The sequence below is a fragment of the Vicingus serpentipes genome (genome assembly GCF_007993035.1).
GTDB classification, from domain to species: domain Bacteria; phylum Bacteroidota; class Bacteroidia; order Flavobacteriales_E; family Vicingaceae; genus Vicingus; species Vicingus serpentipes.
This window is the reverse complement of record NZ_VOOS01000001.1, coordinates 115,343-173,013: the sequence shown is the minus strand read 5'-3', so window position 1 is coordinate 173,013 and position 57,671 is coordinate 115,343. Positions and strand designations below refer to the sequence as shown.

The following is a 57,671-nucleotide window of genomic DNA, read 5'->3' as shown; positions in this document are numbered from 1 at the left end:
ATTCATGCTTAAGTAGAAAAACTTTTTCGAGTAAGTAAGTCGCAAAAACAATTGTAAAGTTGGTAAAAAGTACTTCCGATAGTGTTATTTTATTGTCTGTTAAAGAATTAATTATTGCAATTGCAATAATCATAAATAAATAGGTCATTTCCTTAATTGGAAGCTGCTCGGTTCTATATCTGAGGATACCAAAAATAGCAAATAAACCAAAAGCAAAACCAAGTTTTAATTTAACACTACTAAGTAATATACATATGAAGAAAATTAAAATATTGAACAAAAAGAAGGTAAATAAATAATCTTTTCTTCTATGTGTAGGATAATAGATAACTCTTATCAAAATAAAAGCTACTATAAAGTCGAAAACAAATCGAATAATTAGTTCTCCAAAATCATTTACATCCCATAGTTTTGAACCTAAAATTGGAATTTTTAAAAGTAAGTCGTTAAGCATGTTTTAATTTATTAATTTTTAATATTCGTTCTTTAAAATTATTTGATTTTAATTGTTTGTTAAGTAATGCGGTACCAATACAATACTTACTCATTCCCATTGGTCTAACATGTTGTTTTTTTATGATTTTCACAAAGTCAGAACCTACATTTGCTTTTCCTTGTTTTAATTCGGCAATTACAATGTGAGGAATACTTGTTTCCTCTTGTGTTTTATTGTTTTTAAATCCAAGATTTAAATCTATAGTAAGTCTTTCGTTTATTGTTTTATGAGTTAGTGTTATACGAGTGAAACTATTCCATAATGAAGCACTCAATTCATTTGGATTTAGTTTTGAGTTTTCATTAATAAAATTACTTGATTCAGTCGATAGAACTGTTTCAATGTCGGCAGCTTTTATACGGTTTTTAATAGTTCGTTCTTTATTATTTTTAAATTTTATTTCTAAGAAATTTAAATCAGACTCAATATATTTTCTAAACCTTATTTTGGTTCTATTTAATTTTCCATTTTGATGTTGAATATAAGAATCAAAATTTGCCGTATCGAAGTATAAAGTTTGGTAGCTGTTAGTTCGTTTACCATCTATTTCTAAAATAAAATAATAGGTGCTAATTTCAGGTAATACTTTTATTAAAGTAGAAATATCGAATACATATTTTGTGTCAACTCTATTGAGTAATTTAACTCTATCCATTTCTTTTAAAGAAATAGGGTCAAACAGTTTTAATACATTATCCAATTCACTCATAATTAGCTGGTAGAATTAATTATCTTTTAATTCTATTGAAATTGAACCAATATTAGCATCTTCATTTTTTCCAATATCGATAGATTTAGTAACTGGAACAAGAGGGTTAGGAAGTGAAGGATCTTCACTGTAAGCAAAAATTCTGTAAGAGCCCTTTCTTAAGTTTTTAAACTTAAAAGTGCCATCAAAGTTTGATTTTACATCATCATCTTGAATGTCATCATCATCTCCATAAATAATAAAAACATCTTCATTTGCAATTACTCCACTTTGTAAAATTATTTGATCTCTTCCTTGAGTGATAACATCTACAATCATTTTAGAGGTTCCGTTGTCCGAATCACTAACATCTCCAGTAAATTTATTTGTAATTGTTAGCTTATCATTATTTCTGACAATACTAAATGGTAAACCAGTAATAGCATTTAAAGCAGCTTCAGTTTTTGTTGCAATTGTAATATTATTATCACCAGCAAGTGAGCTATAGTCAACTTTTACAGCAGTTCTTGAAGAGATCAAAGGAGCCGAAACAGGAGCATTAATATTGTTATACCAAATACAATAATCATCGTAAGAATCAGGAGAATTTAAAAACCAGTAATCTCCTGTTTTTATATCATCTTGAGTTACACAAATAACTTCATTTACTTCAGTTCTTGCATTGTCAACTATAATTCCTTCAAGTGTTCCAGAAATAGAAGATCTCCCCCCTTCACCTTCTTCTTTTGAACAGGAGAATAAAGCAAGTAATAAACAGCTCCCAAGTATTAAATTTAATTTCATAATCACTTTAATTTAAAAATTGTTTCAGTTACATTTAATGTAATTGTAGACATTAAAGCTAATATTAATTTAGCTTTAAAACGAATTGATAAATGTACTAAAGTCCTTTAAAATTGAATAGCTAATCAAAATAAAAAAGAACTTATAATTATCTTTCGTTTTTTTGTATAGTTTTAGACGACAATAATTCATAGAACCTTCTTTATTATGGTAAATAAAAAAATAGAAATAAATTTTAAAGAGTATAATAATTTAAGTGCTCTTGGAGATCAAGATGCTGAATTAATAAAAATTGCTGATACAAACTTAGCTAATTCTTATTCTCCATATTCTCAATTTAAAGTAAGCTCCTTAATATTATTAGAAGGGAATATTAATGTTTTAGGTACAAATCAAGAAAATTCGGCTTATCCATCTGGCTTATGTGCTGAAAGAGTTGCAGTTTTTTCAGCAAAGTCAACTTATCCAAATAAAAAAATAGAAAAAGTTGTTATTGTTACTGAACAAGGAAATGAATTTCCTTTTTCACCTTGTGGTTCTTGTAGGCAGGCATTAATGGAATATGAATTGAATCAAAAAGAACCAATTGAAGTGATTTTAAAGTCAGGAAATTCAAAAATATGGGTATTTAAAAGCATTAAAGATTTACTTCCTTTTGCTTTTGAAGCAGAAGATATTCTTAAAAAAGAATAAACTTCTTCAATAAATAGGTCATTTATCATAAATTTGTACGATTAATAAATTCAACATGGCAAAAAATAATAAGTTTTCAAAAGAGCAATACTTATCATGGTATGAGTCTATGCTTTTAATGAGAAAGTTTGAGGAAAAACTAAGTCAACTATACATACAACGTAAGTTTGGTGGTTTTTTACATTTATATATAGGTCAAGAAGCAGTAGTTGCTGGCGCAGTATCAGCTACAACTATTGATGATAAAATGATAACAGCTTATCGTTGTCATGCTCATCCATTAGGTAGAGGAACTGATCCTAAATACATGATGGCTGAATTATACGGTAAAACTACTGGTTTATCAAAAGGTAAAGGTGGATCAATGCACATGTTTGATGTAAGCAAGAATGTTTTTGGTGGACACGGAATTGTTGGTGGTCAAATTCCTTTAGGAACGGGGTTAGCTTTTGCTGATAAATACAAAGGAAACAACTTTGTGACTATGTGTTCTATGGGAGATGGAGCTGTTCGTCAGGGTGCTTTACACGAAGCTTTTAACATGGCTATGACATGGAAAATTCCTGTGATATACATTATAGAGAATAATCAGTATGCGATGGGTACTTCAGTAGAAAGAACATCTAATGTAACTGATTTATATAAATTAGGTTTAAGCTATGATATGCCAGGAGAACCTGTAGATGCCATGAATGTTGAAGATGTTCATAATGCTATTGCAAAAGCTGCAAAACATTGTAGAGAGGGTAAAGGACCATATTTGTTAGAAATGATTACTTACCGTTTTAAAGGTCACTCAATGTCTGACCCTCGAAAATATAGAACAAAAGAGGAAGAAGCTAAATATCAAAGTGAAGATCCGATTGAAAAAGTTTTAGCAACAATAAAGAAAAACAAATATGCTACTGACAAGCAAATAGATGCAATAGGAGCTAAAATTAAAAAGCAAATAGAGGATGCAATTAAATTTGCAGAAGATTCTCCATTGCCAGAACCAGAAGCTATGTATGAAGATATATATGCTGAACCAAATTACCCTTTTATAAAAGATTAATATTTACTGACCCTAGTCGAAAAAGAATTTTTAGAACATGGCTGAAATAGTTAGAATGCCCAAATTAAGTGATACAATGACCGATGGTGTTGTAGCTAAATGGCATAAAAAAATTGGTGATACTGTTAATGAAGGTGATTTATTAGCCGAAATTGAAACAGATAAAGCTACTATGGAGTTTGAATCTTTTGTTGATGGAACTTTATTGTATATTGGTGTAGAAGAAGGAGGGACAGCTCCTGTTGATTCAGTATTGGCTATTTTTGGTAAAAAAGGAGAAGATTTCTCAGCTTTATTAGAAGGTGGAAATTCTATACCAAAAGAAGAGGTTAAAGAAGAAGTTAAAACTGAAACTGTTACTTCAGAGACTATTGATATATCTGGAATTAAAGCTAACATTGTTAAAATGCCTAAATTAAGTGATACAATGACCGATGGTGTTGTAGCTAAATGGCATAAAAAAGTTGGTGATAAAGTTGCTGCAGGAGAATTGTTAGCTGAAATAGAAACTGATAAAGCAACAATGGAATTCGAATCGTTTGAAGATGGAATTTTATTGCATATTGGTATTGAAGAGGGAGGAAGCGCACCTGTAGAGTCTATTTTAGCGATAATTGGTGAAAAAGGAGCTGATATAGAAACGCTAATAAAAGCGCACAATCAAAATAATGATGCCGATACTAGTTCGGATAAACAACTTGAAAGCTCAAGAGCAAAAGCTCCTGTAGCTGAAGTTAAACCTTCACCAAGTCAGGTAGTTGTTTCAACATCTACTACTAATAACTCAAATGGAAGATTAAAAATATCTCCTTTAGCAAAAAAGTTAGCTGAAGAAAAAGGATTGAATTTAAACTCAATTCAAGGAACAGGAGATAATGGTAGAATTGTAAAAAGAGATGTTGAAAATCATCAAGGTGGTGGTGGTTCAGTTCAAGCTAACTTTGTTGGAGTTGAAAAATATACAGAAGTACCAGTTTCTCAAATGCGTAAAACAATTGCTCGCAGATTAGGAGAAAGTAAATTTACAGCTCCACATTTCTATTTAACTATATCTATCGATATGGATAATGCGATTGAAGCTCGTAAATCGATTAAAGATATAATGGATGTGAAAGTATCGTTTAACGATATGGTAATTAAAGCAGCTGCGGCTTCTTTAAAACAACATCCAAAAGTAAATTCATCTTGGCTAACTGATAAAATTAGATACAATGAACATGTAAATATTGGAGTTGCAGTTGCTGTGGATGAAGGTTTATTAGTTCCTGTAGTTCGTTTTGCTGATGGTAAAACATTATCTCAAATTTCGGGAGAAGTGAGGGAGTATGCTACTAGAGCAAAAAATAAACAATTGCAGCCACAAGATTGGGAAGGAAGTACGTTTACTATTTCTAATTTAGGAATGTTTGGTATTGAAGAATTTACAGCGATTATTAACCCACCAGATGCTTGTATTATGGCAGTGGGCGGTATTAGTCAAGTACCGGTTGTAAAAAATGGACAAGTTGTACCAGGTAATATAATGAAAGTTACTTTAAGCTGCGACCATAGAGTAGTTGATGGTGCTTTGGGTGCAGCATTCTTAAATACATTTAAACAATTGATGGAAAATCCAGTTTTATTGTTGGGTTCAGCAAATATTTAACATTACAGTATTAATAATGTGCTAAGCCCTTACCTTTTGGTGAGGGCTTTTTTGTTAAATTAGCTCCATGTCAAACCAATTTTTAGATACATCTATAGAATATTTAAAAGGAGTAGGACCAGCAAAGGCTGAGCTACTAAAAAAAGAGTTGGGCATATTTACCTTTGCTCAATTACTCGATTATTATCCTTTTCGATACATAGATAAATCTAAAATTTACAAAATAAGCGAGATTAACTCTGATGCCGCATTTATTCAATTAAAGGGAAAGATTACTCAAATACAAACTATTGGAGATAAAAGAGCTAAGCGAATGGTAGCTAAATTCCATGATGAAACTGGCGAGATAGATTTGGTATGGTTTAAAGGAATTAAGTGGTTGTCTTCATCAATAAAACCAAATGTAGAATATATTGTTTACGGTAAACCAACTTTATTTAAGAATACATATAACATTACTCACCCTGAGTTGGATTTGGTAAGTGATTCTTTGTTAGCTAATAAAATAACCCTAGAATCAGTTTATCATACCACGGAGAAATTATCAGCTAAAGGTTTAAATGCTAAAGGAATATTTAAAATTCAAAAGAATTTAACTTCTCAACTAAGAGGGAAGATAATTGAAACTCTACCATTTGAATTAATTGAGAAATTAAATTTAATATCTAAAGAGGCAGCAATAATAAATGCTCATACTCCTGAAAATGAAGTATTGTTGCAAAAGGCACTATTTCGATTAAAATTTGAAGAACTGTTTTATTTACAATTGAATTTATTGCAGCAAAAGGTAATAAAGGCAGAAAAAATAAAAGGTCATGTTTTTGGTAATGTTGGAGACAACTTTAATACATTTTACAAAAACAACTTAGCATTCGAATTAACTGATGCTCAAAAAAGAGTAATAAAAGAAATACGAAGAGATGTTGGTGCTGGAGAACATATGAATAGATTGTTACAAGGCGATGTAGGAAGTGGGAAAACAGTTGTTGCTTTATTAACAATGTTGATTGCTATTGATAATGGTTTTCAAACTTGTTTAATGGCTCCAACAGAGATATTGGCAAGTCAGCATTATGAAGGGCTAATGGAAATGTTGGAAGGAATGAATGTTACTATTGAATTGTTGACTGGCTCTGTAAAAACGGCTAAAAGAAGACAAATTCATGAAGATTTAGAAAACGGCACATTAAAAATTTTAGTAGGAACTCATGCTCTGCTAGAAGATAAAGTAAAGTTTGATAATTTAGGTTATGTTGTTATTGATGAACAGCATCGTTTTGGAGTGCAACAAAGGTCAAAATTATGGAGAAAGGGAAGGGCTATTCCACCACATGTATTAGTAATGACAGCAACACCTATCCCAAGGACTTTAGCTATGACTTTTTATGGTGATTTAGATATTTCTGTAATAGATGAACTACCACCAGGAAGAAAACCAATAACAACTACTCATCGGTTTGACTCAGCTCGAATGCGAGTTTTTGGGTTTATGGAAGAGGAAATAAAAAAAGGAAGGCAGATTTATGTGGTTTATCCTTTAATAAACGAATCCGAGAAAATGGATTATAAGGATTTGATGGATGGTTTTGAGAGTATTTCAAGACGGTTTCCTTCTCCAAACTATAACATAAGTATTGTACATGGTAAAATGAAACCTGCAGATAAAGAATATGAAATGCAACGATTTGTAAAAGGAGAAACTCAAATAATGGTTGCCACAACTGTAATAGAAGTTGGAGTAAATGTGCCTAATGCAAGTGTTATGATTATTGAAAGTGCTGAGCGTTTTGGTTTGTCTCAACTACACCAGTTAAGAGGTAGAGTGGGTAGAGGGGCAGAACAATCTTATTGTATTTTAATGACAGGTAATAAGCTTTCTAGCGATAGTAAATTGCGAATGGAAACTATGGTAAGAACCAATGATGGTTTTGAAATAGCCGAAGTAGATTTAAAGCTAAGAGGTCCGGGAGATATACAAGGTACACAACAAAGTGGCTTGTTAAATTTAAATATTGCGGATTTAGCTAAAGATGGACAGGTATTGCAAATGGCAAGAAATGAAGCAATAGAGGTGCTTAAAAAAGACCCTAAATTGCAATCAGAAAACAATCACCGATTGGTTACTGGATTGGATAACATGAAAAGAAATAAGGTGAATTGGAGTAGGATTTCTTAGTGTCTTAAAAAACATAGATATATCTAAAAATATTTAAAGAGGTACATTTTATTAAATAAAAATAGCGAATTAAGTATTACCCAATCCGCTATTTATTCATTATCGTTTATATTTTCTTATTGTTTTAAATCAAAACGATCTAGGTTCATAACCTTTGTCCATGCATTAATAAAATCATTAACAAACTTTTCTTGTGCATCATTACTGGCATAAACTTCTGCTATTGCTCTCAATTCAGAATTTGAACCAAATATTAAATCTGCTCTAGTAGCTGTCCATTTTACTTTATTAGTTGCCCTATCTTTTCCTTCAAACTCTGTTTTATCTTCTGATTTAGGTGTCCAATAAGTACTCATATCTAACAAATTAATAAAGAAGTTATTATTAAGTTTACCAGGAGTATTGGTTAAAATGCCATAGTTTGAATCATCAAAATTTGCATTTAAAGCTCTCATTCCACCAACAAGAACTGTCATTTCTGGAACTGTTAACGTTAATAATTGAGCTTTGTCAACTAACAATTCTTCAGTTGTAAGGGTGTATTTCTTTTTTTGAAAATTTCTAAAACCATCTGCTATAGGTTCTAACACATTAAAAGAAGCTACATCTGTTTGTTCTTGTGTTGCATCTGTTCTTCCAGGGTTAAATGGAACAGGAATATTAAAGCCAGCATTTGAAGCAGATTTTTCGATGGCAGCATTTCCACCTAACACTATTAAATCCGCCATTGAAACTTTTTTGCTTCCTGAATTGGCATTGAACTTCTCCTGAATTTGTTCATAGACTGCTAAAACTTTCTTAAGCTGATTTGGATTATTCGCTTCCCAATTGATTTGAGGTTCTAATCTAATTCTAGCTCCATTTGCACCACCTCTTCTATCAGAGCCTCTGAAAGATGAAGCTGATGCCCATGCAGTTTCAATCAAGTGATTGAGAGATATACCAGAGTTTATTATTTCTTGTTTTATCCTATCAATATCAGATTTAGAAATTAAGTCATAATTTCTAGTAGGAATTGGGTCTTGCCATAAAAAGTTTTCTTCTGGGACTTCAGAACCAAGATAAGTTGATTTTGGTCCCATATCTCTGTGTGTTAATTTAAACCAAGCATTAGCAAAAGCTTTATCAAAAGATGATGGCTCATCAATAAACTTTTGACATACTTTTTTGTATTCAGGATCAAATTTTAAAGCTAAATCAGAAGTTAGCATTGTAGCTCTATGTTTCTTTTCTTTATTAAAAGCATCTGGAAGTATTTCTGCAGTACTTTTAGTTACCCATTGATGAGCTCCTGCAGGACTTTTTGTTAATTCCCATTCATTATTAAATAAGATGTTAATATAAGCGTGGCTCCATATAGTTGGAGTAGGCGTCCAAATTACCTCTAAGCCAGAAGTGATTGCATCTTCTCCTTTTCCAGATTTATAAGCACTTCTCCAACCGAAACCTTGTTCTTCTATACTAGCTGCTTCTGGTGAAGCACCTACATTTTCTGCTGGTCCGGCTCCGTGTGTTTTACCAAATGAATGACCACCAGCAATTAATGCGACTGTTTCTTCATCATTCATTCCCATACGTGCAAAGGCAATCCGAATATTTTTAGCTGAAGCTATTGGGTCAGGATTTCCGTTTGGCCCTTCTGGGTTTACATAAATTAATCCCATTTGAACAGCAGCTAAAGGATTTTCAATATTTAAATCTAGTTCACCTTCTTCGTTTAATCTTCTTGATTCTAACCAATCACTTTCAGGACCCCAGTATATATCTTCTTGAGGTTCCCAAACGTCAGCTCTTCCTCCAGCAAATCCAATAGTTTTAAACCCCATTGACTCTAAAGCTACATTACCAGTCAAAATCATTAAATCTGCCCATGATATTTGTTGGCCATATTTTTGTTTTATTGGCCATAATAACCTTCTAGCTTTATCAAGGTTTCCATTATCAGGCCAACTGTTTTGAGGAGCAAAACGTTGTAGACCCATTCTTGTGCCTCCTCTTCCATCACCTGTTCTGTATGTTCCAGCACTGTGCCAAGCCATTCTAATCATTAATGGTCCATAGTGACCATAGTCAGCTGGCCACCAATCTTGAGATTTAGTTAATACTACTTCAATATCTTTTTTAAGTTGATTCAAGTCTAATTTTTCAAATTCCTTTTTATAATTAAAATCCCTTTCCATGGGGTTTGTAAGTTCAGAATTCTGAGCTAAAATGTCCAAATTCAATTTATTTGGCCACCAATCATCGTTATTTTTTATTACTGAAACTTGTTCTTTTTTATGTCCTTTATCAAATCCAAAAGGGCAACCTCCGTTTTCTTTTTCCATCATTTGTTCATTTTGATTTTTGCAAGCACCTATTACTAATAATGAAAGAATGCTTAATGGTATTAATTTTTTCATAGCAGTGAAATATTTTTATTACAATACAAATTTAATTAGATATTATTGTTTATAAAAACGATATTTGTGATACTAATATTGATATTATCAATAATATGTTTTAATTATGAATATTCAGCAATTTCAGTATGTGTTAGCAGTTGCCGATTCAAAGAATTTTGAGGAGGCAGCAGAAAGATGTTTTATAACACAATCAACTTTAAGTACTATGATAGCTAGATTTGAAGGTGAAATAGGAATGAAAATATTTAATAGAAAAACAAAGCCAGTTTCAATTACGACTGAAGGTTTAGAAATTATACAAAAATTAAGGGTTATTAATAATGAAATAAGTCAGTTAGAAAATGTAATTCAAGAATTGAAAGGAGAAATGATTGGAGAGTTAAAGATTGGAATTATACCTACTATCGCTCCATATCTTTTGCCTTTATTTTTATCCGATTTTGCGACAAAGTTTCAAAAGATTAAGATTATTGTTAAAGAAATTCCAACATCCCAAATTATAGAATCACTTAAAAATAGGTCTTTAGATATAGGAATACTTGCTTTACCTATTTTAGATAGTGAACTAATTGAAAAGGAGTTGTTTGTAGAGCCTTTTTTAGTTTATGATTGTCGAGATAAAAAATCGGTTTCAAAAATATCAATTAATGAGCTAGATTATTCTAGGCTTTTGTTATTGCAAGAAGGTCATTGTCTAAGAACTCAAGTTCATCAAATATGTGAGTTATCAGACCAATCTCCAAATGTTGAAATAAATTTTGAATTTGAGTCAGCCTCTATGGATAGTTTATTGCGATTCACTAAAGCCAATCAAGGAATGACTATTATACCTTACTTAGCTTCTTTAGAAATATTTGATAAGGATAAGAAAAATATAGTAGCATTCAAAATGCCAATTCCATCTCGTTCTGTAGGTATGTTAACTCATAAATTCTTTGTTAAAAAAAGATTGGCTAGCGAACTTCAAAAAATAATTCATGATGCAGTTTTGGAATTAATTCCAAAAGTTAAAAAAGCTGAAATAGTTAATCCTGTATAAATAAAATTGGGTTCTTATTAAAAGCAGTAAAATGTACGTTGTGTTTAATAATTAGGTGATAGTTTTAATGATTCTTGGAGAATTTATTCCTCAAACAATTCACCTCTAAGAGGTTTTAAAGCATCCCTAACTTTAATCATTTCCGATTCCATACAAATTAAATATGCTAACCATTTCATTTCGGTAACATATTCAACACCGGCTATATCTAGCGTTAAATTTTCTTTTTTAGCAAATTCTTCTAAATGTATTTGGTGGTGTTTAGCTGTTTGTTCAGCATCTGGGCCATAAAATTCCCATATTAATTTAATTTTTCGTTCCATTTATGGTGCTTGAAAATCGGGATTGTTTATAAAATCATCATCAGATAAAGACAACAAAAATGCTTTTAAATCTGCTTTATCACTTGGAGATAAATTAACACCTCCAGCACTTACAGTTTTCATTAAAGGGTCAATAGTAGGGGAGTTAACTAAACCTTCACTGTAATGGTTAATTACCTCTTCTAATGTCGCAAACCTTCCATCGTGCATATAAGGAGCTGTATAGGCTAAATTTCGTAACGATGGACTTTTAAATTTACCATTATCATTAGGGTTTCCTGTTACATCACCCAATCCATTATCAGTAAATGTTGCATCTAAACCATTATTATGAAAAGCATTATCTGTCCATAACGGATTGTTAGCATTTCCATGACAGTGAAAACAATCTCCTCTACTTTCATCCATAAAAATATTAAACCCGTTTGCTTCTGCAGGAGAAAGAGAAACTTCACCCCTTAAAAATTTATCAAATTTTGAATTGCTTGAAATTAAAGTTCTTTCGAACTGAGCGATAGCTTTTACTACAAGAGAAGAGTCGATTACAGAAGTTTCAAAAGCACTATTAAATAATTGAGGATAATCAGGATGGTTTTGAAGTGAGTTAATTGCATTTTGCCATGTATTGTGCATTTCTATTGGATTTACAACAGGGCCTAAGGCTTGTTCTTCAATCCCAGCTGCTCTTCCATCCCAAAAGAATTTATTATCCCAATTCCAAGCCATATTAAATAATGGCATAGCACTTAGTGTTCCTTGAATACCATCTATTCCTATGCTAAAAGCTGAGTTTTCAGCAAAAGCAAGTTGTGGATTATGACAACTTGCACAAGATTGTGTTCCATCTCCAGATAAAATTCGATCAAAAAATAACTTTCTACCTAAAGCAACACCTTGGTATGTCATCGGATTATCTGAAGGGATTACTGGTGGCAAAATATTTTGAGCAAATAAAACAGGAATTTCTAGTTCGTAAGGTGTAGGTGCGCCTGATGAATTAGAATAAATACAAGTACCATTATCAATTTGTGCGTTAGGATCATAATTTAATGATGTAGGGTCTGTACAGCCTTCTTTTGGATAAATGCAACTTCCATCATTAACTTCTGCTTCTGCATCATAATTAAGTGATGCAGGATCTGTACAACCTTCCTTTTTAGCACAAGAATAATTAAGGGTAATAAATCCTAGTATTAAAAAATATGAAATAAACTTTTTCATAGAAGTAAAGTTAAGCAGCGTTAATTAAATTAACGCTGCTTTAAAAATATTATTGAACTACAGTTCCTAAGCTAAATACAGAATGGCCATTTTGGTACATGCTTTTTTGAGCAGTATAATTAGGCATCAACATGCTGTGCATAGCATTTAAGTCCCATGTGTAAGGGTTTTTGTACCATTCAGCAATATTCATTTTAATTTCTATAGTTGCATCTCCAGTAATGTTTATTGCTCCTAAATCAGCTCTAAAATAATTCTGTTCAAATACTCCAGAACTTGGACTAGCTGTACCCATGTGGTAAGCATATCCAATTTCACTACCCATATCTTTGTATTTACCTTCCATTTGCATAAAGTGGTAACCACCACCAATCATTGCAGGCCAATTCCAGCTTGTAGAATTTAAATCGGCATAGTTCCCAGTGTTATCTAAGCTATCAAAACCAAAAGTAAACGATATGCCAGTATAAGACCCAGTTGGGATGTCGTCAGTTGGAGAGTACGTTAGCCCTGTGTTATTGGTTACATCAACTAGTTGGTAACCATCAATTAAAACACTATCTCCATTAGATTTGAAAAGTCTAATGTCAGAAATTAAATAACGAAGCTTTGTTAAATTTAAAGTATCATCATTAAGAGTGATAAAATCAAATTGATTAAAGTTAGCCGAAGAAACATTTGCTCCATCAAAATTATGTGTAAAATCAAATGTTAAGTTAGCAGATGTTGCCGCAGGTGAAGTTGGGACAGTAACAACTGGAGTAGGATTATCGTCATCTTTTGAACAAGATGGTAAAAATGCAAAAGCACTAATTAAAAGTGCAGTAAGTAATAAATTTTGAGTTTTCATTGTTTTATGTTTTTATAAAGTTAATTAAAAATTGTATGTTAATTGTCCAATAATTCGAGCCTTATTGGAAGGCTGGTTCCCGTATAAATAATCGTGAATAGGATGGTAATAATTAAAATCAAAGGCAATATTTTTGACCAATAATTTAAAGCCAGGAGTAGCAAATAAAGCTTCACCACCAGAATCAACTTCTTCAATTTCATTCTGAGTGTCTCTTTCGCTATATTCATAGCTAAGTCCTGCATTTGGCATTAAAATAAAATCGGGTTTTATTTTAGCCATATAAAATAATGAAGTGTTAAAGTTAGAACGGTTAGCAAACTGAAAACCATTTTTATTTTTAGTGGTTAGTTTGTAGCTTATATTACTATTCCATCCAAGTTGATTAAACTGAACCAAATATTCTAAAAAAAACAAATAATTTAAACTTCCTGTACCTGGCTGTAAATGTGGGTCGAGAACCATTAAAGGTTGACCTAAAATAGTATTGCCAGTTATAGTAGTTTCATAGCTTTTAGTAGAGTTTTTATTGTAACTACCTGTAGGTAATTCAATTCCAGCACCAATAGTTAATCGATGTAAAAATCTATTTTTAGCTAAGCTATCGTTACTTACTTTAGAATAAAAAAGCCTATAGTTTAATAATAACTGCATATCGCCAACACCTGAAATGTTGTCAATTAAACTGTCGTTTTTATAAACATAATTATCAGAAAAAGAATTGCTAATTAATAGATTAAATCTTTTTCCTAAGGCTATATTTAGTAAAAAATCGTAACTGTTGTATTGTTCTTTATAAAATATATCTTTTTTTTCTGTTCCCAAATAACTCTCATCAATATGATTTATTGAAGCTAAATTATTGTTTGCTAATCGTTGGCTTGACTTATTGCTTATGGTATTTGTTGAAGAGTTAAATGTGTATTTATCTTCAAACAATCGATATCTATATCTTATACCAAATGAACTTTTAAAATCGTTGGGTTGAATACCTATATAGAAACTACATAAATCACAAGCCCAGCTAATTTGACCAACAAAAAGCAATAGCAACAGAAAAGTTATTTTTCTGTTCATCACTCTTATTTAAGTGGATTAATAATATTTTTTTTATGAAAAAATATTAAGCCTTTGGAGGAGGTGACGGAACACTATAAAAATGTTCTAAAGTTTTTGTAGAATTGATATGAAATGAACTTTTGATTTCTTTTTCAGGTAAAGTTGTATTGTAAAATGGATTTAATAAAATAGAAATTACATCAAAATTATAAGCTAATTGGGTGTTAGAAAATGGAGATTGATTTTCATCTTTTTCAGTTTCAATAAATTGTTTAGCTAAATGACATTTTCCATTACATTGCAATTGAGGTTTTTCTTTGTTTACACAAAACAGTTCAGTAATTTCGGAAATGTTAATTAAGTAGTTAATTGTGATAATAGACTTAAAGTTTATTGTGTAAATAAACAATAGAGCAACAATTATTGATGATATTTGAGATGCAATTCTCACACTACAAAAGTAATATAAAACAGATATAAAAACCTGAGAAAACTCATTAATGCAAAAAAACTTAATTGTAATACTTGGTCCAACCGCAACAGGAAAAACGAATTTGGCAGCGAATTTGGCAGCTAAAATGGATGGGGAGGTTATAAGTGCTGATTCACGACAAGTTTACAAAGGAATGGATATAGGAACGGGGAAAGATTTAGCTGACTTTTTGGTAGAAGGAAAACAAATACCTTATCATTTAATAGACATTGTAGATGCAGGAGCGGAATATAATGTGTTTGAGTTTCAGAAAGATTTCTTGCCTGTTTATGAAAATGTTTTAAATAGAGGAAAACAAGCGATTTTATGTGGAGGAACAGGAATGTATTTGGAATCTGTTCTTAAAGGGTATCGGTTTTTAGAAATACCAGAAAATAAGGAGTTGAGAGCTGAGTTGGAGTTAAAATCAATTGATGAATTGATTGCTATTTTAAAACAAGAAAAAGAAGTTCACAATACTACAGATACCATTTATAAAAAGCGAATAATTAGAGCAATTGAAATTGCTAAGTTTCAATCAGAAAATGAAGCTTTGATTCGTGATTTTCCTAAAATTAATCACATCATTTTTGGGATAAAGTTTGAAAGAGAGGAACGAAGAGAAAGAATCACAAATCGATTGAAAAAAAGATTTAAAGAGGAAGGGATGTTGGAGGAAGTAAAACAATTAATAGAAAATGGCGTTTCGGCCGATAAATTAAAATTTTATGGACTAGAGTATAAAATTATTACAGAGCATTTATTGGGAGAAATAACCTATAATGAAATGTTTGAAAAATTAAATGTTGCTATACATCAATTTGCAAAACGTCAAATGACTTGGTTTCGAAAAATGGAACGAAATGGGTTTAACATTAATTGGATTGATGGGGCTTTATCGTTAGATGATAAACTTGCTTTTATATTGAAAAAAATAGATGAATAATTTTGCTGTATATAATGCTTCTGCAGGCTCGGGTAAAACGTTTACTCTTGTAAAAGAGTACCTTAAAATTGCGTTAGAAAACGACTCTGATAACCAATATAAAAATATTTTAGCGGTAACATTCACGAACAAAGCAGCATCAGAAATGAAAGAAAGAGTAATCTCTGCCCTTCAATCATTGTCTGGTCAAAAAGCATTGGAAGGTACACCAAAGCATTTAATGGAAGCTTTATTGCTCCCAGTTGATAAAGGTGGATTGGGTGCTACACAAGAGCAAATTGTTGATCGCAGCAAAAAAGTATTAAAATCTATTTTGCATAATTACGGCAATTTTGCAATCGGAACGATAGATAAATTTACCCATAAAATAATCAGAACGTTTGCTCATGATTTACATTTACCTTTAAATTTTGATATAGAGTTAAACGAAAATGAAGTTTTAGATAAGTCTATAGATTTATTAATTTCTGAGATAGGGTCTAATGAAAAGATAACAAAATTACTCATTGAATATGCTGGCAAGAAAGCTGAAGATGAAGCGAGTTGGCATATAGAAAAAGACCTTAAGAATTTTGCAAAGAATTTAATTAAAGAAGATGGAGAAATTCATTTACAACAATTAAGAAATTTAACGATTGATGATTTTGAAGAAATTAAAAAAGAGCTATCAGGATCTATAAAATCCTTCGAAAAAGAATTATCTTTATTAGCCACTAATGCTATTGCAGAAGTTCACAATAAAGGAATAAACGAAAAAAGTTTTTCTAGAAGTTTTTATACTGATTATTGGAAAAAGCTATTGAATCTTAAAGATTTCACCCCAACAGCTACATTTTTAAAAATAATTAATGGTGAACAAAATTGGTACGCAAAAACTGTCCCTCAAGATCAGCAAGAATTAATTGATTCAAATCAACAAGAATTTATTACATGGTATAATACATCTAAAGCTTTAATAGATAATAAGGGGGAAGAGTATTTTGTAAACAAATTATTGATTAGAAATATATACAACTTAGCTGTACTCAACGAAATTGAAAAAACAATTCAAGAATACAAGAAAGAAAATAGTGTTTTAAGTATCTCTGATTTTAATAAGAAAATTGCTAAAATAGTAGCAAGTGAGCCTATTCCATTTATCTATGAGCGATTGGGAGAGAAATACAAACATTATTTAATTGATGAGTTTCAGGATACTTCAATAATTCAATGGCACAATCTAATCCCTTTAATTGATAATTCTTTGGCAGATGGAAAGTTTAGTATGATTGTAGGGGATGCGAAACAAGCAATATATCGATTTAGAGGTGGTGAAGTAGACCAAATAATAAAATTGCCATACCTCCATAACAACAATAATAATGAGCTTATAAAAGAACGAGAAGCTGCTTTTGTTAGAAACTACAAGAAAGAAAATTTAGAATCAAACTTCAGGTCTAAAGCTGAGGTTGTAGATTTTAATAATCAGTTTTTCAGTTTTATTGCAAATAATCTCTCTGGTACTTATAAAGAAATCTATAATAATTTATCACAAAATTATATTCCTGCAAATATCGGAGGAGGAGTTGAAATTGATTTATTAGAAGCAGAGGGTAAAGATGAATTTGATGAAATTACTTATAATAGGATATTAGAAATTATAGCACATAATACTTCAGAAACGGAAGGTTATAAGTTGGATGATATTGCCATTCTAACAAGAGGAAATAAAGAAGGTTCTGCAATTGCTACAATTTTATTAGAGAAAGGAATTCCTGTAGTTTCTTCAGAAAGTTTGTTGCTAAATAACTCAGCGGAAGTAAAATTCTTAATCAATATTTTTAATTTCTTATCAAACCCAAAAGAAGTAAGTTTTCAGCTACCTGTTATTAATTATCTAATTAACAATCAGTTTACAACTGATAAACTAATTGATATTTATAACCATAAGAATACAAGTACTTTAGAGTTATATCTGTTAAGTAAAGAATTAATGTTAGATTATAAAAATATAGCAAACTATTCGTTATATGAATTAACCGAATATTTAATTCGTCATTTTAATTTAGATCAAGAAGTTAATATTTACATTCAATTTTTTCTTGATAAAATTCAAGAATATGCTTCAAGATTCGACAACTCGGTAGTAAACTTTTTAGAGTGGTGGAAAAATAAAAGCAGTAAATTTTCTATTGTAATTCCTGATGGTATAAATGCCGTTAAGATTATGAGTATTCATAAATCTAAAGGATTAGAATTCCCAGTTGTTATTTATCCGTATGCAGATTCAGTTAGTAAGAACACTGAAAATTTTAGCTGGATTAACGATACAAATATAGAGCGTTTTAAAACAGCTATTTTACCTTTAAATAATAGTCTTAAAGGAACTAAGTACGAGTCAATTCTTAATGATGAAGTTGAAAAATCGAAGTTAGATTTAGTTAATATTTTATATGTAGCCCTAACAAGGCCAAAAGATAGGTTGTATATTTTGAGTAAAATGTATGAAGCACCTAAAAAACCATCCCAAAGCAATTCAATAAATATTAGTAAGCTATTTTTCGATTACTGTGAGTTAAATCCATCCCAAAAAGTAAGCGATTCAACTTATCAGTTTGGTATTTTTTCTCCTAATGAAAAGGATGAAGTAAACGGTGAAAATAAGAATGAAGAGTTTACAAGTGTTGTTTATAATAATTGGAGAGATAAAATTGAAATTAGTTTTCAAGCGCCAGAAGTATGGGAAACTGAATATCTAGAATCAGCAACCGAATATGGTAGGTTAGTACACAAAATACTTGCTGATATTGAAACTATTGGAGATTTAGAAAGTGTGATAAAGAAATACCAATTAGCAGGAATTATCAATTCTAAAGAAGCTGAAGATATTAATAAAGAAATTAATGAGATTTTAAGTTTATCAGCCATAAAGCCTTTTTTTACTGATATAGACAAGGTGATTAATGAAACGTCTATTTTGTTGCCTTCAGGTAAAACATATCAACCAGATAGGGTAGTTCAAAAAAATAATGAAACGTTTATTATTGATTATAAGACAGGGAATCAAGAAACTTCTCATCTAAAGCAATTATCTAACTATCAAACGATATTACTTGAAATGGGATATACAAATGTAAAGAGTTACTTGCTTTATATTAAAGATAGAGAGTTGGTTAGTCTTTAATCTGTAAATCCTTCTAACTCCAAAACTTCTATGTATTGAGCACTCTTTTTTTGAATTACTTTAAAATGATGCTCTTCATCCGAATTAACAAAAGTAATCGCATCACCAGAAGAGTCAGCTCTTCCTGTTCTACCAATTCTATGGATATAATCTTTTGGTGAACGAGGTAAGTCATAATTAATTACACAAGGTAAAAATTCAATATCAATTCCTCTAGCTAATAAGTCAGTTGCAACTAAAACATTAATTTTTCCTTCTTTAAATTTTCGTAATGTTTCTGTTCTTGTCGTCTGACTTTTTTTACTGTGAATGGCGGCAGCATTTATGTCATTTTTTCGGAGCTTATTAGCTATATTATCTGCTTTGTATGTTGAAGCTGCAAAAATCAAGATTTGAGACAAATTATTTACTTTTATTAAATGACGAAGTAAAGGACCTTTTTTTTCTTCATTTACAAAATAGACAACTTGATTAATTTGCTCAATTTCTTCACTCTCATCCTTTATTTTAATAACAACAGGATTATCAAGTAAAACTTGTTTAACATCATTTAAATCTTCGCTAAGCGTAGCCGAAAATAAAAGATTCTGTCGCTTTTTAGGTAGTAAAGAAAAAATCTTATTCATTTCGTCTTTAAACCCGAGGTTTAGCATTTTATCAGCTTCATCCAAAACTAAAGTCTCTACATTAGATAAATGAACAGCTTTAGACTCAACCAATTCAATTAATCTCCCTGGTGTTGCAATAAGAATATTAACACCTTGTAAAGCTATCATTTGAGGATTAATAGAAACTCCGCCAAAAACGGGTAATGATTTAACTCTAGTTGTTAAAACTGAACTAAACAATCTAACCACATCATTTACTTGCCCAGCTAACTCTCTCGTTGGTACTAAAACTAAAACATTTACATGTCTGTTTTTAGTGGGGGTTGCATGCTGCAAGTTTGCAAGTATTGGCAAAATGTAACTTGCTGTTTTACCAGAACCTGTTTTAGCAATCCCTAAAACGTCTCTTTTCTCTATAATTGGAGGTATAGCCTTTGCTTGTATAGGGTATGGCTGACTATAATTTAGTTCAGTTAACCTTACAACTAATTTTTGAGGAAGACCTAACGAAGAAAAGGATGATGAATTGATCATTTAATGCGAATAAAAAAAGTGCACGAATGCACTTTTTGTAATATCTATGTTTAGAATAATTGATTAGAAAGGTAAATCATCTTCTTCGCCAGCAGCCATAGGAGCATCTGCAGCCATAGGAGCAGGAGCAGCTCCAGTTCCAGCAGCAAACTGAGCACTTCCGTTAATTTTCCAGCAATCTAAATTATGGTAGTATTTTCCATTATACTCTCTAGACGATACATTGAATGCAACTTCAACTTCTTGTCCTTCACCAAAGTTTCTAAGCATGTTAATTTTATCTTCACCAAATAAACTAAAACAAACCTCTGGGTTGTATTGATCCCCAGTATCAATTACAAAACTTTGTTTTTTCCATTCTTTACCAGCTTTACTTGTACCGGTTTCCATTTCTAAAACTTTGCTAATTCTTCCTTTAACTACTAAACTCATTTTTTCTATTTTTTTATTGAATAGAACAAACTTAATTATTAGCTATTATTTACGCTATTTAAGATTTCAAAACTTATAAACAATATGATTAAGAATTAAATGCTAATTCCAAAAACAAAGTTGGCTAATAAGTAAAAAGTTAAAGTAACCACAATAATTCCGAGGAGATTAAACAGAATTCCAGCTCTGACCATTTGTTTAATTTTTACATAACCTGAACCAAATATTATGGCTTGAGTAGGAGAAGCTACAGGCATCATAAAAGCACAACTGGCTGATAGGGTAGCAGGTATCATTAAAATACGAGGGTCTATCCCTAAAACAATACTAGCTTTTGCCAATATTGGTAATACTAAGTTTGTAGTTGCAGTATTTGAAGTTATTTCAGTTAAAAATGTTAAAAGAAAACAAACAATTACAACTAAAAAAATAGGAGAGTTAACATCTACGTTAGTAAATAAGTTTCCAATTAATTTTGATAATCCCGAAGCTTCAAATCCTCCAGCTAATGCAAATCCACCACCAAACAAGAACAAAATACCCCAAGGTAAATCTTTTAGGTGTTCCCATTTTAAAAGCATTTCATTTTTACGTTTTTTTGATGGTATTATAAATAATAAGACCGCAGTTCCAATTGCAACGCTGGCATCTGTAACCATTTCAAGACTATATAAAGATCGCCAACCTTTTATATTGAAATTATCTGAAAACCTTATGTCAGAACCAGTTACCCATAATAAAATAGCTGTACCGAAAACTATTCCTGCTAATAATTCATCTTGGGTTATCTTACCTAAATTCTTTAATTGATTTTTTACAATGTTTTTGCTCTCAAACAAATTTACTTTAGGAATTCTAAAAATCACCTTAGTTAGTAAAAGCCATCCAGTTCCAAGAAACATTAAAGAAAGAGGGATTCCTAGCATTAACCATTGTGAAAAGCTTACTACAGATAAGTTAGGAAACATTTCGTGATACATTTCCATAAAAACCATATTAGGAGGAGTTCCAATTAAGGTTGCCATTCCTCCAATATCAGCAGAATAAGCAATACCCAGCATCATACTAACAGCTAATTTGCTAACCATCTTATGTTGTTGCTCATTCGATTTTATTTGTTCAATGATAGAAATTGCAATAGGCATCATTACCATTACAGAGGAGGTGTTTGAAATCCACATACTTAGAAAAGCTGTTGTAATCATAAAACCTAAAACCAAACGAGATGGTTGAGAACCAATTATATTTAAAATATGTAATGCAATTCGTTGGTGTAAATTACTTACTTGTAAAGCCTTTGCTAAAATCAAACCACCTAAAAACAAGAAAATCATGTCTTTACCATAAAACGAAGCAGTAGCTTTAGCGTTCATTATTTCAAATACAGGAAACAGAACAAGAGGTAATAAAGAAGTAACTGGAATAGGTAAAATTTCGAATACCCAACACATTGCCATTACGACAACAATCGAGGCCATTATTTGAGCTTGTCCAAATTCCTCAGGAATTAGATGATAAACAATAACAGCAAGTATTATGGTAAGAATTCCAAGTAAGCCTTTCTTTTTATGAAGTGAAAGAATCACAGTTCAGCTAAAATATTTTTTTCTAAATCGTCAATAGAAATATTGTGTTTTATTTCTCCTTGCTTACTGAATGATATTTTTCCAGTTTCCTCGGAAATTATTATAGCAATTGCTTGTGAAACTTCAGTAATACCAGCAGCCGAACGATGTCTTAACCCAAAATGATTTGGAAAAGATTGATTTTCTGAAACAGGTAAAATACACCTAGCAGCTTTAATCTCATTATTTTGAATAATAACCCCACCATCATGTAAAGGGCTATTTTTAAAAAATATGTTTTCTAATAAAGAAGATGAAATTTTTGCATTTATTTTTTCTCCCGAAACGGTATAAAGTTTTAGTTCAGAGTGCAAATCAAGAATAATTAATGCTCCTGTTTTCGATCTTGCTAAATTTCTGGATGCGTTTATTAATTGAGTGGTGTTTAACTTCGGTTTTTCGTCTTTGTTTACTTGTAGAAGTTTAAATAGTTTTCCATTTTTAGATGAAAATATTCTATTATTTCCAATCAATAGTAAAAACCTTCTAATTTCTTGTTGAAAAACGACTATTAAGGCAATAACACCAACACCTATAAATTGACCTAAAATTTCGCTAAGTAGTTCCATTTTTAATGCTGCGGCAATTTTCCAAAATAGGTAAATAGCTAAGATTCCTAAGAATATTTTTATGGCAACAGTACCTTTTACCAGTTTATAAAGCTGATACATGATTATTGATACAAGCAATATATCAACTATATCGAGCCAACGTATGGTTATGAAAAGTAGATTGTTTAGCATTTATCAAATGTAACGTTTTAACCTAAAAGTTTAAAACAAAAAAAAAGGGAGCAAAAAGCTCCCTTTAAATATATTATGGTGTTGATTTATTTTTTGATTGAATCAACTACAGCTTTAAAAGCTTCTGGGTGGTTCATTGCTAAATCAGCTAAAACTTTTCTATTCAATTGAATATCTTTTTTTGCTAATTCACCCATAAATTTAGAATAAGACATACCGTGCAATCTTGCACCTGCATTAATTCTTTGAATCCATAAAGCTCTGAAGTTTCTTTTCTTTTGCTTTCTACCAATGTATGCATATACACCTGCTTTTTCAACAGCATTTTTTGCTACTGTCCAAACATTTTTTCTTCTGCCAAAGAAACCTTTGGCTTGCTTCATTACTTTTTTTCTTCTTGCTCTTGCCGCTACTGCGTTTACCGATCTAGGCATAATTTTTAACGTTTTTTGATAGTTAGTGCTCTTATTGAGTCTTTATACTAATTACCTGGTTTAATACTTTTTTTAATTTACGATAACCGATTTATTGAAAACAATAAAAAGGAATTAGATTCCTAATTGTAATTTGATGCTTTTTTCGTCTGTAGAATCTACAAGACCCATTTTAGTCAAATTACGCTTTTGTTTAGTCGTTTTCTTAGTTAAGATGTGACTTTTAAAAGCATGTTTTCTTTTAATTTTTCCGGTTCCAGTTAATCGGAATCTTTTCTTAGCGCTAGAACCAGTTTTCATTTTAGGCATACTATTATTATTTAATTGTTAATTACTTTTTGTTTACTTTTTTAGGAGCTAAAAACATAATCATTTTTTTGCCCTCTAATTTTGGTAAAGATTCAACTGTTGCTATATCTTCTAAGGCTTGAGCCATTTTTAATAAAAGAATTTCTCCTCTTTCTTTAAAAACAATTGTACGTCCTTTAAAAAATACGAAAGCTTTCACTTTAGAACCTTCTTTAATAAAGTTCTCAGCATGCTTCACCTTAAAATCAAAATCATGCTCATCAGTGTTTGGTCCGAAACGAATTTCTTTAACCACCATTTTTTGAGCTTTTGCTTTAATTTCTTTTTGTTTCTTTTTTTGATCGTATAAGAATTTCTTATAATCAATAATCTTACATACGGGAGGTACAGCATTAGGAGAAATTTCAACTAAATCGAGTTCTTTGCTTTCTGCAAGTGCTAAAGCATCTGCAAGTGAATAAACTGCAGGTTCAACATCGTCAGCAATTACTCTTACTTCTCTTGCTGTAATACGGTCGTTGATTTTGTGTAAATCTTCTTTCTTTACGAATTTTCCTCTATTTTGAAATCTCTTAGCTATGACTAAATCCTCCTATAATTAATTAGTTATTATTTAAATCTTTTTTTACTTCGTCGTTTATAATATTGGCAAACTCTTCAATACTAAATTCTCCTATATCTCCCTCGCCATGTTTTCTTACCGAAACAACATTGGTTTCGGCTTCTTTCTCTCCGATAATCAACATAAACGGTACTTTACCAACTTCTGCATCTCTAATCTTTCTGCCAACTTTTTCGTTTCTTTCGTCTACGAAGCCGCGAATATCGTAATTATTTAGCAATTTTAAAATATTTTGGGCATTTTCATTGTACTTTTCACTTACTGGCAAAATTGCTACTTGTTCTGGAGTTAACCAAAGAGGGAAATTTCCGCCACAATGTTCAATTAAAACAGCTACAAAACGCTCCATAGATCCAAATGGTGCACGATGAATCATAACAGGTCTATGCATCTCATTATCACTGCCTTTGTATTCTAGTTCAAAACGCTCAGGTAAGTTGTAATCTACTTGAATTGTACCTAATTGCCAACTTCTTCCTAAAGCATCTTTAACCATAAAGTCTAATTTAGGACCATAGAAAGCTGCTTCACCAGTTTCTACAACAGTTTTTAAACCTTTAGCTTTGGCTGTATTTATAATTGCTTGTTCTGCTTTTTCCCAATTTTCATCAGAGCCAATGTATTTTTCTTTATTGTCAGGGTCACGTAAAGAAATTTGAGCAGTAAAATCTTCAAAACCTAAAGCTCCAAAAACATAAAGCACCAAATCTATTACTTTCATGAATTCTTCTTCAACTTGATCTGGACGACAAAATAAGTGCGCATCATCTTGAGTAAAACTTCTAACACGAGTTAAACCGTGTAACTCTCCACTTTGTTCGTAGCGGTATACAGTACCAAATTCAGCAAAACGAATAGGTAAATCTTTATAAGAACGAGGAGATGTTTTGTAAATTTCACAATGGTGAGGACAGTTCATTGGTTTTAATAAAAACTCTTCACCTTCGTGTGGAGTTAAAATTGGTTGAAACGAATCTGCACCATATTTCTCGTAATGACCAGAAGTGATGTAAAGGTTTTTATGACCAATATGAGGTGTTACAACAGGTAAGTATCCTGCTTTTAGTTGTGCTTTTTTCAAAAAGCTTTCTAAACGCTCACGAAGCATAGCTCCTTTAGGTAACCATAAAGGTAACCCTTGTCCTACATTATCAGAAAAAGCAAACAATTCTAATTCTTTACCTAATTTTCTGTGATCGCGTTGTTTGGCTTGCTCTAATAATTCTAGATATTCAGTTAGCATTTTTTGTTTAGGGAATGATATTCCATAAACACGAACCAGCTGAGCATTGTTTTGGTCTGCTCTCCAGTAAGCTCCTGCAACATTCATTATTTTTACAGCTTTTACAATTCCTGTGTTTGGAATGTGTCCACCCCTACATAAATCAGTAAAATCTGAATGGTCACAAAAAGTAATTTCGCCATCGTTTAAGTTTTCAATTAACTCAACTTTATACTCATTACCTTCTGATTTATATTTTTCTAGAGCATCTGCTTTAGAAACTTCACGTAAACTAAAATCAGCTTTTTCACGAGCTAATTCTAAAAACTTGTCTTCAATTTTTTTAAAATCAGATTCATGAATAGTATGTTTACCACAATCAACATCATAGTAAAAACCATTTTCGATTGCAGGTCCAATAGTTAATTTAATTCCAGGATATAATTTTTCTAAAGCTTGTGCTAAAATGTGAGCTGAAGAGTGCCAAAAAGCTTTTTTACCTTCTTCGTTATCGAATGTATAAAGAGTAACATTAGCATCTGAGGTAATAGGTGTGGTAACTTCTACGGTTTTGTCATTTACTTTTGCCGAAATTACGTTTCTTGCAAAGCCTTCGCTTATGCTAATTGCCACATCCATTGCTGAGCTTCCTTTAGGAAGTTCTTTTACAGCGCCGTCAGGTAATGTTATTTTTATCATTTTACTTAAAATTTTAGAATTGCAAAGTTAATGGAAATAATTAGGATTGATGAATTAACAATGTAGAAATTATGATGTTTTAATTTGTGATATAAAAAGATAAAGGAGTTCTATTAGAACTCCTTTATCTTTTTAATTTCTTTAGCCTTTTATATTTCTTCAAAGTGAGCTGTAAAATGTCTTAAAAACTTAGGTTCTTTAGTTATTTTATATCCTTTTATCTGGTCTTTTGTTTTTAAAATTTCGTCAAAAGTTTCAATTACATATTCAATATGACTTTGCGTATAAACTCTACGAGGAATAGCCAAACGAACTAATTCCATTGGTGCTGGAATTAATTTTCCATTTTCGTCGTATTTGCCAAACATTACAGAGCCAATTTCTACAGTTCTAATACCAGCCATTTTGTATAATTCACAAGCTAATGCCTGTCCTGGGTATTGATTTACTGGTATGTGAGAATACAATTTTTTTGCATCAATATAAACAGCGTGACCCCCAATAGGCATCATAACCGGAACACCCATTTTATGTAGGTGCTCACCTAAATAAGCTGTGCTTTTTATCCTGTATTCTAAATAACTGGGATCAAAAACTTCTTTTAAACCAATTGCTAAAGCTTCCATATCTCTTCCAGATAAGCCTCCATAAGTAGCAAAACCTTCAGTGATAATTAAAAGCATAGTGCAAGCTTCTGCAAGTTCTTTATTTCTAAGTGCTAAAAACCCACCCATATTTACCAAGGCATCTTTTTTAGAGCTCATTGCAGCGCCATCTGTTAAGGCAAACATTTCTTGAGCAATTTCTTCATATGTTTTATCTTCAAAACCTTCTTCGCGGTGCTTAATAAAATATGCATTCTCTGCAACTCTACAGCAATCAAGTAAAAGTAAAATATTATTTTTTTTACAAATAGTACTGACTTCTCTAGTGTTTTTCATGCTAACTGGTTGGCCACCTCCACTATTATTTGTTACAGTAAGAATAACAGCGCCTATGTTTTCTGCTCCTTTTTCATTTATTAGATTTTCTAATCTACCAATATCAATATTTCCTTTAAAAGGATGGATTAATGATGGATCGTTTGATTCAGAAATCGCAATATCTAATGCTTCAGCACCAGAAAATTCTATATTTGCTCTTGTGGTATCAAAATGAGTGTTACTGATAAAAGTTTTTCCAGAACCACCTAAATGACCATAAATAATACGCTCAGCAGCTCTTCCTTGATGAGTAGGTAAAATAAATTCCATACCTGTTAAATGCTTTACAGCATTCTCCATTCGTTCCCAAGATTTAGAACCTGCATAAGATTCATCTCCCCGCATAATTCCTGCCCATTGTTCTGCACTCATAGCAGAAGTACCACTATCAGTTAAAAAATCGATAATTACCTGATCTGATTTTAATAAGAAAGGATTGTTTTTTGCTGCTTTTAAATATTCTTTTCGTTGTTGTTCTGTTGTAACATATATTGGTTCAACCGATTTAATTTTAAACGGTTCGATTATCGTTTTGTGTTTCATTTTTTTAATTGAAAAATTTGATATAATGTTAATTTGAAAAATGTATTTGTTGAATAATTGAAATTTCAACTGTTCAGTTACATCAAAAATTATCTCTACGCTTAATATTACGGAGGTAGTTTAGTGCTTTAATCCTAGATTGGGTGTAATATTTATGTTCTTGAATCACTCCTCAAAAATGAGAAAATTACCCTGCTTAATTTATGATTAAAATCAGTTCATTATATTTTTTTAATGAAAATATTAAGTTCAATTTTGAAGGTGTAATACGTTAAATCATGGATAAAAAAATAAGTGAATATATCTTAGAAAATAAAGTAATGACAATAGCAACATCAGTTAATAATGTGCCATATTGTGCAAATTGTTTTTATGTATTTGATGAAGAAAAAAATATATTAATATTCTTATCGGATGACAGTACTCGTCATATAAGTGAAGCTCTTAAGAATAACATTGTTGCAGGCACTATAAATACTGAAGTAACTTCTGTAGCAAAAATAAAAGGATTACAGTTTACAGGTAATTTTATTAATCCTGAAGGAGAACGACAAAAGCGCTTTTATGATGTTTATTACAATAAATTTCCATTTGCAAAAGCTAAGCCATCTCTAGTTTGGGGGGTTGAATTGAATTTTATTAAAATGACAGATAATACTCTAGGATTTGGAAAGAAAATAATTTTTGAAAAAATAACATAAATATGTAATTATCGTCAAAAAATAACATCAAGCATCCTTTTTGATTTGAAAACGTTTAATTTGCTAATACAGCCTATTAATTAATGTTTTTAATCGATGAATAGATTTTATACTCAATTTAAAATTATCACTTCCGCTTTAGGGTTTCTTTTAATTTCTATTTGTATGAATGAATTAAAAGCTCAGTGTAATAATGGTTCTTCCTATGGAAGTGTCTCTGCTCCTGGTGCTAGCGTCGTAACATCAATAGTAACAGATCAATGGCAGAGTGAGTACAGTACAATAACAGGAGTTGTCGCAGGTGCAACATATATATCTTCTTATAATAATACCGGTGGAGCAAGGGCTTATATTACAGTTCGTTCAGGAAGTTCTGGAGGGGCTGTTGTTGCAAATGGTCTTGCTCCATTAGAATGGACTGCAGCTGTTGCAGGTAATCATTACGTTCATTATAATACTAATGCCGCTTGTGGAACAGCTTCAAATAGTAGAAGATCTACAATTGGGAGATCTGTTATTACTATATCTTGTAGTACAACTTTTACAGATTTAAATGGCGGAAGTGACTATGGAAATAATCAAACTATGATTTGGAAATTTTTCCCATCAAATCCTGGCGAGAAAGTTAGAGTTGCTTTTACTGCGTTTTCAACTGAGAATAATTATGATGGGATGATGATTTATGATGGAAATAGCACTGCGGCTACATTAATTTCATCAGGATTAGGGGTTGGATCCAATCCAACAACTTGTCCTGTGGGTTCTTGGAGAGGAGGAGGAAGTCCCGGGACTATAACATCAACTGCTCCAGATGGTTCTCTTACTTTTGTATTCTTATCGGATAACAGTACTACTGCAGCAGGTTGGTCTGCAAATGTAACTTGTTTTTCTCCATGTGCTACAGTAGCAGGTACTTCGTCTTCATCTGTTACAACCTCTTGTGGAACAGTTAGCACTTCACTATCATTAGCTGGAGAGGGTGCTGGAACTATTCAATGGCAACAATCTACCGATGGTGGAACTACTTGGACAAATATTGCCGGAGCAACAACAGATCCATTTGTGTATTCAACAAATACAACAGCTCTTTTTAGAGCAGCGGTAACCAATGGATGTACCTCTTATTCAACTACATCTTCAATTACATTTTCTTGTCCTGACATTATACATCCATCATCTGGTACTAGTTCAACTACTATTCAATGTGGAGGTAGCTATACTTATAGAGATCCGGGTAATACAAATAATTATGGAAATGATCAAAATGGGTTAATAACCATTTGTCCTTCAACACCAGGTCAATATGTTAATGTAAATTTTACAAGTTTTAATACGGAGGGGAGTTTTGATTATTTTTATGTTTTTGATGGTTATGACGCTCACGCTCCTTTATTGGGAGTTTATGATGGAAACGGAGCATTATCAGGAAACGTAAAAGCAACATCCTCAAATTCTTCAGGATGCTTGTCATTTCGATTTTATTCTGATGGTGCAACAGTCAGATCGGGTTGGGAAGGAACAGTAACTTGTTCTGGAACACCTTCCGCTATAGTTCCAACTACTAATCCAGAAGATTGTCAAGGAGCAATAGTAGTTTGTGGAGACGAAAATTTATTTGGAGGGGTAAATAGTTCAGGGTATCATGAACTTCCAGATCCATGGAATTATTGTATTGCTGATGGAGAAAATCAATCTACCTGGTATGCTTTCTCTCCAGCAACATCAGGTACTATTGCTTTTGAAATTATTCCTGATTCTCCTACCGATTACGATTGGGCAGTATGGGGTCCTTATGCTTCATTAGAATGTCCAGCTTTTAATAATGACCCTACATTAAGATGTTCATCGTCTCAATTGTATGGCAATGGAAATACAGGATTGCTTGCTGCTGAAACCGATACAATAGAGCAAAATGGCGAGTACGCAGGGTGTTGTGGTGCAGATGGAGATGGTTTTTTAAAACCAATAAATGCTCAAGCAGGAGAAATTTATGTATTGATGTTAGATAACTGGGATGTAAATTCAGTTGGTTTTGAATTGCATTGGAATTTAACAAATGGAGCAACCTTGGATTGTTCGCCTGTTTTACCTGTTAATCTAGTTAGTTTTACTTCTTTATGTGATGGAAATAACACAATACTAAACTGGGTAACAGAAACAGAGACCAATAATGATTATTTTGCTTTAGAAAAAAGTGATGAAAATTTTGAGTTCTATGAAATAGGGCGAATAAGTGGAAAAGGTAATTCAAACATTACAAACACCTACACTTTTACTGATAAATTAATTAATGAAAATACTTCTTACTATAGGTTAAAACAAGTTGATTTTGATGGCAAAGAACATTATCATAGAATAATTGCATCTAATTGTTTTAAAAATTCTTTCGATGTAAGTAATCTACATTTAACAGATAATAAATTAGATATGATAATAAGTAGTTCCTCAAATGAAGAAGTTATTATTTATTTATATAGTAGTACTGGTAGGTTAATATCACAGCAAAAAACAATTATAAATTCGGGAAACAATAAGTTTTCTTTAAATGATTTAAATGTCAATTCGGGAATTTATTTTGTCGCAGTAGTTGGTAAACAAAATAAGTTTAGTGGAAAAATCATAAAAGAATAAAGTTACAATGAAAGCTATTTAGTTAATTAAAGAAACTATTTTAAGAACGATAAATTAAATTTTTACTTTAACTACAACTTTTTTTACAAATTCTATGTTTTCAACTTTTATGCAAGGCATGTGAATATCATCTGGAAAAAAGATAGTAAACATTCCTTCATTTACTCTTATAATTGTATAATCTGAGTTATAAAAATAATAATCATTATCTTCATTAAATTCAGTTGTTTCTTGATTATTTAAAGTGGTAATTCCCATTAATTCATCACCACTTATCATAAATTGTATATCAATATATTTTTTATGACTTTCCAATTTGCAGTTTTCTATTTCTTTAGTGTCATATTCTTGTAAAAGAACAAAAATATCTTCACCTTCTATAAGATGTTTGCCTAGTGATAATTGAGAGAAATCAGTTTCTAAAATATATGTAAAAGCTCTTGCTATTCTTTGATTAAGATTAACATAGAGTTTATAATTATCAATTTTATCAAGTATCATTATTGTTTTATTTTATCAACCCTATTTCTCTAAGTCTTTGCATTAAGTATTCACCTGCAGTAATATCATCAAATGCTTTTGGATTGTTTTCATCGATACAAGATGGAAGGCAATTTAATTTCATTTCTGAACGCGGATGTAAGAAAAATGGAACGGAATAGCGGCTAGTACCTAATTTTTCTTTTGGAGGGTTAACTACACGATGTGTTGTAGATCTTAATTTATTATTTGTTAAACGTTGAAGCATATCACCAACATTTACAACGATATGATCTTCTATTGAGGTTACTGCTTTCCATTCATTTTGTTTGTTTAATACTTCTAAACCATCTGCTGAAGCTCCAACTAATAAAGTAATTAAATTGATGTCTTCATGAGCTCCTGCTCTTACTGCTCCTTCTTCAATTTCCCCTGTAATAGGAGGGTAGTGAATAGGTCGAGAAATACTATTTCCATTATGAATGTGCTCATCAAAATAATTTTCAGCTAATCCTAAATACAGCGCAATTGCACTAAGCATATGTCGTCCTGTATTTTCAAATGTTTGATAAGCTTCTTTACCAATAGATAGAAAGTCAGGAATTTCAGTAACATTAACATTTTCAGGATATTCTTCTCCTATTGGGTCATTATCTTCAACAAATTGACCAAAATGCCAAAACTCTTTTAAGTCTCCTGCAGTCATACCTTTAGCATGTTCTTTTCCAAATGAAGTATAACCACGTTGACCACCACCACCTTCAATTTCGTATTTCTTCTTTACATCCTCAGGTAAAGCAAAGAACTGTTGAATTCTATCATAGAATTGATTTATTAAGCTATCTGAAACACCATGATTTTTAACTGCAACAAAACCAATTTCTTCGTAGGCTTTTCCCAGTTCTTGAATAAACTTGTTTTTTCTTGTTGCATCTCCTGATAAAAAATCAGATAAATCTACTGATGGAATTCCTTTTGGTGTGCTCATTAAAATTGATTTAGTTTAAAACAAAAATAGCATTTTAGGTAGTAAAAATTAATATGCTATTAAACTTAATTTTGATTTGATTAAAAATCAACATGAAGTTTCACGTTTAATTGACGTGAAGTCAGGTAATTTGGAACAGCATAGCTTCTTCCACTTACGTCTTCTAACCACAAATAAGATATAACATTACTGATTTGTAGTAAATTGAAAACTTCTGCACTTATCCATACATTTTTTAAATGTTTGATTGGGTTGTTACCTTTAAATTCTTTTTTATCACTTTTTAGATGGTAAGAAAATCCTAAATCTACTCTTCTGTAATCTGGCATTCTAAATGTTGCTTTATATCTTTCTTGAGTGTTTGGAGGGCCAAAAGGTAATCCCATTCCATAATATAATGCTATGTGCATTTTAAAACTTGGTAATTTGGGAATATAATCTTGAAAGTATAAAGAGAAGTTTACTCTTTGATCTGTTGGTCTTGGAATATATCCTGGTTCAATTCTAATACTATCAACTGCTGAATTGTTAACCGTATAACCAGGAATAATTTTTTCACCTTCATTATTGTAGTAGTCATAGTAAAAGTCGTCTTTCAAATCTTCGGCAGTTTTCATAACAGACATACTAAACCATGATTCTACCCCTTTAACAAATTCTCCATTAATTTTAAAATCGGCACCAGTAGAGTATGCTTTTGCGTTGTTTTTTGCATAGTAGCGAATTCGAACATTATCTATTTCATATGGAATAACATTTTCCATGTGTTTGTAATACAATTCGGCAACAAATTTAAATGGTCGTCCCCAAGCTTTAAAATTATGGTCAGCCCCTAAAACAGCTTGGTAAGAAACTTGAGATTTAATATCTCTATTAATTTTACCATCAAAGTCTCTCATTTCCCTGTAAAAAGGAGGTTGATAATATACACCTCCAGATAACCTAAATAAGTAGTCATGTTTCCAATTTGGTTGAATAGAAAAAGATCCTCTAGGGCTAAAAATAAATTCTTTATTTAAATCCCAATAATTACCTCTAATACCTATGTTAAAAGCATATTTAGTTGTATCGCTTTCCCAATTATAACTTCTTTGTAAATAACCACTGTATCTATTACTTTGAAGTGAAACTTTTGATTTTAACACCTCATTAAGTTCTAAAAGTTGAGGTGTTTGAGCAGCTGGATTTACATAACCAACAGAATCTAATGGTTTAGGTGTAAGATACCCAGTAGAATCAATTATTCCCCATTCATTTAGTTTGTCAATAATATCTTCGTGTTGATATTTTACACCCCAAAATGTGGTATGGTTTGATTTGTAAATTTTCCCTTTATGTTCAATGTTAAAAACAGTGGCGTCAAGTTGGTTTCTTGCATGGTCTAAGTAGGTGCCAACTCCTCTATTAAATTTTACATCTCCAAAATTATCTTTACTTAAGTCACGTTCTAATTCATCAATTCTATAGCCACCTTCTATGTCAAATCTTTCATCTTCTAAATCTCTAAAAACAGAGCTAATTAATTTTAGTTCAACATTTTCTTTTGGCTTAAAAGTATTGGATATAGCTCCAAAATAAGTTTGAAATTGGTCAACTTCTTGTCCGTCAAAATATACAGTTAATTGTAGAGCTTCGTTAATGGTTCCAAACTCAGTTTCTCTTGTGTCAGGAATAAATTTGTATTTATTTCGAGCAACATTTCCTAAAAAACCAATTTCCCATTTTTCAGAAATATCATAAGTTAAATAAGTTTGAATATCATAAAATGAAGGTTGATACTCTCCATCGGTGTCTAAGCTTTGTAAAACGTATTGGTTAGTTTTGTATCGAGCTCCTGTTAAATAAGTAAAACGATGATTTTTACTAGCTCCACCAAAGTTTATGTTAGCTCCTTGAAGACTTACCGTAACACTTCCTTCAAATTCTTCAGGTTCTTTATAGGTAATATCTAATACTGAAGCCATTTTATCGCCATACTTAGCAGCAAAACCTCCAGCAGAAAATTCTATATCGCTAACCATTTCTGAATTAATAAAACTTAATCCTTCTTGTTGGCCACTTCTAATCAAAAAAGGTCTAAATATTTCAATATCGTTTACATAAATTAAATTTTCATCATAATTACCGCCTCTTACAGAATATTGGGAACTTAGTTCATTGTTGGAAGAAACACCGGGTAATGTTTTTAAAATCGCCTCAAAACTCCCGGATGAACTCATAAAATCAGAAGCTAAATTGGGTTTAATTTTCACCATCGTTTCAGTTCTGTTTTGTTCTTCTTTTAATTCAAACTCAGTAATGTTTGTGGTGCTATTTTTAAGTTTTGGGTTAAAAATAAATACTTCATTAGAAGATAATTTAAACTTTTCTCGAATAGGAGTGAATCCAATGAAAGTAATGCCAACAACTACTTCTTTATTAGCCGGTATTTTAATAGAAAAATTTCCGTTTTTATCAGAAACATCACCCTTAATACTTCCAACTATAGCGACACTAGCTCCTTCTATTGGGTTGTCTTTATTATCAATTAACTTACCTTTTATAGTTGCAGTTTCTTGCGCATTAAGAATTGAACTCGCTAATAAGAGAAGTATGATAGATATAAATAGTTTACTGTTCATTAATTAAGCGCTGTTTTTTAACAGGGATTCAAAAATAGCTAAAATAGTTTAGGCTATTAACCATTTCTTAATGCTATTATTGTTTGTCTAGCAGTCAAATTTCCTTTTACATAAATATTTTACCATTGGTGTATATTGTTTTGTAGAGTGTTTTATTATTAACTATTTTCGTAGTGTTATAATTATTTAGAGAAATAAAAGATAAGAATATGAGAAAAATTTTAATGTCAGTTGCTTTGTGTGCAGGCATATTGAGTGTTCAAGCACAAAATAAGATTGAGTTTGAACAATACAAACTCAAAAATGGTATGAATGTAATTTTACATGAAGACCATTCAACTCCTATTGTTGCAGTAACTGTATTGTACCATGTAGGGTCTAAAAATGAAAACCCAGAAAGAACTGGATTTGCTCACTTTTTTGAACATTTATTATTTGAAGGTTCAGAAAATATAGAAAGAGGTGAGTACATGAAATTAGTTCAAAGTAATGGAGGTATTTTAAATGCTAATACATCATTTGATAGAACATTTTATTTCGAGATTTTACCTTCAAATCAATTAGAGTTAGGTTTATGGTTAGAGTCTGAAAGATTGTTACATGCTAAAATTGATGAAACAGGTGTAGAGACTCAACGAGAAGTTGTAAAAGAAGAATATCGTCAGCGTTATGACAATCAACCTTATGGCACTTTTTTACCTCAAATGTTTAAAAGAGCATTTGTTGAACATCCATACCAATGGGTTCCAATTGGTTCTTTAGAGCATTTAAATCAAGCTAAAATTGAGGAGTTTAGAGATTTTTATAAAACTTACTATGTACCAAATAATGCAACATTATCTATTGCTGGAGACTTTAACAAACCACAATTAAAAAAATGGATTGAAACATATTTTGGTTCTATACCAAAAGGGACAAAAGAAATGAATAGACCAACTGTTGTTGAGCCTATAAAGAAAGAAGAAGTAAGAGATGTTATTTATGATAATGTTCAATTACCTGCAGTAATGATGGGATATCACACACCTGCTCAAGGAACACCAGATTCTTATGCAGTTAGTATGTTAGCTCAAATTTTATCTCAAGGTAAAAGCTCTCGTTTACAAAAAAGTGTAATGGATGAACAACAAAAAGCTTTATTTGTGGGTGCTTTTCCATTTCCAACTGAAGATCCAGGAATGGCTTTAATGTTTGGGATTACTAATATGGGGGTTTCTATTGATGATTTAGAAGCTGCAATTGATGCTGAAGTTGAAAAAGTTCAAACAGAACTTATAAGTGATGATGAATTTCAGAAATTAAAAAATCAAATTGAAAATGATATGATTTCTCAAAATTCAAAAATTGAGGGAATTGCAGAAAGCTTAGCAAATTACTCTGTTTATTATGGTGATGCAAACTTAATTAATACTGAAATTGATAGATACTTGAAAGTAACTAAAGAGGATATAAAAAGAGTTGCAAACGAGTATTTTAGAAAAGACAATAGAGTAGTGTTACATTATTTGCCAAAATCAGAAGATAAATCAGCTACAGAAGAGAAATAATTGAATATAAGATAAAAAATTATACAGATGAAAAAGATATTATCAATATTAAGTGCAGCACTTATTTTTACAAGTGTTGTATCTGCTCAAAAATTAGATCGTAGTAAACGACCTGCACCTGGAGCAGCTCCTGAAATTAAATTAGGAGAAATGCAGTCATTTACATTAGAAAATGGAATGAAAGTTTTTGTGGTTGAAAATCACAAATTACCTAAAGTTGCTTTTTCTTTATCCTTAGATGTCGATCCAGTAATGGAAGGAGATATGGTTGGTTATACTTCAGTAACAGGAGAATTATTAAGTAGAGGAACTACAAATAGAACAAAGGATGAGTTTAATGAACAAATCGATTTTATTGGTGCTGACTTTTATACTTCATCAAGAAGTGTTTATGCTGGTTCTTTAAAAAAGCATCAAGAAAAATTATTAGATATTATGTCTGATGTAGTAATGAATGCTGATTTTAAAGATGAAGAATTAGATAAAATAAAAAAGCAAACATTGTCTGGCTTACAGTCTTCAAAAGATAATCCTGATGAAATAGCAAGTAATGTTCGTTCAGTTTTATTATATGGAAAGAACCATCCATATGGTGAAATCACTACAGAAGAAACTGTAGAAGCTATTACTCTTGATAAATGTAAAGATTATTATAAAACTTACTTTAAACCAAATGTAGCTTATATGGCTGTTGTTGGTGATATTACATTAGCTGAAGCGAAACCATTAATTGAAAAATATTTTTCTAAATGGGAAAAAGGAGAGGTTCCTACAAATAAGTATAAAACTCCTTTAGCTCCAAAAGAAACTAAAGTTGCTTTTGTACATAAAGAAGGATCAACTCAATCGGTTATTAATATTACTTATCCAGTAAATTTAAAACAAAATAACCCAGACGTTATTAAAGCAAAAGTAATGAACTCTATTTTAGGTGGAGGTTCTACTGCTCGTTTGTTTATGAATTTACGTGAAGGTCATGGATATACTTATGGCGCTTATTCTTCGTTATCTCCAGATGAATTAGTTGGTAGTTTTAACGCTTCAGCTAAGGTTAGAAATGAGGTTACAGATAGTGCAATTTTCGAATTTAATAATGAGTTAAAAAGAATGGTAACTGAAAATGTAACTGAAGAAGAGTTAGAGGGAGTTAAAAATTACATGACAGGTACTTTTGCTTATACTTTACAAGATCCACAAACTATAGCTCGTTTTGCAATTAATACTGTTAAGTATAATTTACCTAAAGATTATTATGCAAATTATTTAAAAAATGTTGCTGCAGTTACCGTTGAAGATGTAAAAGCAATGGCTGAAAAATACATTAAACCAGATAATGCTCATATTTTAATTGTTGGAGATAAAGCTGTAGCCGAAAACACTGCTAAATATAGTGCTGGAGAAAAAGTTGATTTTTATGATACTTATGGTAATGATTATGTTGAGGCTCTTAAGCCAGCAGGCGAAGGTGTAACAGCTCAAACAGTTTTAGATAAAGCAATTTTAGCAAAATATGGAATGCCTAAAGGAAAAGCATTAGATAAAAAGTTAAGTAAAATAAAAGATTTAACTGTTAAAATGAATGCTTCAATACAAGGGCAATCAATTAGCGTTACTCGTTACCAAAAAGCACCAAACAAATTTGCTATGGTTATGGCAATGGGAACTATGGTTGTTCAGAAACAAACTTTTAATGGGACTGAAGCTAAGGTTAGTGGCATGCAAGGAAACAAAACTTTAGAAGGTGATGAGTTGGAAGAAATGAAATTAAGTTCTGTTATGTTTGATGATGTAAAAGATTCTAAACATACTTATAATCTTTTAGGGATAGAACCTATAGAAGGTAAGGATGCTTATAAGATTGAAAAAGTGTCACCAACAGGGAATAAAGAAACAGAATGGTATGATGTTGAATCAGGAATGCCTGTTAAAGCTATGCAAGTTAAAGAAAGTGAAGAAATGGGAGGTACTATGGTTATAACTTCTTTATTTAGTGATTATAAAGAAGTAAATGGAATTAAGTTTGCTCATAAAATAGCACAAAGTTTCGGCCCACAAGCTTTAGATATGGAAGTTCTTTCAGTAGAATTTAATACTAAAGTTAGTGACGATACTTTTGAATAAGCATTAGAATCATATATGTTTAAAAAGCCCGAACTATTTAAGTTCGGGCTTTTTATTTGGGGGTTAAATTTTATTTACACTTTACAGAAACAATTAACTTAAACTTAGCAACAACTTCATTTTCGATATTTAATACATTTACATTTGTCGTTTCATTAATTCGTTCTTCTGTTTCTATTGATTTTTTAATTGCATCTTCAACTTTTTTTCCGTCTTCAGAAACAAAAATACAATCAGATTCAGCTCGTTTAAGAAACTCACATTCCATTCCTTTAAAAGCAAACGAAACCGTTTTACCATATTTGTTAGCAAAATAGAAGGCGTGTAAACCACCAGCAACATCAGCACCAATTGCTAAAGACCCAAAATACATCGAATTTAAATGGTTTTTAGTTCTTCTTTTTAGTCTTATTTTAACTTTAGTAGTAGTTTCAGTAATCTCTACAAGTTTTAATCCTGTATAACCAATCATTGGTATTTTAAACTTACCTAAAAGGTAGAGTTGCCACTTAATTTTTTTAATTAAAGCAGTATTATCCATTTACCAAAGATTTTACAATGTCATTTATTGGTTTTATTTCTTTTACATATTCTATCGTAGGACCAGCACACCAAACAGTTTTGTAAGTGGCTCCAAATGCAGCATTCTGTAGATTTTTCATCCCTTTGTAGAAGGTAAAAGCTTTAAACCATTTTTTTAATTGTTTATTCTTGTTTAATATTTTTTCTAAAAAGTTTTGGTCTGTACCAATTTTTTCAACGTAAGGAGTTTTAATAACCGTACATCTCGAACCCGATAATTTAGTTGTGAACACAATGTCTTTTGCTCCATAATTTACACATGCTTCTTTATAATCTTGAGAAACACCACTTTCTGATGAGGCAATAAACAAACTACCAATAGAAAGCCCAGCAGCACCAAGGTCTAAAATTTGTTTCATTTGTTCATGATTTCCAACACCACCAGCTGAAATTACAGGAATGTTACAATTTTCTATTAGCAAAGGAATTAGCTCTTTGTATGATAAGTTTCCAGCATGTCCTCCAGCTTCTTTATTTACAGCTATTAAAGCATCTGCGCCTAAGGCTTCAACTTTTTTTGCATAAGCTAAATCAGTTACATCACAAAAAACTTTAACACCAGCTTTATGAGCTTGATTTATCGTTTCTTCTGGAGATCCTAATGATGTAATAATATAATCAACTTTATGTTTACAACAGGCTGTTAATTGTTCTTTGTATAAAAAATTAGACTTATTTACAATCAAATTTATTCCAAAAGGGCCTTCACACTTTTCTTTTAATTCTTTAAGTGCTATTTCAAATTCTTCAATAGTTCTAAAGTTAAGTGCTGGAATAGCTCCAGTGATACCAGATTTTGAGGCTGCAACAAGCATTTCTATGTTAGATACTAGAAACATAGGAGCCATGATAATAGGATACTTAATGTTTAAAATATCGCAAATACTTGAGTTTTGTTTTTCCATGAAATAAATATACAACAATGAAGAGTAAAGTTAAGATGTTTAATTTAGATTAATAAAAGATTATGTAAAATACGCTATAATTAACGCCTTTTATTGTAATTTTATGTTTTCTTAAAAATAATCAAAAATGAAAACCATAGAAGCAAATAAACTTATTGTTAAGTTACAAAAAGATATAGCTAAATCAGGAATTGTTAAAGAACAATTAGTTAAGGATTTGAAAGAATTAAGACCTTATGCTTTAACAGAAGAAGATCCAACGTTAACAAAAGTAATTCGATTAACTTATGAGCATATAGAAAATACAGGGACATTTAACATTCCAATTCCAGCTGATGAAGCAATTTTAGAAGGAGATGAAGAAGTTGAAGCTGAAGTTATGGATATGGAAGATTTTGAAAATAAAAGAATGAGTTTAGATTATTTATTGTCTTTGATGTTGGATAGAACTAATCCTACAAATCAACAAGATTTATGTGAATATAGAGATATGCTAAAAGCATATTAAAAAGAATAGAATATTTTGTAAATAAAAAGGGAGGTATTAATACCTCCCTTTTTATTTTTAGTAATCTTTGATTACATCATTGCTTCTAATTTAGAAGCTAATACATCTTTTGAAACAGCACCAACTTGTTTGTCAACAATTTCTCCACCTTTCATAAATAATATAGTAGGAATATTTCTAATCCCATATTTTTGAGCTGTTTCAGGGTTGTTGTCAACATCAACTTTACCAACTACTGCTTTACCTTCAAATTCATTAGCGATTTCTTCTACTAATGGTCCAACCATTCTACATGGTCCGCACCAAGTTGCCCAAAAGTCAACCAATACTGGTTTGTCAGAGTTTAATACATTTTCTTCGAAATTTGCGTCTGTTAATTCTAAAGCCATTTTCTTTAATTTTAATTGTTATATAATCTTTATTATTCAAAAATTAATCCATTGTAATAAACGAGACAAACTGTCATACCTTACACAATTTTATAATTCACTTCTTTTATTTTTTCTAAATTACTAATAAACTCGTTTGATAGTTCAACTTTTTTTGTTCTAACCTGAAGGCCAATTGTTCCTTCGTTTTCATCAGTAACATTAAATCCTAATGTGTATTTTCCAGAATGACTTTCTATTATTTCAGTTATTTCAGTTATTAGTTTATTTGTCACATCATTACTGTCAATGGTCAATGTAATTCCTTTAGCTTTTTTTTCTCTTAGTTCTGATAAAAGTTCAATACTATTAATTCTAAATTCAACATCATTAGGGTCTTTACTCCATTTACGAGGTTGAATACTTCCTTGTATAAATAAAAATTGACCAGCAACAAAATATGGTCTGAACTTTATGTATTCTTCACCAAAAATGAAAAATTCATGAGAATTACTATAATCTTCTACTTGTAATATTCCAAAAGGAGTGTTTTTTTTTGTCATTCGCTCTTGAGCAGCGGTACAAATGCCAACTAAAGATAGCTGAGCTCCTTTATACTTCTGAACATCTTGTAAGTGAGATAAATTACCCTTTGCAAATGATTTTATTTCTAAAGCAAAATCATCCAAAGGGTGACCAGAGATAAATATTCCTACGACTTCTTTTTCTCTATTTAGTTTTTCTAAAGTTCCCCATTCTGGACAGTTAGGAATTGGGGGTTCTTCAATTTGGGCACTTTCCTCTCCTTCAAGCATATCAAACATAGATACTTGAGTAGAGTTTTTATTCTCTTGATATTTATTTCCGTATTTAATTATCTTTTCAAGAAAAATTCCACCACTATCTTGCTCAGCAAAGTATTGTGCTCGATGTGTTCCTTCAAAAGAATCAAAACCTCCACCTAAAGCTAAACTTTCTATTGTTTTTTTGTTAACTGACCGCAAATCGATTCGTTTTACTAAATCAAAAATTGAAGTAAAAGGCCCATTTTCTTGGCGTTCTTGAATAATACACTCTACAGCTTTTCCTCCAACACCTTTCATTGCACCTAGCCCAAATCTAATTTCACCTTTTTTATTTACTGTAAATTTATGAACAGATTCATTTACGTCAGGACCTAAAACTGTTATTCCAGCACGTTTACATTCATCCATGAAAAAAGTAACTGACTTAATGTCGTTCATGTTGTTACTTAAAACAGATGCCATATATTCAGCAGGGTAGTGGGCTTTTAAAAAAGCAGTTTGGTATGCAATCCAAGCATAACATGTAGAGTGAGATTTATTAAATGCATAGGCAGCAAAAGCTTCCCAGTCTTTCCAGATTTTTTCTAATTTTTTAGGATCATGTCCTTTTTCTGCAGCTTGTTCAATAAATTTAGGTTTCATTTTATCCAGAACAGCTATTTGCTTTTTACCCATAGCTTTACGCAATACGTCAGCTTCACCTTTAGTGAAATCAGCTAGTTTTTGGGATAAAAGCATCACTTGCTCTTGGTAAACTGTAATACCATAAGTTTCTTTTAGGTAATCTTCCATATCAGGAAGATCATATACAACTTCTTCTTCTCCGTGTTTTCTCTTAATAAAAGAAGGTATATATTCCATCGGACCAGGACGGTACAAAGCATTCATTGCAATTAAATCAGCAAAAACAGTTGGTTTTAATGAACGCATGTGTTTTTGCATCCCAGGAGATTCATATTGAAATATACCGACAGTATCTCCACGTTGAAATAACTCATAAGTTTTTTCGTCTTCTATGTCAAAAGTTTCAGGATCTAATTCAATTCCATGTCTATCTTTAACAATTTGACAAGCATCTTTAATAAGAGTTAGAGTTTTTAATCCTAAAAAATCCATTTTTAATAAACCTGCATCTTCAGCAACAGAGTTGTCAAACTGAGTACAGGTCATTTCTGAATCTTTTGCTAATGCTACAGGAACATAGTTAGTGATATCATCTGGGGTAATTATTACGCCGCAAGCATGAATACCTGTGTTACGAACTGAACCCTCTACATTTCTAGCCTGATTTACAGTCCTTGCTTCTAAATTATTTCCTTGGGCAATTTCTTTTAGTTGGTTTGCTCTGTCTATATCTTCATGTCTTCCAAGCTTTTCAGCTAAAGCTTCATCATCTAATCCAAATAATTTTTTAAGTTTTATATCAGGAATCAGTTTAGCTATTCGGTCTGCTTCTGATAATGGTAATTCAAGAACTCTAGCTGTATCTCTTATAGATGACTTTGCAGCCATAGTACCATAGGTAATTATTTGTGCAACTTGGTTTGATCCATATTTTTGGATAACATAATCCATAACTTTACTACGACCTTCATCATCAAAATCAATATCAATATCAGGCATCGATACACGATCTGGATTTAAAAAACGCTCAAAAAGTAGATCGTATTTTATTGGATCAATATTAGTAATCCATGTACAATATGCAACAACAGAACCAGCAGCAGACCCACGGCCAGGTCCCACAGAAACACTCATTTTACGTGCTTCTCGAATAAAATCTTCAACAATAAGGAAGTATCCTGGATAACCAGTGTTTTTTATTACTCCTAATTCGAAATCTAATCGTTCAATTATCTCCTCAGTAAGTTCACCATACCTTTTTTTAGCGCCTTCGTATGTTATGTGTCTTAAATAATTGTTTTCTCCAATTTTTAAGCTGCTGTCTTCCTCATCTCTTGGATCTTTAAACTCATCTGGGATATCAAATTTTGGAAGTAACACGTCTCTTGCTAAAACGTAAGTTTCAATTTTATCTACAATTTCTTGAGTATTTATTATCGCTTCTGGTAAATCAGCAAACAATTGTTTCATTTCGTCGCTCGACTTTACATAAAACTCATCATTTGGGAAGCCATATCTAAATTCTCTGCCTTTTGCTCCAATGTATTTTTTAGGTTGACTTAATGGTTTTCCATCTTTTATACATAAAAGAATATCTTGGGAAACAGCATCAGTTTTATTAATGTAATAAGTATTATTTGCTGCAACAATTTTAACATCATACTTTCTAGCAAACTCAATTAATACTTCGTTTACCGAATCTTGCTCAGGAACACCATGTCTATTTATTTCGACATAAAAATCTTCTCCAAAATTATCTTTCCACCATACAAAAGCTTCTTCAGCTTGTTTTTTACCTTCAAATAAAATTTTATTAGGTATTTCACCCCAAAGCCCACCTGTTAGTGCAATTAAATCTCCTTTATATGCTAATAATACATCTCTATCTATTCGGGGAACATAATAAAAACCTTCGATATTAGCATAAGAAGCAAGTTTTGCCAAATTATGGTAGCCGTTTTTGTTTTTAGCTAATAAAACGGTTTGAAAACCATCATCTTTATAAGATTTATCTTTTCTGTCATGGCAAAGGTTAAACTCACATCCTACAATTGGTTTTATGTTTGCAGCTATAGCATCTCTAACAAAATGAAAAGTTGCCATCATATTACCATGATCTGTAAGAGCAATGGCTTCCATTCCTAAGTCTTTAGCTTTATTTACTAAACCTGCAACTTTTGTAGTTGATTGTAGAATGGAAAATTCAGAATGATTATGTAAATGGGTAAAAGGAACATCTTTAAGTTCGGCAGATACCTTTGTCGAAAGATTATCTAAAACTGATTCTTGTTCTTTTTTAAAGTCCTCAAAATTTGCTTCTTCTAAAACAGGAGCATCATAAACTACAGTGTCAAAATCATTAATTTCGACAGGTTGGATAACCCTGTTTTTTATTAATCCAAAAAAACAACGTCCAGTTGCATCAACATCAAAAGCAGCATCATGAGCATCGGCAAAAGCTACTCCAAAAAGTTTAGTATGTAAATCAGTTAAACTAGGATATTTAAACCCTCCACCTCTTCCTCCTGGTATTTGACAAAAATCGACAGCACTTTTCATCGTGTCGATTTCTTTTTTGTCAGCTAAATCATTTTCAATTCCTAGTCTAAAAAATTCAGCTCCAACAATATTTATGTCAAATTCAATATTATGCCCAACATTATATGTTGTGTTTTTTAAATCGGCAAGAAATTCTTCTAGTACAAACTTTAAATCGTATCCATCTCTTAAAGCTCTTTCGGTAGTTATACCGTGAATACTTGATACTCCAATGGGAATATCATACCCTTCAGGCTTAACAATAAAGTTTTTATTTGTTATTAATTTTCCTGATACATCATGTAATTGCCAAGCAACCTGAACCATTCTTGGCCAGTTGCCAGAATCAGAAACTGGAGCATTATAATTTTTAGGGAGTCCAGTTGTTTCGGTATCAAAAATTAAAAACATTATAGTCTTTTGGTTGAAATTATTCGAACCCTAAAATTAAGTTATATCTTAAAGTTATAGGATTTAAATTTCAATGAGAAACTAACAGGTTTTGAACAATAATTTATGATGAAGTAGTATCTTCTGGATTTATTTTATGTAGCTTTTTTGTTCCTCTATACATTTCATATTTCATTAGTCTACACTCTAAGCTTCCGTTAAATAATTTGATTTTTCTAGAAGGACGAAGACCAACTTTTTTTAATGCTTCCATATTTGAACTGATAAACCAAGCGTTCCACCCATCATATTGAGATTTTAAGTTATCACCAAATGCTTTATATAATTCATCTACGTTTTCTCCAATTCGTTCGCCATAAGGAGGGTTAGATATTATTACTCCTTTATATTGAGGAGCTTCAAAATCTTGAAAATCCTTTTTATGTAATTCAACTCTTTCTAATAAATCGGCTGCTTGTAAATTGGCTCTACACATCCCTAATACACGGCCATCGTTATCTATTCCAATTATTTTTTTATCAAAATCTATTTGCTCATCAAGTGCATCTTCCTTTATTTCATCAAAAAGTGCTTTATCGAAGTTTTTCCAATTAAAAAAACCAAATTCCTTACGTATAAGATTAGGAGCAATGTTGTAAGCAATCATTGCAGCCTCAATTAATAAGGTGCCAGAACCACAAAATAAGTCTAAGAAGTTTGATTTTTTATCCCAATCGCTTAATAAAATTAGGCCTGCGGCTAAATCTTCTTTTATAGGAGCAATACTTCGGCTATCTCTATATCCTCTTTTAAATAATGGGTCACCAGAGCTATCAAGACTTATTGTACAATTGTTCTCTGCATCTATATGTAGATTAATTCTTATATGAGGAAAATCAGTATCAACATCAGGACGTTTATCAAATTTGTCTCTAAATCTATCTGCAATAGCATCTTTAGTTTTAAAAGCTGCATATTTAGTATGATTAAAAAGGGGAGAGAAAACGGTTGAATCAATAGCGAAAGTTTGATTGATATCGAAAATATCTTCCCAAGCTATATTTTTAACTTTTTGATACAAATCATCATCATTTTTAATATTAAATTGACGAATAGGAACTAAAAGTCTGTTTGCTGTTCTTAGCCAAATATTTGCTTTGTAGAGAATAGCTTTATCACCTTCAAAAGTTACAACACGGTTTCCTTTCTCAATGTCTTTAATTCCTATACTTGATAATTCTTCTACTAAAACATCTTCTAAACCAAAGCTGGTCTTAGCAATTATTTTAAATGATTGATTTTGTTGCATTTTGCAAAAGTAATACTAAACTAAAATCTAGTGTGTTTTTGTTTATATGTTTTTGTGTAATTAATTTATTTATGAAACTGAAATGGTAACATATAAAACATTAAAATTGTTTGATGAAAAGCGAAACTAAAAATACCTACACAGATGAGCAATTAGTAGATTTAATTGTTCTAGAAGGTAGAAGTGAGTTTTTTAGTTTTTTATATAAAAAATATCAATTAATTGTTTACAAAAAATGCTTAGCAATTACTAAGAGTATAGATGTTTCTGAGGAGTTGACACAAGATATTTTATGTAAAGTTTTTGATAAGCTAAAAGAGTTTAAAAAACAATCAACTTTTTCAACATGGTTGTTTTCAATTGTATATCATGAGTGTATTAATTATCTACGAAGTTTAAAAAAAATCTCACATCAGCTATATGACATAGAGGAAGTTGATGAAGATATTGAATTAATTGAATTAGAAGATTTAAAAGTAAGTAGGTTAGATGAAGTTTTAAATTTATTGCCAGCGATTGATAAGGCGATTCTTTTAATGAAATATCAAGAAGGATTTAAATTAAAACAAATTCAGTCGATATTAAACCTTACAGAAAGTACTACTAAAATGAGAATAAAAAGAGCAAAAATTAAAGTGTTAAAACTTTATAACGATTTATATTCTAAATAAACTAAATAATACATCTTCTTTGGCAAGTTAAATTATTGTTAATCAAACATTTGATTTTGAGTGACTTTTTTAATTTCTTTCGTCTAAATACAGCAATAATTAAATTGCTTAAACTAAACTTAAGAAAATGAAAACTTTAACAATTTTAGCCTTAGTATTTGTTCAATCAATGGCAGTAGCTCAAGATGCTCCAGCAAAAGTAAAAGAATCATGTAAATTAAAGTTTCCTAAGGCTACTGAAGTAGAATGGAATAAAGAAGGAGTAAATTATGTGGCTGAATTTTATGAAAATGATATGTCAGTAACAGGAATTTTTGATGCAACAGGTAAGTGGTTAGAAACTAAAACGAGTATAGAAGAATCAGAAATACCAACAATTGTTTCAAAAGCGGCATTGTCAAAGTATAAAGACACTTATTTGTCAAATCAATCTAAGATAGAGAATAATGAACATGTGATTCATTATGAAATTGTTTTAAGTTCTGATGATGAAGCATATACTTTATTGATGGATGAAAAAGGAGCAATTTTAAAATCTGATAAACAGGTTTTTCTTGACAATGAAGAATCATTAGAAGAGGAAAATTAGTTCTGGGTAAAAATTAGATAAGAAAGAGTGATTTGATATTATTTAAATCACTTTTTTTTATTCAAAATAGGTGTGACTTTTTTATTCATTTTCGTCTAATTGAAAAAAGAAATATACAAATGATTAATCAAATTAAAAATAAGCTCCAAAGTAGATATGGTATAGCTTTATTGCTATCCGTTATCTTAATCTGTTTACTATTATTATTTAAAATTTTCACTAAAAGATGATACACCCAAATACAGAAGTGAAACTTGTAAGTAAAGAAATTGGGTTAGGAGTTTTTGCAACTTCATTAATACCAAAAGGAAGTATTACTTATATATTAGATGAAATGGAATTAATTTATCCAGAAAATCATCCTTTATTAAAAAATCCACATTACTTAAAACACATAAATAAATATTCATATATAGATAATAAAGGAGATCGAATTTTGAGTTGGGATTATGCGAAGTATATGAACCATTACTGTGATTTTAATTCGATTAGTACAGGGTATGGTTTTGAGATAGCCATTAGAGATATCGAAGCAGGGGAGCAAATTACAGATGATTATGGTACTTTAAATATTGAAAAACCAATGAATTGCGGTTGTGGAAAATCTAATTGTAGAAAAACAATTTATCCTGATGATTTATTGAAATATAGTGATGAGTGGGACGGTTATATTATAGATGCTTTAAAAAATTTAACAAAAGTTAAGCAACCTTTAATGGAGTTTATGGATGAACAGTTAAAAAAAGAATTAGAAATCTATATTTCCACAGGTAAATCTTATAATAGCATTAGAGATACTTATTACGAGAGGTCTTCAATATTAAAATAAAATAGAAATTCAATTCTACTTTTTTTTTGTTGAAAAAAGAACGCTTTTGGTTAACAATCAATTCTATTTTTTAGGCTCTTTTTAAGTAATTTTGAGTTCATTCAAAAACGACTTAAAATTATATATAATGGCAGAAGAGATAGAAAAAGTAAAGTGTTTAATAATTGGTTCTGGACCTGCGGGTTATACTGCAGCAATTTATGCAGCTAGAGCAAATATGAATCCGGTAATGTATCAAGGAATGCAGCCTGGAGGACAATTAACAACAACAAATGAGGTGGAAAATTTCCCTGGTTATCCAGAAGGTGTAACTGGTCCAGAAATGATGATGCAATTAGAAGCTCAAGCAAAACGATTTGATACAGACGTAAGAAGTGGATGGGCAACCAAAGTTGATTTTTCAGGTGGAGTTCATAAAGTTTGGATAGAAGATAAAAAAGAAATTCATGCTGATGTTGTAATCATTTCAACTGGAGCATCTGCAAAATATTTAGGGTTAGATTCTGAACAACATTATTTAAAAGCTGGAGGTGGAGTTTCTGCTTGTGCAGTATGTGATGGTTTCTTTTATAGAGGTCAAGAAACAGTAATTGTTGGGGCAGGAGATTCAGCTTGTGAAGAAGCTCACTATTTATCAAACATTTGTACTAAAGTTACAATGTTGGTTAGAAAAGATTCTTTTAGAGCATCTAAAATAATGGCAGAAAGAGTTCAAAATACTCCAAATATTGAAATTTTATACAACACAGATACTGAAGAAGTTTTAGGTGAAAATGATTTAGTAACTGGTGTTAGAGTTAAAAACAATCAAACAGGTGAGACTAAAGAAATTCCATGTACAGGGTTTTTCGTAGCCATTGGTCATAAACCAAATACAGATATTTTTAAACCATTCATTGATATGGATGAAGTAGGTTATATTAAAAATGTACCAGGACGATCGTTAACTAATGTTGAAGGTGTTTTTGTATGTGGTGATGCAGCAGATAAAACATATCGTCAGGCAATTACAGCAGCAGGTACAGGCTGTATGGCTGCATTAGATGCAGAAAGATATTTGGCAGCAAAAGGACATTAAAATATTAATTCACTTTTAGTGAACAATTAAATAAGGAATAAAAATGAAAAACGTAGCAGTAATTGGTGCAGGAACAATGGGTAATGGTATTGCTCATACATTTGCACAATCAGGATATAAAGTAAACTTAATAGATATTTCACAACCAGCTTTAGATAGGGCTATAGCAACAATTTCTAAAAATTTAGATAGAATGGTTGCTAAAGAAAAAATTAGTGAAGCAGACAAAACGGCAACTTTAGCTAATATCTCAACTTTTACTGAAATGGTAGAAGGAGTTAAAAGTGTAGAGTTGGTTATTGAAGCAGCTACTGAAAATGTTGATTTAAAATTGAAAATTTTCAAAGCAATAAATGATGCTACAAATGAAAATGTAATTTTAGCTACAAACACATCTTCAATTTCTATTACTCAAATTGCAGCTGTTACTAATAGACCAGATAAAGTAATAGGAATGCATTTTATGAATCCAGTTCCAGTTATGAAATTAGTAGAAATTATTAGAGGTTATTCAACATCTGATGAGGTTACTAATACTATTATGGATTTGTCTAAAAAATTAGGTAAAACTCCAACTGAAGTAAATGATTACCCTGGTTTTGTGGCCAATCGTATTTTAATGCCAATGATTAATGAGGCAATAATTACTTTGCACGAAGGTGTTGCAGGAGTTGAAGAAATAGATACTGTGATGAAATTAGGTATGGCTCACCCAATGGGACCTTTGCAATTAGCTGATTTTATTGGATTAGATGTATGTCTTTCAATATTAAATGTATTGTATGAAGGTTTTGGAAATTCTAAATATGCTCCATGTCCATTATTAGTTAATATGGTAATGGCAGGTAAAAAAGGAGTAAAATCTGGAGAAGGTTTTTATTCTTGGACACACGGTACTAAAGATTTAATAGTTTCTAGTCAATTTAAATAAGAACTGTTAAAGTTTATTATAAAAATCGCTACTTAATTTAGGTAGCGATTTTTATAATATGCAGCTCTTCATTTCCATTAATTTAAGTTATATCGAATAACTATATTTGCTACAATCTTTATTGATTTGAAAAAAGCATCATTATTCATCATAAAATCATTTATAGGTCCATTCATAATGACCTTTTTTATAGCTCTATTTGTATTGCTTATGCAATTTATATGGCTATACATTGATGACATGCTGGGTAAAGGTTTGGAATGGTATGTTATAGCAGAATTATTAATGTATGCTTCCGCTAGCTTAGTGCCTTTAGCAATGCCGCTATCAATATTGTTAGCTTCTTTAATGACTTTTGGAAATTTAGGAGAGCATTTTGAATTAGTCTCATTTAAGGCGGCTGGAATTTCATTACAAAAAGTAATGCAACCTTTAATTGTTTTGGTTTCAATCTTGAGTATTGGAGCTTTTTTCTTTGCAAATAATGTTATTCCTGTAGCTAATCTAAAGTTTTATTCATTGTTTCATGATATTAGATCTCAAAAGCCAGCATTTAACATATTACCAGATGTATTTTATAATGAAATAGATGGTTATGTGATTCGTGTAAAAGGAAAAGAGATAAGGGAAGAAGGGGATTTGTTAAAAGATGTGATGATTTATAATCATACTGAAAATCAAGGCAACAGACAATTAACAATTGCAGATTCTGCAATTATGAAAATGTCTAATGATAAAAGTTATTTTTCGATAAAGCTTTTTAATGGTATAGACTATCAAGAGAAGTATGAGGGGAGAAGGGATAAGATTTATCCGTTGTCACGTTTTATTTTTGAAGAACATGAAATGAGAATTGACATGTCTGGTTTTAAAATGGATAGAACAGACGAGGAGCTATTTAAAGAAGATTATAGGATGCTGAACTTAGATCAGCTTGCAAACAAAACTGATACTTTAAAAAAGTATCAGAACAAAAGAACTGATGAGTTCTTTTTATCAATTCATAATTCATATTTAATAAACGATACTTTAACAAAAAAAACAGATAACGATAGTTTAATCTATGCTTCGATGAATGAATTAATAAATACATTTTCTAAGGAAGAAAAACAGCAAGTTTACAGTATTGCTTTAAATGCTGCACGTACAAATAAAGGAAGAGCTTCTGCAGCAATGGTTGAAATGGATTATCAGCAAGAAAATTTGTTAAATATTCAAATAGAATGGCATCGGAAATTCACTTTTTCAATAGCTTGTCTAATTATGTTTTTTATTGGAGCGCCTCTTGGTGCAATTGTTCAAAAAGGTGGCTTGGGAATGCCGGTAGTTATATCAGTTGTATTCTTTTTATTGTTTTGGATATTGTCTATGATGGGAGAGAAGAGTGCTAAAGAAATGGTGATTGAACCATATCAAGGAATGTGGTTGGCAACTGCTGTTTTGTTTCCTTTAGGAATTTTCTTTACCTATAAAGCAACTACAGATTCTGCGATGTTTAATTTAGATTCATATCTTTCTTTTTTTAAGAAACTGTTTAAAAAGAAAAAATAGATGAAAGTACTTCAAATATGTTCAAAGCCACCTGTTCCTTCTATTGATGGAGGTTGTAAGGCTATGAATAATATTACAGAAGGATTACTTTCTAATAATATTCGAGTAAAAGTTTTAACAATAAGTACTGCTAAACATCCATTTTTACCAGAAAAAATATCTGCAGATTATATTGAAAAAACTAATATAGAGCATTTTTTTATAGATACAAGGGTTAAGCCTATTAGTGCTTTATTAAATTTATGTAAATCTAATTCATATAACCTCAGTCGTTTTTATTGTAAGAAATTTGAAGAACTAATAGTTTCAACATTAGATAAAGAAGAATTTGAAGTAATAATTTTAGAAGGTCTCTTTGTCTCGGGATATATTGATTCAATTAGAAAAAACACAAAGGCTAAAATCGTTTTTAGAGCCCATAATGTAGAACATGAAATTTGGGAAAGAAATACTCAAAATGAACGAAAAGGGATAAAGAAGATTTATTTAAAAAAATTAGCAGATCAACTAAAAGTTCAGGAAATAGAAGTTCTTAAAAATGTTGATGTGATTGCTTCAATTACCCAAAGAGATAAACAGCAAATAGAATTGTTGGGTTGTGAAACAAAAGTTAAAGTTATCCCTTTTGGAATTAACGTCTCAAACTATTTAAAAGCAAAGACTGAATCTAAGTTTACTTTCTTTCATATAGGAAGCATGGATTGGACTCCAAATCAAATTGGGATTAAATGGTTGTTGAATAACGTTTGGGGTAATATTTTGTCTTCTAATAATGATTTAGTTCTAAAATTAGCTGGTAAAAATATGCCAGAATGGCTATTGAAACTTAATCAAAAAAATGTAGAAATAGTTGGACAAGTTGAAGATGCGATTGATTTTATTAACCAAAATCAAGTGATGATAGTACCTTTGTTTTCTGGTGGAGGAATGCGAATTAAAATCGTAGAAGGGATGGCATTGGGCAAAACTGTAATAGCAACATCTATTGCATTAGAAGGTATAGATTATGTCCCAAACAAAAATGTAATAGTTGCAAATAAAAAAGAAGAGTTTATAACTGCAATTAATTGGTGTTTAAAAAACAAAGAGGAAGCAAAACAGATTGGAGAAAACGCACTCCAATTGATTCATGAAAAATATGATAATAACCAAATTATTAAAGACCTAATAAGTTTATTTTAAGTCAGTATGAAAATTTTTGTTTTATTATCTCGATTTCCATACCCTTTAGAAAAAGGTGATAAACTACGTGCATATCATCAAATTAAAGAGCTTTCAAAAAATAACGAAATTATATTGTGCGCACTTTCAGATGCTAAAGTTGCTCAATCTTCAATAGATGAATTAAAAAAATATTGTTCAAGTATCGAAATTATTAGACTTTATAAATTAAAAATATATTGGAATTTACTTGTCCAATTGTTGTTTAGCAATAACTCATTACAGGTTTCTTATTTTTATAATAAGCAAGCACAAAAAAAAATAGACCAATTACTGAATAAGTATAACCCTGATCATATTTATTGTCAGCTAATTCGAGTAACAGAATATGTAAGAAATTCGAAAATTAAAAAGACATTAGATTACATGGATGCTCTTGCAAGAGGGATGGAGAGAAGAATTGATAATGCACCATTTTATTTAAAACCATTTTTGAAAATTGAAACAACTCGTCTCAAACGATATGAGCATTTTATTTTAAACGATTTTGATAATACAACCATTATTTCAGAACAGGATAGAGATTTGATTGTAAATATTAAAAATGATTCTATTCAAATAGTTAAAAATGGGGTTGATTATTCAATGTTTAAACATCGACAAGAAGAGAAAAAGTATGATTTGATATTTACAGGAAATATGGCTTATCCACCAAATATTGATTGCGCAGTTTTTTTAGCTAATGAAGTGATGCCATTAGTTTGGAATACTCATCCTAATGTTAATCTTGCAATTGTCGGAGCAACTCCTGATTCAAAAGTTATTGCACTTAAGTCTGAAAAAATTATTGTTACTGGATGGGTCGAAGATATGTCTGAATATTATGCCGCATCAAAAATATTTGTAGCACCTATGCAAATAGGTACAGGCTTACAAAACAAACTACTTGAAGCAATGGCAATGAAGTTACCATGCGTTACATCTAGTTTGGCAAATAACGCTCTTGGAGCGGAACATAACAAAAGTGCATTAATTGGCGAAAATTATAACGATTACTCAAAATATATTGTATCCTTAATTGAGAATAAAGACCTTTGTAATTCTATAGCTGAAAATGGTTTTGAGTTTGTAAAACAAAATTATACTTGGGAGGGGACAACTTTAATTTTAGAGAATTTAATGACATCAAAATAATATTATGGAAGAATTAAAAGCAATTATTGAAAATGTTTGGGATAATAGAGATTTTCTACAAAAGAAAGAATCTCAAAGTGCTATTCGTAAAGTAATTGAATTATTAGATAAGGGAATGTTGAGAGTTGCTGAACCAAACGGTGATAATTGGCAAGTGAATGAATGGGTGAAAAAAGCAGTTGTGATGTATTTTCCTATTCAAAAAATGAAAACAATTGAGGTCGGTCCTTTTGAATTTCATGATAAAATGAAATTAAAGACGAATTATGCTGAGCTTGGAGTTAGAGTTGTTCCTCATGCTGTTTCTAGGTATGGAGCTTATTTGGCAAAAGGAGTTATAATGATGCCTTCTTATGTTAATATTGGAGCTTATGTGGATTCAGGAACAATGGTTGATACATGGGCAACAGTTGGTTCTTGTGCTCAAATTGGTAAAAATGTTCATTTAAGTGGCGGTGTAGGAATAGGAGGGGTTTTAGAGCCTTTACAAGCAGCTCCTGTTATTATAGAAGATGATTGTTTTATAGGCTCAAGATGTATTGTTGTTGAGGGGGTTCATGTAAAAAAAGAAGCAGTTTTAGGTGCTAATGTAGTTTTAACAAAATCAACTAAAATTATAGATGTGAGTGGAGATAAACCAGTTGAATATAGAGGGGAAGTTCCTGAGCGTTCTGTAGTAATTCCAGGTTCTTATACTAAAGAATTTCCGGCAGGAAATTATAATGTTCCATGTGCTTTAATAATAGGTAAAAGAAAAGCTAGTACTGATTTAAAAACATCTTTAAATGATGCTTTAAGAGAGCATAATGTAGCCGTTTAACTTTTAGAATAGTTTAAAATAAAAAAACCGAAGTAATTACTTCGGTTTTTTTATTTGTGACCTCGGAAGGATTCAAACCTTCAACCTCCACAGCCGTAATGTGGTGCACTATTCAGTTATGCTACGAGGCCAAAACTTTTGCAAATATAAAAAATACAGTTGTTAATTAAAGGTATTTCTTTAATTTATTACTTTTAAATTTTTCAAATTAAATTTTCATGAGCTACACAAAAATCAATTCAAAGCATATTAATCAGTTAATCAGTATCGTTGGTATAGATTATGTGCTTTTTGACGAAGAAAGTATAGATAAATATTCTCATGATGAAACAGAAGATTTTAAGTTCTTTCCAGAAGTAGTGGTTTTGCCGAGAACTCCTGAAGAAATTTCAACAATATTGAAAATGTGTAACAATGAAAAGATTCCTCTAACACCTAGGGGTGCAGGAACAGGTTTAAGTGGTGGAGCTCTACCAGTAAATAATGGTATTTTACTTTCAATGGAAAGATTTAATCAAATACTAGAAGTTGATGAACGTAATCTTCAAGCAACTGTTGAGCCAGGAGTTATTACTCAAGTATTTCAAGAAGCCGTAAAAGAAAAAGGATTGTTTTATCCGCCAGATCCAGCAAGTAAGGGGAGTTGTTTTATTGGTGGAAATATTGCAGAAAATTCAGGTGGACCAAAAGCGGTTAAATATGGTGTTACAAAAGATTATGTTTTGAATTTAGAAGTTGTTCTTCCAAATGGTGAAATAATTTGGACTGGAGCTAACGTGTTGAAAAATTCAACGGGTTATAATCTTACACAGCTTATTATAGGAAGTGAAGGTACATTAGGCATTGTTACTAAAGCTGTATTTCGCCTTCTTCCTTATCCTAAATTTGATCTATTAATGTTAGTTCCTTTTTTTAGTGCAGAAGAAGCTTGTGAAGCAGTTGCAGATATTTTTAAGGCAGGAGTAATTCCATCAGGTATGGAATTTATGGAGCGAGATGCTTTAGTTTGGGGAAGCAATCATTTAGGAGATAATAGTATAACAATTCCAGAAAATATTCAAGCTCATTTGTTAATAGAGGTTGATGGGAATGATATGGATGTTCTTTACAAAGACTGTGAAATAATCAATACAGTTCTAGAAAATTATAACTGTGATGAAATTTTATTTGCTAATGATGCTACTCAAAAAGATAAATTATGGAAAATAAGAAGAGTAGTAGGGGAAGCTGTAAAAACTAAATCTATTTATAAAGAAGAAGATACCGTAGTTCCAAGAGCTGAACTTCCGAAGTTATTAAAAGCAGTTAAAAGAATTGGAGTTGAGTATGGTTTTAAGTCTGTCTGTTATGGCCATGCTGGAGATGGTAATCTTCATGTTAATATTATTAAAGATAAAATGTCTGATGATGCTTGGAATAATGAATTACCAAAAGCAATTAGAGAAATTTTTTCGCTTTGTGTTGAATTAAAAGGTACTGTTTCTGGAGAGCATGGTATAGGTTTAGTACAAAAAGGCTATATGGATATCCCATTTAATCAAACAATGATAAATCTTCAAAAGGATATTAAAAACTTATTTGATCCAAATGATATTTTAAATCCTAACAAGATTTTTTTGTGAAAAAAAAAGCCCTGTGGGAGCAGGGCTTAAATTTAAAGGAGATTAATAAATGTTGTACTACCTATCTATATTAACTTTTAAATAAATCTCCTAAGTTTTTCTTCTATAAGAACGTAAGTTAGAATAGAAAGGTTGCCTAATCAATTTATTATAGGATTCAAATAATTGATTTAAAATATACTTTTAGTTCAATTTTAAATTATTATATTTATTGGCTAATAACTAACAAAAACTATAAACTAAACTTAATTTAAAATGAAAAAAAGTACACTTTTACTTTCTTCTCTAGTATTGAGTGCAGTTCTTGTGTTTGGTCAA

49 protein-coding genes and 1 tRNA gene (2 of these 50 running past the window's edge) are annotated in these 57,671 nt (G+C 30.9%); 23 read left to right on the top strand and 27 right to left on the bottom strand.

Going from position 1 to position 57,671, the window contains the following annotated elements; all coding sequences use genetic code 11:
- The 3 genes in view from FRY74_RS00745 to FRY74_RS00735 are tightly spaced (at most 15 nt apart) and all read right to left on the bottom strand, a layout consistent with a single transcriptional unit that may run on beyond the window.
- On the bottom strand, nt 1-454 hold the 5' portion of the coding sequence (locus FRY74_RS00745) for a DUF4956 domain-containing protein (protein WP_147097652.1). Its footprint begins 227 nt before the window's first position; only the first 454 of its 681 coding nucleotides appear in the window; it begins with the start codon at nt 452-454; the stop codon falls past the left edge of the window.
- A complete protein-coding gene (locus FRY74_RS00740; RefSeq protein ID WP_147097649.1) occupies nt 447-1,205 on the bottom strand; it encodes a polyphosphate polymerase domain-containing protein in 759 nt (252 codons plus the stop codon). The genes FRY74_RS00745 and FRY74_RS00740 overlap by 8 nt, the downstream gene beginning before the upstream one ends.
- A 15-nt stretch (nt 1,206-1,220) precedes the next feature.
- On the bottom strand, nt 1,221-1,988 hold the full coding sequence (locus FRY74_RS00735; protein ID WP_147097648.1) for a hypothetical protein: 768 nt from the start codon (nt 1,986-1,988) through the stop codon (nt 1,221-1,223).
- Between the two features lie 207 nt (nt 1,989-2,195).
- Here FRY74_RS00735 and FRY74_RS00730 point away from each other — a divergent pair, with 207 nt between their 5' ends.
- The 4 genes from FRY74_RS00730 to recG all read left to right on the top strand — a co-directional run bounded on the left by FRY74_RS00730 (nt 2,196) and on the right by recG (nt 7,556).
- Nucleotides 2,196-2,681, top strand: coding sequence for a cytidine deaminase (locus FRY74_RS00730; protein ID WP_147097646.1), 486 nt, complete (start codon nt 2,196-2,198; stop codon nt 2,679-2,681).
- A gap of 55 nt (nt 2,682-2,736) precedes the next feature.
- Nucleotides 2,737-3,735, top strand: coding sequence for a pyruvate dehydrogenase (acetyl-transferring) E1 component subunit alpha (gene pdhA, locus FRY74_RS00725; protein ID WP_147097644.1), 999 nt, complete (start codon nt 2,737-2,739; stop codon nt 3,733-3,735).
- 37 nt (nt 3,736-3,772) lie between these two features.
- Complete coding sequence (locus FRY74_RS00720) at nt 3,773-5,380, top strand: pyruvate dehydrogenase complex dihydrolipoamide acetyltransferase (protein WP_147097642.1); 1,608 nt, start codon at nt 3,773-3,775, stop codon at nt 5,378-5,380.
- Between the two features lie 67 nt (nt 5,381-5,447).
- Entirely contained in the window at nt 5,448-7,556 is a 2,109-nt protein-coding gene (gene recG, locus FRY74_RS00715) for an ATP-dependent DNA helicase RecG (protein ID WP_147097640.1), read from the top strand.
- Nucleotides 7,557-7,672: 116 nt separating this feature from the next.
- On the opposite strand, the gene katG is transcribed toward recG, so the two are convergent.
- Nucleotides 7,673-9,958 (bottom strand): catalase/peroxidase HPI, encoded by a 2,286-nt coding sequence (gene katG / locus FRY74_RS00710; protein ID WP_147097638.1) that lies wholly within the window; start codon nt 9,956-9,958, stop codon nt 7,673-7,675.
- A 106-nt stretch (nt 9,959-10,064) separates the two neighbouring features.
- Here katG and FRY74_RS00705 point away from each other — a divergent pair, with 106 nt between their 5' ends.
- On the top strand, nt 10,065-11,000 hold the full coding sequence (locus FRY74_RS00705) for a hydrogen peroxide-inducible genes activator (protein ID WP_147097636.1): 936 nt from the start codon (nt 10,065-10,067) through the stop codon (nt 10,998-11,000).
- 83 nt (nt 11,001-11,083) lie between these two features.
- Here FRY74_RS00705 and FRY74_RS00700 read toward each other — a convergent pair whose 3' ends face one another.
- Genes FRY74_RS00700 through FRY74_RS00680 form a run of 5 tightly spaced genes read right to left on the bottom strand, consistent with a single transcriptional unit; the run spans nt 11,084 to nt 14,904 of the window.
- A complete protein-coding gene (locus tag FRY74_RS00700) occupies nt 11,084-11,323 on the bottom strand; it encodes a hypothetical protein (protein WP_147097634.1) in 240 nt (79 codons plus the stop codon).
- On the bottom strand, nt 11,324-12,544 hold the full coding sequence (locus FRY74_RS00695; RefSeq protein ID WP_189765234.1) for a cytochrome-c peroxidase: 1,221 nt from the start codon (nt 12,542-12,544) through the stop codon (nt 11,324-11,326).
- Between the two features lie 49 nt (nt 12,545-12,593).
- Entirely contained in the window at nt 12,594-13,394 is an 801-nt protein-coding gene (locus tag FRY74_RS00690) for an MbnP family protein (protein ID WP_147097632.1), read from the bottom strand.
- Nucleotides 13,395-13,418: 24 nt separating this feature from the next.
- Nucleotides 13,419-14,471, bottom strand: coding sequence for a hypothetical protein (locus tag FRY74_RS00685; protein WP_147097629.1), 1,053 nt, complete (start codon nt 14,469-14,471; stop codon nt 13,419-13,421).
- 46 nt (nt 14,472-14,517) lie between these two features.
- Nucleotides 14,518-14,904, bottom strand: coding sequence for a hypothetical protein (locus FRY74_RS00680; RefSeq protein ID WP_147097627.1), 387 nt, complete (start codon nt 14,902-14,904; stop codon nt 14,518-14,520).
- Nucleotides 14,905-14,953: 49 nt separating this feature from the next.
- Here FRY74_RS00680 and miaA point away from each other — a divergent pair, with 49 nt between their 5' ends.
- Together miaA and FRY74_RS00670 are read left to right on the top strand one after the other, a co-directional pair.
- On the top strand, nt 14,954-15,871 hold the full coding sequence (gene miaA / locus FRY74_RS00675) for a tRNA (adenosine(37)-N6)-dimethylallyltransferase MiaA (protein WP_147097625.1): 918 nt from the start codon (nt 14,954-14,956) through the stop codon (nt 15,869-15,871).
- A complete protein-coding gene (locus FRY74_RS00670) occupies nt 15,864-19,034 on the top strand; it encodes a UvrD-helicase domain-containing protein (RefSeq protein WP_147097624.1) in 3,171 nt (1,056 codons plus the stop codon). The genes miaA and FRY74_RS00670 overlap by 8 nt, the downstream gene beginning before the upstream one ends.
- Here the strand turns inward: FRY74_RS00670 and FRY74_RS00665 are convergent.
- The 9 genes from FRY74_RS00665 to FRY74_RS00625 form a co-directional block, all read right to left on the bottom strand.
- Entirely contained in the window at nt 19,031-20,176 is a 1,146-nt protein-coding gene (locus tag FRY74_RS00665; RefSeq protein WP_147097622.1) for a DEAD/DEAH box helicase, read from the bottom strand. The two genes, FRY74_RS00670 and FRY74_RS00665, sit on opposite strands and share 4 nt — an antisense overlap.
- A 63-nt stretch (nt 20,177-20,239) precedes the next feature.
- A complete protein-coding gene (locus tag FRY74_RS00660) occupies nt 20,240-20,608 on the bottom strand; it encodes a DUF3127 domain-containing protein (RefSeq protein WP_147097620.1) in 369 nt (122 codons plus the stop codon).
- 95 nt (nt 20,609-20,703) lie between these two features.
- Nucleotides 20,704-22,194 carry an SLC13 family permease gene (locus FRY74_RS00655; RefSeq protein WP_147097618.1) on the bottom strand — a complete coding sequence of 497 codons (1,491 nt, stop codon included), beginning with the start codon at nt 22,192-22,194 and terminating at the stop codon, nt 20,704-20,706.
- Nucleotides 22,191-22,976, bottom strand: a complete 786-nt coding sequence (gene cdaA / locus FRY74_RS00650) for a diadenylate cyclase CdaA (protein WP_147097616.1) — start codon at nt 22,974-22,976, stop codon at nt 22,191-22,193. Before cdaA ends, FRY74_RS00655 begins: the two co-directional genes overlap by 4 nt.
- Nucleotides 22,977-23,062: 86 nt before the next feature.
- On the bottom strand, nt 23,063-23,410 hold the full coding sequence (gene rplT, locus FRY74_RS00645; protein WP_147097614.1) for a 50S ribosomal protein L20: 348 nt from the start codon (nt 23,408-23,410) through the stop codon (nt 23,063-23,065).
- Nucleotides 23,411-23,524: 114 nt separating this feature from the next.
- Nucleotides 23,525-23,719, bottom strand: coding sequence for a 50S ribosomal protein L35 (gene rpmI / locus FRY74_RS00640; protein ID WP_147097612.1), 195 nt, complete (start codon nt 23,717-23,719; stop codon nt 23,525-23,527).
- A gap of 22 nt (nt 23,720-23,741) precedes the next feature.
- On the bottom strand, nt 23,742-24,299 hold the full coding sequence (gene infC / locus FRY74_RS00635; RefSeq protein WP_147097610.1) for a translation initiation factor IF-3: 558 nt from the start codon (nt 24,297-24,299) through the stop codon (nt 23,742-23,744).
- Nucleotides 24,300-24,321: 22 nt separating this feature from the next.
- Nucleotides 24,322-26,262, bottom strand: coding sequence for a threonine--tRNA ligase (gene thrS / locus FRY74_RS00630; RefSeq protein WP_147097607.1), 1,941 nt, complete (start codon nt 26,260-26,262; stop codon nt 24,322-24,324).
- Between the two features lie 149 nt (nt 26,263-26,411).
- A complete protein-coding gene (locus FRY74_RS00625; RefSeq protein WP_147097606.1) occupies nt 26,412-27,788 on the bottom strand; it encodes a tryptophanase in 1,377 nt (458 codons plus the stop codon).
- A gap of 278 nt (nt 27,789-28,066) precedes the next feature.
- On the opposite strand from FRY74_RS00625, the gene FRY74_RS00620 reads away from it, so the two are divergent.
- Nucleotides 28,067-28,489 (top strand): hypothetical protein, encoded by a 423-nt coding sequence (locus tag FRY74_RS00620; RefSeq protein WP_147097604.1) that lies wholly within the window; start codon nt 28,067-28,069, stop codon nt 28,487-28,489.
- Between the two features lie 96 nt (nt 28,490-28,585).
- Nucleotides 28,586-31,120: a CUB domain-containing protein gene (locus tag FRY74_RS00615; protein WP_147097602.1), complete on the top strand. Its 2,535-nt coding sequence runs from the start codon at nt 28,586-28,588 to the stop codon at nt 31,118-31,120.
- A gap of 54 nt (nt 31,121-31,174) precedes the next feature.
- Here the strand turns inward: FRY74_RS00615 and FRY74_RS00610 are convergent, their stop codons facing one another.
- The 3 genes from FRY74_RS00610 to FRY74_RS00600 form a co-directional block, all read right to left on the bottom strand.
- A complete protein-coding gene (locus tag FRY74_RS00610) occupies nt 31,175-31,621 on the bottom strand; it encodes a YhcH/YjgK/YiaL family protein (RefSeq protein ID WP_147097600.1) in 447 nt (148 codons plus the stop codon).
- A gap of 7 nt (nt 31,622-31,628) precedes the next feature.
- Nucleotides 31,629-32,588 carry an isopenicillin N synthase family dioxygenase gene (locus FRY74_RS00605; protein ID WP_147097598.1) on the bottom strand — a complete coding sequence of 320 codons (960 nt, stop codon included), beginning with the start codon at nt 32,586-32,588 and terminating at the stop codon, nt 31,629-31,631.
- 80 nt (nt 32,589-32,668) lie between these two features.
- Nucleotides 32,669-35,209: a TonB-dependent receptor gene (locus tag FRY74_RS00600; protein WP_147097596.1), complete on the bottom strand. Its 2,541-nt coding sequence runs from the start codon at nt 35,207-35,209 to the stop codon at nt 32,669-32,671.
- A gap of 209 nt (nt 35,210-35,418) precedes the next feature.
- Between FRY74_RS00600 and FRY74_RS00595 the strand changes: the two genes are divergently transcribed.
- A complete protein-coding gene (locus FRY74_RS00595; RefSeq protein WP_147097594.1) occupies nt 35,419-36,756 on the top strand; it encodes a M16 family metallopeptidase in 1,338 nt (445 codons plus the stop codon).
- A 27-nt stretch (nt 36,757-36,783) separates the two neighbouring features.
- Entirely contained in the window at nt 36,784-38,877 is a 2,094-nt protein-coding gene (locus tag FRY74_RS00590; RefSeq protein WP_147097592.1) for an insulinase family protein, read from the top strand.
- Nucleotides 38,878-38,947: 70 nt separating this feature from the next.
- On the opposite strand, the gene FRY74_RS00585 is transcribed toward FRY74_RS00590, so the two are convergent.
- A complete protein-coding gene (locus FRY74_RS00585; RefSeq protein ID WP_147097590.1) occupies nt 38,948-39,418 on the bottom strand; it encodes a DUF4442 domain-containing protein in 471 nt (156 codons plus the stop codon).
- Nucleotides 39,411-40,364: an NAD(P)H-dependent flavin oxidoreductase gene (locus FRY74_RS00580; protein WP_147097588.1), complete on the bottom strand. Its 954-nt coding sequence runs from the start codon at nt 40,362-40,364 to the stop codon at nt 39,411-39,413. Before FRY74_RS00580 ends, FRY74_RS00585 begins: the two co-directional genes overlap by 8 nt.
- 127 nt (nt 40,365-40,491) lie before the next feature.
- Here FRY74_RS00580 and FRY74_RS00575 point away from each other — a divergent pair, with 127 nt between their 5' ends.
- Nucleotides 40,492-40,872 carry a hypothetical protein gene (locus FRY74_RS00575; protein WP_147097586.1) on the top strand — a complete coding sequence of 127 codons (381 nt, stop codon included), beginning with the start codon at nt 40,492-40,494 and terminating at the stop codon, nt 40,870-40,872.
- A 71-nt stretch (nt 40,873-40,943) separates the two neighbouring features.
- On the opposite strand, the gene trxA is transcribed toward FRY74_RS00575, so the two are convergent.
- The 3 genes from trxA to FRY74_RS00560 form a co-directional block, all read right to left on the bottom strand.
- A complete protein-coding gene (gene trxA / locus FRY74_RS00570; RefSeq protein WP_147097584.1) occupies nt 40,944-41,261 on the bottom strand; it encodes a thioredoxin in 318 nt (105 codons plus the stop codon).
- An 80-nt stretch (nt 41,262-41,341) separates the two neighbouring features.
- Nucleotides 41,342-45,619 carry a DNA polymerase III subunit alpha gene (dnaE, locus tag FRY74_RS00565; protein ID WP_147097583.1) on the bottom strand — a complete coding sequence of 1,426 codons (4,278 nt, stop codon included), beginning with the start codon at nt 45,617-45,619 and terminating at the stop codon, nt 41,342-41,344.
- 103 nt (nt 45,620-45,722) lie between these two features.
- Nucleotides 45,723-46,907 carry a THUMP domain-containing class I SAM-dependent RNA methyltransferase gene (locus tag FRY74_RS00560; RefSeq protein ID WP_147097582.1) on the bottom strand — a complete coding sequence of 395 codons (1,185 nt, stop codon included), beginning with the start codon at nt 46,905-46,907 and terminating at the stop codon, nt 45,723-45,725.
- Between the two features lie 113 nt (nt 46,908-47,020).
- Between FRY74_RS00560 and FRY74_RS00555 the strand changes: the two genes are divergently transcribed.
- The 9 genes from FRY74_RS00555 (at nt 47,021) to FRY74_RS00515 (ending at nt 55,731) form a co-directional block, all read left to right on the top strand.
- Nucleotides 47,021-47,578 carry an RNA polymerase sigma factor gene (locus FRY74_RS00555; RefSeq protein ID WP_147097581.1) on the top strand — a complete coding sequence of 186 codons (558 nt, stop codon included), beginning with the start codon at nt 47,021-47,023 and terminating at the stop codon, nt 47,576-47,578.
- Between the two features lie 127 nt (nt 47,579-47,705).
- Nucleotides 47,706-48,167 carry a PepSY-like domain-containing protein gene (locus tag FRY74_RS00550; RefSeq protein ID WP_147097580.1) on the top strand — a complete coding sequence of 154 codons (462 nt, stop codon included), beginning with the start codon at nt 47,706-47,708 and terminating at the stop codon, nt 48,165-48,167.
- A gap of 226 nt (nt 48,168-48,393) precedes the next feature.
- On the top strand, nt 48,394-48,996 hold the full coding sequence (locus FRY74_RS00545) for an SET domain-containing protein (protein ID WP_147097579.1): 603 nt from the start codon (nt 48,394-48,396) through the stop codon (nt 48,994-48,996).
- A 127-nt stretch (nt 48,997-49,123) separates the two neighbouring features.
- A complete protein-coding gene (gene trxB, locus FRY74_RS00540; protein ID WP_147097578.1) occupies nt 49,124-50,074 on the top strand; it encodes a thioredoxin-disulfide reductase in 951 nt (316 codons plus the stop codon).
- Between the two features lie 43 nt (nt 50,075-50,117).
- Nucleotides 50,118-51,005, top strand: coding sequence for a 3-hydroxybutyryl-CoA dehydrogenase (locus tag FRY74_RS00535; RefSeq protein ID WP_147097577.1), 888 nt, complete (start codon nt 50,118-50,120; stop codon nt 51,003-51,005).
- Between the two features lie 126 nt (nt 51,006-51,131).
- The gene (locus FRY74_RS00530; RefSeq protein WP_147097576.1) at nt 51,132-52,556 is read left to right on the top strand and encodes an LptF/LptG family permease; all 1,425 of its coding nucleotides are present in this window, start codon (nt 51,132-51,134) and stop codon (nt 52,554-52,556) included.
- The gene (locus FRY74_RS00525; RefSeq protein WP_147097575.1) at nt 52,557-53,738 is read left to right on the top strand and encodes a glycosyltransferase family 4 protein; all 1,182 of its coding nucleotides are present in this window, start codon (nt 52,557-52,559) and stop codon (nt 53,736-53,738) included.
- A 6-nt stretch (nt 53,739-53,744) separates the two neighbouring features.
- Complete coding sequence (locus FRY74_RS00520; RefSeq protein WP_147097573.1) at nt 53,745-54,911, top strand: glycosyltransferase; 1,167 nt, start codon at nt 53,745-53,747, stop codon at nt 54,909-54,911.
- 4 nt (nt 54,912-54,915) lie between these two features.
- Nucleotides 54,916-55,731 carry a 2,3,4,5-tetrahydropyridine-2,6-dicarboxylate N-succinyltransferase gene (locus tag FRY74_RS00515; protein WP_147097571.1) on the top strand — a complete coding sequence of 272 codons (816 nt, stop codon included), beginning with the start codon at nt 54,916-54,918 and terminating at the stop codon, nt 55,729-55,731.
- Nucleotides 55,732-55,788: 57 nt separating this feature from the next.
- Here the strand turns inward: FRY74_RS00515 and FRY74_RS00510 are convergent.
- Nucleotides 55,789-55,862 (bottom strand) — tRNA-Arg (locus tag FRY74_RS00510).
- Between the two features lie 87 nt (nt 55,863-55,949).
- Here FRY74_RS00510 and FRY74_RS00505 point away from each other — a divergent pair.
- Both FRY74_RS00505 and FRY74_RS00500 read left to right on the top strand, forming a co-directional pair.
- Nucleotides 55,950-57,353: an FAD-binding oxidoreductase gene (locus tag FRY74_RS00505; RefSeq protein ID WP_147097569.1), complete on the top strand. Its 1,404-nt coding sequence runs from the start codon at nt 55,950-55,952 to the stop codon at nt 57,351-57,353.
- Nucleotides 57,354-57,608: 255 nt separating this feature from the next.
- Nucleotides 57,609-57,671, top strand: the 5' end (the start) of a protein-coding gene (locus tag FRY74_RS00500) for a M43 family zinc metalloprotease (protein WP_147097567.1). 2,211 nt of this gene lie beyond the right edge of the window; the window shows 63 of its 2,274 coding nt (coding positions 1-63); the start codon lies at nt 57,609-57,611; the stop codon falls past the right edge of the window.

Bases quoted from the DNA above. Each gene is read 5' to 3' on its own strand.
- FRY74_RS00740 (WP_147097649.1), bottom strand. From the start codon at position 1,205: ATGAGTGAATTGGATAATGTATTAAAACTGTTTGACCCTATTTCTTTA.
- FRY74_RS00735 (WP_147097648.1), bottom strand. From the start codon at position 1,988: ATGAAATTAAATTTAATACTTGGGAGCTGTTTATTACTTGCTTTATTC.
- FRY74_RS00730 (WP_147097646.1), top strand. From the start codon at position 2,196: ATGGTAAATAAAAAAATAGAAATAAATTTTAAAGAGTATAATAATTTA.
- pdhA (WP_147097644.1), top strand. From the start codon at position 2,737: ATGGCAAAAAATAATAAGTTTTCAAAAGAGCAATACTTATCATGGTAT.
- FRY74_RS00720 (WP_147097642.1), top strand. From the start codon at position 3,773: ATGGCTGAAATAGTTAGAATGCCCAAATTAAGTGATACAATGACCGAT.
- recG (WP_147097640.1), top strand. From the start codon at position 5,448: ATGTCAAACCAATTTTTAGATACATCTATAGAATATTTAAAAGGAGTA.
- katG (WP_147097638.1), bottom strand. From the start codon at position 9,958: ATGAAAAAATTAATACCATTAAGCATTCTTTCATTATTAGTAATAGGT.
- FRY74_RS00705 (WP_147097636.1), top strand. From the start codon at position 10,065: ATGAATATTCAGCAATTTCAGTATGTGTTAGCAGTTGCCGATTCAAAG.
- FRY74_RS00700 (WP_147097634.1), bottom strand. From the start codon at position 11,323: ATGGAACGAAAAATTAAATTAATATGGGAATTTTATGGCCCAGATGCT.
- FRY74_RS00695 (WP_189765234.1), bottom strand. From the start codon at position 12,544: ATGAAAAAGTTTATTTCATATTTTTTAATACTAGGATTTATTACCCTT.
- FRY74_RS00690 (WP_147097632.1), bottom strand. From the start codon at position 13,394: ATGAAAACTCAAAATTTATTACTTACTGCACTTTTAATTAGTGCTTTT.
- FRY74_RS00685 (WP_147097629.1), bottom strand. From the start codon at position 14,471: ATGAACAGAAAAATAACTTTTCTGTTGCTATTGCTTTTTGTTGGTCAA.
- miaA (WP_147097625.1), top strand. From the start codon at position 14,954: ATGCAAAAAAACTTAATTGTAATACTTGGTCCAACCGCAACAGGAAAA.
- FRY74_RS00670 (WP_147097624.1), top strand. From the start codon at position 15,864: ATGAATAATTTTGCTGTATATAATGCTTCTGCAGGCTCGGGTAAAACG.
- FRY74_RS00665 (WP_147097622.1), bottom strand. From the start codon at position 20,176: ATGATCAATTCATCATCCTTTTCTTCGTTAGGTCTTCCTCAAAAATTA.
- FRY74_RS00660 (WP_147097620.1), bottom strand. From the start codon at position 20,608: ATGAGTTTAGTAGTTAAAGGAAGAATTAGCAAAGTTTTAGAAATGGAA.
- cdaA (WP_147097616.1), bottom strand. From the start codon at position 22,976: ATGCTAAACAATCTACTTTTCATAACCATACGTTGGCTCGATATAGTT.
- rplT (WP_147097614.1), bottom strand. From the start codon at position 23,410: ATGCCTAGATCGGTAAACGCAGTAGCGGCAAGAGCAAGAAGAAAAAAA.
- rpmI (WP_147097612.1), bottom strand. From the start codon at position 23,719: ATGCCTAAAATGAAAACTGGTTCTAGCGCTAAGAAAAGATTCCGATTA.
- thrS (WP_147097607.1), bottom strand. From the start codon at position 26,262: ATGATAAAAATAACATTACCTGACGGCGCTGTAAAAGAACTTCCTAAA.
- FRY74_RS00625 (WP_147097606.1), bottom strand. From the start codon at position 27,788: ATGAAACACAAAACGATAATCGAACCGTTTAAAATTAAATCGGTTGAA.
- FRY74_RS00620 (WP_147097604.1), top strand. From the start codon at position 28,067: ATGGATAAAAAAATAAGTGAATATATCTTAGAAAATAAAGTAATGACA.
- FRY74_RS00615 (WP_147097602.1), top strand. From the start codon at position 28,586: ATGAATAGATTTTATACTCAATTTAAAATTATCACTTCCGCTTTAGGG.
- FRY74_RS00610 (WP_147097600.1), bottom strand. From the start codon at position 31,621: ATGATACTTGATAAAATTGATAATTATAAACTCTATGTTAATCTTAAT.
- FRY74_RS00605 (WP_147097598.1), bottom strand. From the start codon at position 32,588: ATGAGCACACCAAAAGGAATTCCATCAGTAGATTTATCTGATTTTTTA.
- FRY74_RS00600 (WP_147097596.1), bottom strand. From the start codon at position 35,209: ATGAACAGTAAACTATTTATATCTATCATACTTCTCTTATTAGCGAGT.
- FRY74_RS00595 (WP_147097594.1), top strand. From the start codon at position 35,419: ATGAGAAAAATTTTAATGTCAGTTGCTTTGTGTGCAGGCATATTGAGT.
- FRY74_RS00590 (WP_147097592.1), top strand. From the start codon at position 36,784: ATGAAAAAGATATTATCAATATTAAGTGCAGCACTTATTTTTACAAGT.
- FRY74_RS00585 (WP_147097590.1), bottom strand. From the start codon at position 39,418: ATGGATAATACTGCTTTAATTAAAAAAATTAAGTGGCAACTCTACCTT.
- FRY74_RS00580 (WP_147097588.1), bottom strand. From the start codon at position 40,364: ATGGAAAAACAAAACTCAAGTATTTGCGATATTTTAAACATTAAGTAT.
- FRY74_RS00575 (WP_147097586.1), top strand. From the start codon at position 40,492: ATGAAAACCATAGAAGCAAATAAACTTATTGTTAAGTTACAAAAAGAT.
- trxA (WP_147097584.1), bottom strand. From the start codon at position 41,261: ATGGCTTTAGAATTAACAGACGCAAATTTCGAAGAAAATGTATTAAAC.
- dnaE (WP_147097583.1), bottom strand. From the start codon at position 45,619: ATGTTTTTAATTTTTGATACCGAAACAACTGGACTCCCTAAAAATTAT.
- FRY74_RS00560 (WP_147097582.1), bottom strand. From the start codon at position 46,907: ATGCAACAAAATCAATCATTTAAAATAATTGCTAAGACCAGCTTTGGT.
- FRY74_RS00555 (WP_147097581.1), top strand. From the start codon at position 47,021: ATGAAAAGCGAAACTAAAAATACCTACACAGATGAGCAATTAGTAGAT.
- FRY74_RS00550 (WP_147097580.1), top strand. From the start codon at position 47,706: ATGAAAACTTTAACAATTTTAGCCTTAGTATTTGTTCAATCAATGGCA.
- FRY74_RS00545 (WP_147097579.1), top strand. From the start codon at position 48,394: ATGATACACCCAAATACAGAAGTGAAACTTGTAAGTAAAGAAATTGGG.
- trxB (WP_147097578.1), top strand. From the start codon at position 49,124: ATGGCAGAAGAGATAGAAAAAGTAAAGTGTTTAATAATTGGTTCTGGA.
- FRY74_RS00535 (WP_147097577.1), top strand. From the start codon at position 50,118: ATGAAAAACGTAGCAGTAATTGGTGCAGGAACAATGGGTAATGGTATT.
- FRY74_RS00525 (WP_147097575.1), top strand. From the start codon at position 52,557: ATGAAAGTACTTCAAATATGTTCAAAGCCACCTGTTCCTTCTATTGAT.
- FRY74_RS00520 (WP_147097573.1), top strand. From the start codon at position 53,745: ATGAAAATTTTTGTTTTATTATCTCGATTTCCATACCCTTTAGAAAAA.
- FRY74_RS00515 (WP_147097571.1), top strand. From the start codon at position 54,916: ATGGAAGAATTAAAAGCAATTATTGAAAATGTTTGGGATAATAGAGAT.
- FRY74_RS00505 (WP_147097569.1), top strand. From the start codon at position 55,950: ATGAGCTACACAAAAATCAATTCAAAGCATATTAATCAGTTAATCAGT.